Raw genomic sequence first — 56,567 nt, forward strand, 5'->3', positions numbered from 1 at the left:
CGATATGTCCAGCGAACCTGAGAAGCTGGGCGTCGCAGCCGATTGTCTGGTCTGCCACGACCGTTCCGGCCAGTATACCAAGACCGCAACCGGGGCGGGGCATCCGCCGCTGGACCCGGTGAAACCGGGAACCAAGACGATTACCGGGGCGCTGGCCTGGGCGGTCGACCTGAACAAGGCGGCGCAAAGCGTCGGCATGCCGGGGCGTGACAATTGCGGTAATTGCCACTTTTACGGCGGTGGTGGCGATAACGTGAAACACGGCGACCTCAGCTCGGTTTTGTATGCGCCGACCAAGGACATCGACGTGCACATGGCGGTGGACGGACCGAACTTCACCTGTTCGACCTGCCACGTGGAGGAAGACCACAGCTGGGCCGGGTCACGCTATGACGTGACGATGAGCGAGCCGGAAGCTGCGATGAAGCCTGGTGCTGCGCGCCAGACGGCCACTTGCGAAAGCTGCCACAGCGACACGCCGCACCCGCTGGAAATCGCAAGCGGCCCTGAGGCCGTGCGCAACATGAAGCTGAACAACCACACCGACAAGCTGGCCTGTCAGACCTGTCACATCCCGAGCTTTGCGCGCGGTGGTGTGCCAACCAAGACCCTGTGGGACTGGTCCACGGCGGGTAAGATGAACGCCGAGGGCAAGCCCTATAGCGAGGACAACTGGACCAGCTCGACCGGCAAGGCGATGCACACCTACATGTCGACCAAGGGCGATTTCGAATATGGTGAAAACGTCACGCCGCATTATGCCTGGTTTGACGGTCACATCGAATATACCACGGGCGATCAGACCATTGATCCGACCCAGGTGGTCGAGGTGAACCGCTTGTCTGGCGGGCCTGGCGACGGGGTATCGAAGATCTGGCCCTTCAAGCGGATGGAGGGGCGTCAGGGCTATGACACCGTGCACAATCGCCTGACCTACAGCCACGTCTGGGGCCCGACTACCGACACCGCGTTCTGGACCAATTTCGACTGGGGCAACGCGATCGAGGCGGGCATGAAAGCCGCCGGCGCCGAGTATTCCGGTGAGTTCGATTTCCTCGACACCTACATGTACTGGCCGATCACCCACATGGTCGCCCCCGCCGAGCAGGCGCTGGACTGCGCTGAATGCCACGCCGAAGACGGGCGCATGGCGGACTTGGCCGGTGTCTATCTGCCCGGATCGGACCCGCGTGGACCGGCCGGTCTGCTGGGCATGGCGATGGTTCTGCTGGCCCTGGTCGGCGTTGTCGGCCACGCCATCCTGCGTCTTGTTGGCCGCAAATCGAAGGAGGGCTGAGACATGTCCAAACGTATCGTTAAAGTCTATCCGCGGTTTGAACGGATCTGGCACTGGACGCAGGTGCTTCTGATCGTGATCCTGATGCTGACCGGGTTCAGCCTGAACGGAAACCTTGGCCTTGTGCCCTTCGGTCCGGCGGTGATGTTCCACACGATCGCGGCGGTTCTGTTGCTGGCACTATGGATCTTCGCGACATTCTGGCTGTTCACCACCGGCACCTGGAAACAGTTCATTCCGCGCATCGAGGGTATGATCGAGACCGCCAAATATTATGCAATGGGCGTGTTCAAAGGGGAAAAGCACCCCTATCGCAAGGTCTATATGCGCAAGCACAATCCGTTGCAGGCGGCGACCTATTTCGTTCTGAAATGGATGATCTTCCCGGCAATCTGGATTTCCGGCCTGTTCTATCTGACCTACAACATGTGGGAAGGCAGTGCGAATGCCGGGTTCTGGATCGCGATCGTGGCGAACATCCACCTGCTGGCGGCCTATGTGATCGTGGTGTTCGTGATTGCGCATATCTATCTGCTGACCATTGGCCACGGCTTCCGGCACCACGTGAAGCCGATGGTATCCGGGTTTGAAGAGGTCGATCTGACCGATGAGCAGGAGGCCTACCTTGAGGCCAACGAACCTGAGCGACTGAAGCCACGCGGGGCGCAGGCCTAACGCGGGATCACGCCTGCGGCGACAAGTACATCCCGGCGGGGGAACCACATTTCCCTGGCCGGGATTGCCGGGATTTTCTGAAGAAACTCAACTGCAAGACCTTGGGCCTGTAAAAAAACCAGGTCCTTTTGCATTTCGGCGGCCGGGTCCACGTTTGGCAGGCCCGAGGCCACGTCCAGGTGATAGCTGTGAAAACCCAGCCGCGCGCCGGGGCCCAGGCTGCGCACGTGCCCAGCCATGAACACCAGCGTGCAGGCCGAACTGCAGTCACGCGAGACATGGGTGGCAAGCCCGCGCTGTTGCACAAACCGGGCCAGGTTACGCGCGGCGTGAACATGGCCACCGCCGCTGCTCAGATCCAGCCTTCCCACGCCCGGGGCGTCGTGCAGAACTGCTTCGACCCGGCGTCGGGTGCCCAGGGCGATGGTGCCGTCCAGCTGAAGCTGCGTGCCGTCCGCGCTCAGACTCAGACGCGCCAAAGGTGGCGGATCGGGCTGCGCGCGCAGAAGGTCGGGGCGGGCCGGGGCCAGCGGGCTGGTCAGAAACAATTGCCACCAGGTCACGAAAGCCATCAGCAGGAAAAGCGCCAAAACCAGAAGCCCCGCCATACTTGGTCCGGTCGCGGCAGAGCTTCGGGCTTGTTGGTCGCCGAACCGGATCAGACCAACCGCCTGCCATGCAAACAGGCCGATGTCGGCCGCGACCAGCGCAACAAATCCGGCTGTTGGAAGGGGGGCGGGCAGCAACGGCACGATCCCGACGCCAATCACAAGTCGCAGCGCCAGTACATTCACCCAAAAGGTCGCCAGGAACGGCAGTTTGCCCTGCCAATGGCGTCGGGCATACCAAAGCGAGGGGGGCACACGGGGGGCGGGGGTGGGGCTCATCCCCCGATCCTGCCGCAATTCCCTTGCTTTGTCATGGCGACGGCCAGACATGAAAAACCCGGCCATTGGCCGGGCTCATGACGTCTTGTCGCTTAGAGGTGCGCGCTCAGCTGCCCCAGCTGCGGACCACGCCGCAATCCATATGGACGAAGTTCGACCCGGAATACTTGCCGACACCGCCAGCGCTGCACGCCTTGGCGGCGCGGAACATCTGGCTGACCGAGCGCGATTTCATGCGAAGGTCGGCAGCCTGGCCTTTCATGTGGAGCGAGTTCTTGGCAACCCCACGCGAGCGCGAGCGCAGCATGGCGTTGGTTTGTGGCGAACGGTAGCCCGACAGCAGCATGTAAGGTTCGCCCACATCCATCAGTGAATGCGCGGCAGCCATGATGTCGACGGTGCGGGTGTCCATGCCGATCGACTTGTCCAGCCGCCAGTCGCGCATGAAGTGGTTCACCTCTTTCAGGGCTTCCTTGATGTACTTGCCTTCGATCCAATAAATCGTGTCGATGCTTTCGCCGGTCCGGCCGGAATACATCGCAATGCGGCGGATATCGCCACCGCCACGCAGGAAGCCTGCGGCTTTGGAAAAGGTCGGGGCGGCCGCAACAGAGGTTGCAGCGAATGCACCAAGAAGCGCGCGCCGTGTCATGCCCGTCGAGCTATTGTCCATCATTCCGTCCCAGCGTCTTGCCTGTATCCGTTTGAAAACGAAGCCATTTGTGTCACCTCATCCCCAGGTGCAGGGCTGTTATGGCACATCCCGATTCGTGGGCCAACCCCCGACGGGTCCAACAAGCTGTTAATCAAGGAAAATCGGCGAAAAGTTGCTGAAATCGCTTAACCATGTCTGAATGGAGGTGAAACCGCGTCACCCGCGCCACGCAAATTGACGAAAACAGGGCCGCTTTCGGTTTCGTGAATGGACTCTTGTTTACCTTTTCGCGACATTATGCCCTATAACCCCGAGCCTTCATTCGGATTTGTGACCGAGGATATCATGACGATTACGCTGCCGCGCCTTCGTGCCCCCCTGTTTTTCGCGCTTTTTCTGGCCTTTATGGCCAGTTTTGCTTTCGGGCTGAAACCCGCCCAGGCTCAGACCCAAGTGACGGCGTTCGCCCAAGCCGTGGCTGAGGCCGCCGCGCGGGACAAGGATATTGCCGAGTTCTATCGCACCACCGGCTACAAGCCGATCTGGACCGGAAAAGGCGGACGCGATAAGGCCCGCCGTTCGGCGCTTCTCAAAGCACTGGCCTCGGCGGGGGATCATGGCCTGCCGGTGTCAAGCTATGACACCGAGCTGTTGAAAACCAACATGAGCAAGGTCAGCTCGGCGCGTGATCTTGGCCGGCTTGAGGTCGCCATGTCCAAGTTGTTCCTGACCTATGCGCGCCATGTGCAGACCGGTATCCTGACCCCGCGCAAGGTCGACGGCGGCATCGTGCGTTCGGTGCCCCTGCGCGGGCGGACCGAGCTTCTGGTGGCGTTCGCGAAAAGCTCTCCGGCGAAGTTCCTGAAGGCGCTGCCGCCGAAGTCCACCGAATATGCCCGCCTGATGAAGGAAAAGATTCGGCTTGAAAAACTACTGGGCAAGGGCGGTTGGGGCCAGGCGGTGCCAGCCAAGGCGTTGAAGCCCGGCGCCACCGGAAATGCCGTGGTAATCCTGCGCAACCGCCTGATAGCAATGGGATACCTGAAGCGTTCGGCGACGCAGACTTATGACACCAACATCCAGCGCGCGGTGCAATTGTTCCAGCTGGATCACGGGTTGAACCCCGACGGTGTGACCGGCGCTGGCACGATGACCGAGATCAACACATCCGCCCAGAAGCGCCTGGAATCCATCATCGTGGCGATGGAGCGGGAGCGCTGGATGAACATCGAGCGCGGCAAGCGCCATGTCTGGGTGAACCTGACGGATTTCACCGCTCAGATCATCGACAACGGCAAAGTCACGTTCCAGACGCGCAGCGTTGTGGGCAAGAACACCTCGGACCGGCGCAGCCCCGAGTTTTCCGACGTGATGGAATTCATGATCGTAAACCCGACGTGGAACGTCCCGCGTTCGATCGCAACCAAGGAATACCTGCCGATGTTGCAGCGCAACCCGAACGCGGTCAGCCACCTGCGCATCACCGACAGCCGGGGCCGCGTGGTCAACCGCGGTGCGGTGGATTTCACCCAATACAATGCGCGCAACTTCCCGTTCGACCTGAAACAGCCGCCCTCGACCCGCAATGCGCTGGGGCTGGTGAAGTTCATGTTCCCGAACAAGCACAACATCTATCTGCATGACACGCCGTCGAAAAACCTGTTTTCGCGCGAAACGCGCGCGTTTTCGCATGGCTGCATCCGTCTGGGTGATCCGTTCGATTTCGCCTATGCGCTGCTGGCCAAGCAGACCAATGACCCCAAGGGCACCTTTGCGGCGGCGCTGAACTCGAACCGGGAAACCCGGATTGATCTGGTTGATCAGGTCCCGGTGCACCTGGTCTATCGCACCGCCTTCACCACGCCGAAGGGGCGCACGAATTATCGCCGCGACGTTTACGGACGTGACGCGAAGATTTTCAACGCGCTGACCAAGGCCGGGGTGGCGCTTCGTGCGGTTCAGGGCTAAATCCTGACCCAGGGGCGGTCCGCCGCCCGTGGGAAAGGGTCCGACATGGATTTTACACTTGCTGACATCGCAGCCGCGCTGAACGCTGAGGTTCTGGGCGACGGCAGCTTGCCGATCACGGGTGCCGCCGAGCCGGGCGAGGCGGGACCAACCGATCTGGCCATGGCAATGGATGCAAAATACGCCGAAGCACTGTCCGACGGACAGGCGCGCGCGGCGTTGTTGTGGGACGGGGCTGATTGGCAGGCGCTGGGGCTTGAGGGTGCGATCACGCTGGCGCGTGGCAAGGCCGCGATGCCGGCGATCACCCGGATGATGGACGCCGGGCCGGACCTGGCCCCGGGCATTCACCCCAGCGCGGTGATCGACCCCAGCGCCGCGATTGGCGACGGTGCCGCGATCGGCCCGTTCGTGGTGATCGGCCCGTCGGTGGTGATCGGCGCGCGGGCGCGGCTTTTGCCGCACAGTTCAGTCGGGCGCGGCAGCGTGATCGGCGATGACCTGACGTTGCATGCCGGCGCGCGCGTGACGCATGAGTGCCGCATCGGCCATCGGTTCATGGGGCATCCGAATTCCGTGGTGGGCGGCGACGGCTTTTCCTTCACCACAACCGAGACAAAAAGCGCGGTCGAAGCGCTGCGCGAGGACGTGAACGAGGGCGGCGAAGTTCAGGGCTCAGACCACTGGGCGCGGGTGCATTCGCTGGGTGGGGTCGAGATCGGCGATGATGTCGAGCTGGGATCCTGTTCAACCATCGACCGAGGCACGATCCGGGCCACGCGGATCGGGCGCGGCACCAAGATCGACAACCAGGTTCAGATCGGCCACAACGTGCTGCTGGGCGAAGATTGCCTGGTTTGCGGCCAGGCCGGCGTGGCCGGATCGGCGCGGATCGGCAACCGCGTGGTGCTGGCGGGCCGGGTCGCGGTCAGCGACAATATCTTCATCGGCGATGACGTGATCGCCGGCGGCGGCGCGGGCATCATGACCAACGTGCCGGCCGGGCGCGCGGTTCTGGGCACGCCCGCGGTGAAGATGGACACGCAGCTCAAGATCAACCGCGAAATGCGGCGCTTGCCACGGCTGGCCGACACGATCCGCGAGCTGCAGAAAGCAGTTTCAAAGCTGGGCGACAGCGACTAGGTTCGCGCCAGTCTCAGGACAGACATGGGGGACCTCATGGCCAAGGATATCAAGACCCGCGTGATTACCATCATCGCCGAACAGGCGGTGGTTGAGCCCGGTGACGTGTCGCCGGAGCAGTCATTGGAAGATCTGGGCATCGACAGCATGGGTCTGGTCGAAGCGATCTTCGCGATCGAGGAAACCTTCGATGTGTCGGTGCCGTTCAACGCCAACGAACCCACGGACGGCGATTTCGACATCTCCTCGGTGGCGGCGATCATCAAGGCGGTCGAGGGGCTGGTGGCCGAGCAGCACGCATGAGGCGGGTGGTCATCACCGGGCAGGGGACGATCAACGCCCTGGGCAGCAACGTGCCCGAAACGCTTGAGGCGATGCGCGAAGGACGCTGCGGTATCGGCCCGTTGGAGTTTCAGGACGTCGAGCGCCTGTCGATCCGCATTGGCGGTCAGATCAAGAATTACGATCCCGAAGCGGCATTCAACCGACAACAGATCGCGCTGTTTGACCGCTTCACCCAATTCACCCTGCTGGCGGCGCGCGAGGCGATCGGGCAGGCGGGGCTGAGCTTTTCCGGCGATCTGGCGGCGCGGGCCGGGGTGGTTCTGGGCACCTCGGGCGGGGGTATGAACACGCTCGATGAAAACTACCGCTCGGTCTATGAGGACGGCAAGAACCGGGTGCATCCCTTTGTTGTGCCCAAGCTGATGAACAACGCGGCCGCCAGCCATGTGTCGATGGAATGGAACCTCAAGGGACCGTCTTTCACCGTGGCGACCGCCTGCGCCAGTTCCAACCACGCGATGGGCCAGGCGATGCAGATGATCCGCAGCGGCATGGCCGATGTGATGGTCACGGGCGGGTCCGAGGCGATGCTGTGTTTCGGCGGCATCAAAGCCTGGGAAGGGCTGCGCGTTATGTCCAGGGACGCCTGCCGCCCGTTTTCCGCCAACCGCAACGGCATGGTTCAGGGCGAAGGGGCGGCGGTCTTCGTGTTCGAGGAATACGAACACGCCCGCGCCCGTGGCGCCGATATCCTGGCCGAAGTGGCGGGGTTTGCGATGACCTCGGACGCTTCCGACATCGTGATGCCGTCAAAACAGGGCGCCGCGCGTGCCATCACCGGCGCGATGCAAGACGCCAGGCTGGCGCCCGAGGACGTGGGATATATCAACGCGCATGGCACCGGCACGGCGGCGAATGACAAGACTGAATGCGCGGCGGTGGCGGATGCGTTCGGATCGCATGCAGATGCACTGATGATCTCGTCAACCAAGTCGATGCATGGTCACCTGATCGGCGGCACCGGGGCGGTGGAGCTTCTGGCCTGCATCATGGCGCTGCGTGAGGGCGTGATTGCGCCCACCATCGGGTATGAAGAGCCGGACCCGGAATGCGCGCTGGACGTGGTGCCGAACGTGGCGCGTTCAGCCAAGGTCAGCGCGGTCCTGTCCAATGCCTTTGCCTTTGGCGGGCTGAACGCGGTCTTGGCGTTGAAAGAGGCCTGAGTGTCAGCCACGAAAAAGCCGCCCGGCGCGCCGGGCGGCTTTTTTTCATCTGACGGTAGGATCAGTTGGCCGGGACCAGCGAGTCGTATGCGGCGGTGAAGCCCGACAGCGAGACCGGAAGTTCGACCTTCTGATCGGGCGCTGCGGCTGGCACGATGGTGGCTTTCGCCACAACTCCGGCCTTGAAACTGGCGATTTCGGCCCCGGTGAAACCGATCTGCGCAATGCAGCCCAGCTGGGCACAGAAGCGGAACTCATAGCGCCGCGACTGACCGCCATCCACGGCGATGGTCAGCTGTTGCGTCAACAGGGTTTCCAGCGGCACGACCACGGTCGCCCCGGCGGCGGCCTGTCCACCGTCGGGCAGGCGCAGCATCGAGATCTCGGCAACCGGATTGTCGTTCTGATCCTTCAGAAGCTGGTAAATTTGGCAGGGGTCGTCGCCATTGGGATTGTGGGCGCATTTACGCTCCCAGTCCCCGAAAACTTCGTCGACATAGGTCTGACCCGGCTGCCGTTCGGTCGTGGTGTCGGTGCCCATGTCAAGCGCCGGGGCGGCTGGGGCCGCGTCGGTCGCCGTGTCTGTAGCGGGCTCTTCCGTGGTCGCGCCATCGGTGGCGGTCTCTTGTGCGAATGCGGTGCCAGCCAGGGTCATGGCGGTCGCAAAGGTCAACGTTTTCAGCAGCTCAGCCTTCATTTGAGATCCCTATCCCTTGTCTCAATACTATCGCTGCTGCTTACCACGCTGTCGGGAGAGAGTCAGGGGGGGATTTCCGACAAGCGGGGAAATTCGCCACTGCTGGTTTACGGTGGTTACTGGTGGGCCGCCCGGGGCTGGGACAAAAAGAAAAGGGCCTGCAAACGAGGCCCTTTTCCTTGATTTTTTTGCTCCCTGCCGGACTGGCCGGCTTATTTATGGTCGAACGCTATGACGTTTGGTCGCAGGGGTCAACAGGGCAAACCCCTTGAATTTGCATGTTTTTGAAAAAATGCCGCGCCCACAGGCGCGGCCAGTCTGACAGGGAGGAAGTCATCCGGACGTAAGAGGACATGCGCCCGAATGAATTCACTATGGTGCAAAAGAGTTAAAAATGTATGTTCATCCGCGAATGAGTATTTCGGGGTAGGGAGCGCTGGCATGGACGGGCATATTTTCATTGGTGGTGGCGGCGACGACTATGCGGTCAAGCAAGGGCTTTTGCTGAAATACGCCAATCGCCACGGTCTGATCGCGGGCGCCACCGGCACCGGCAAAACCGTGACGCTTCAAATCCTGGCCGAGGGCTTTGCCGCCCAGGGCGTGCCGGTGTTTCTGTCGGACGTAAAGGGCGACCTGTCCGGGTTGGCGGCGGCAGGGTCGGCAGATTTCAAACTGCATGATGCCTTCATGTCGCGTGCCGAAACGATCGGTTTTGACGATTATGCCTATGACACCTTCCCGGTCACCTTTTGGGACCTTTACGGTGATCAGGGCCACCCGATCCGCACAACGGTCAGTGAAATGGGGCCGCTTTTACTGGCCCGTCTGCTGGAACTAACGGATGCGCAAGAGGGCGTGCTGAACATCGCCTTCCGGGTCTCGGACGAAGAAGGTCTGCCGCTTCTGGACCTGAAGGATCTGCAATCGCTTCTGGTCTGGGTCGGGCAGAACGCCAAGGACCTTTCCCTGCGCTATGGCAACGTCTCGACCAGCTCGGTCGGCGCAATCCAGCGCGCGCTTTTGGTTCTGGAAAATCAGGGCGGGCACAACCTGTTCGGTGAACCGGCGCTGGAGCTGTCGGACATCATGCGCACCGACACCGACGGGCGCGGGCGCATTTCCATTCTGGCCGCTGACAAGCTGATGGGCGCGCCGCGGCTTTATGCGACCTTCCTTCTGTGGCTCTTGTCGGAATTGTTCGAGGAATTGCCTGAGGTGGGCGACCCGGACAAGCCCAAGCTGGTGTTTTTCTTCGACGAAGCACACCTGTTGTTCGACGACGCCCCCAAGGCGCTGGTCGACAAGGTGGAGCAAGTCGCACGGTTGATCCGGTCCAAGGGCGTCGGGGTCTATTTTTGCACCCAGAACCCGGCGGACGTGCCCGAGGATATATTGGGCCAGTTGGGCAATCGGGTGCAGCACGCCCTGCGCGCCTTCACCGCGAAGGACCGCAAGGAATTGCGCCAAGCCGCCGAAACCTACCGCGACAACCCGCGGTTTGTGACTGAGGATGCGATCCGTGAGGTTGGCGTGGGCGAGGCCGTGACCTCGATGCTGGAACGCAAGGGCGCGCCGGGGGTGGTGGAACGCACCCTGATCCGCCCGCCGTCGTCCCAGCTGGGCCCGATCGACCCGAAAGAGCGCCAGGCGCTGATCAACGCGTCGCCGATTGCGGGCAAGTATGAAACGCTGAAGGACCGCGAAAGCGCATATGAGGTGTTGACCAAGCGCGCCTCGGACGCAGCGCGCGAGGCGGAAAAGGCCGAACAGGCCGAGGAAGAGGCCGAGATGGCCGAGCGCGAGTATCGCGCCGGGCGGCGGTATTCCGGGGAACGGGTGGGGCGCTCGACCTCGAAACGCACACGCAAGACCGAAAGCTTTGGTGAGGCGATGACAAAAGTCGTGGTGAAAGAGCTGAAGGGCGTTACCGGACGGCGTATCGTGCGCGGTATTTTCGGCACGCTCTTCAAGGGTCGCTGACGCGCGAGACCCGCTTTACTTTGTTCGGATTGTCGCTCCTGTGTGGTCGGTCCATGCACTCCCATTGAATTGTTCCGGCATGGGTGACAATGACATGAAAATGACGCGCCAAGCACTTGAAAAAGCTTGATTATGAAAACCGATTTCCTGACACAGGAGGGGTGAACCTGGTTAATCTCGTATGATGGAGCGTGTCATGACCCCGAAAACAATCCTGTCCCTCACCGCAGTCTTGGCGCTGTCGGCCTGCATGTCTGGCTCGGACGGCTGGAACGTCGTCGAAACCCGCCCGTTCATCCATGATTACAGCGATTTTTCGTTGCCGCCGGGCGATGTAGGCGCGGACAATGGTGCGGCAGAACGCCCGCTGGTCACCTATGTGAACACCTATACCTGCCCGACGGATGTGCATCAGGATCACGCGGTGCCCGCGTCGCAGCCGGGCTGCCCTGCACCCGCGCTCTGAGCTGGAAGGTTTACAGCGGACGGATTTTCAGTTCGGCAATCCTGTTGTCGATTCGCCGGGTCACCTCGAACCGGAAGCCGTGGAACGAAAAGACCTGGCCTTCTGACGGGATCATCTGTGCTTCGTGGATAACAAGCCCGGCGATCGTGTTCGCCTCTTCATCAGGTAAGGCCCAGTCGGTGGCGCGGTTCAGATCGCGGATCGTCATCGTCCCATCAACGGTATAGGAGCCATCCTCGGTGCGGATCACCTCGGCCTCGGCGGAGGTGTCGAACTCATCGGTGATTTCGCCCACGATCTCTTCCAGGATGTCCTCAAGCGTGATCAGCCCTTCGAGCGACCCGTATTCGTCCACCACCAGGGCGAAATGCGTATGTCGGCGCAGGAACTGCCGCATCTGGTCGTCCAGCGTGGTGGTTTCGGGAATGAAATAGGGCTCCATCGCCACGCCCAACACGTCAAATTCGTCCAGCGAAACGCCCTGTGACTGCGCGGCATACATCGCGCGGCTCAGGTCCTTTGCGTGGATCACGCCGATGATGTTTTCGGGCTCATCGCGAAACACCGGCAGGCGGGTATAGGGCGAGGCCAGCGAGCGTTCCAGCACCTCAAGCGCCGGCAATGAGGCGTCGATCATCTCGATCTGGCTTCGGTGCAGCATGATCTCCTCGACCACCCGGTCGCCCAGGTCCAAGGCGCCAAGCAGGCGGTCACGGTCTTCCTTTTCCACCGCGCCTTCGCTGTGGCCCAGGGTGATCGCGCCCATGATTTCCTCGCGCACCGCATGGATGTGGCTGTCGGGGTCAATCTCGATCCCGAACAGCCGCAGAACCACCCGGGTAAACGCGCGAACGGCCAGCACGAAGGGCGAAAAGACCAGGATCACGACACGGATCACCCCCGACACGCCCGCGGCAGCGGTTTCGGGGCGGGTGATCGCATAAGTCTTGGGCAGCACCTCGGCAAAAACCAGCACCAGCAGCGTCATGACCAGCGTGGCCAGCGCTACGCCGCTGTCGCCAAACAGCCGGGTGAACAGGGCGGTTGCCAGTGAGGCTGCGAGGATATTCACCAGGTTGTTGCCCAGCAGGACCGAGCCGATCAGGCGTTCGTTATCCTCGGTGATGTTCAGCGCGCGCTGTGCACCCACGTCGCCCCGGTCGGCCTTTGAGCGCAACTTGCCGCGTGACGCGGCCGTCAGGGCGGTTTCCGAACCGGAGAAAAAGGCGGACAGGACAAGAAGGGCGAGGATCGAGGCGACGCTGATCCAGAATCCGGTGTCCAAAAGGCTTGGGTCGATGGTCATATGCATTGTCTTTCGCTGGCTTGCCTTGTCTTATGGGGCGCGCGGGGGGCGCTTTCAAGGGAGGTCACAGGTGAAGATTGCGGATCTGGGCACGTTGACGGGCGAGGTTTTGTGCTTTGGCGGCCCATTGTCGAACCTTCAGGCGCTTCAGGCGCTGGTGGGTGAAGCCAGCCGACGGGGCGTTCCGTCCAGCAATCTGATCTGCACCGGTGACGTTGTCGGCTATGGCGCCGATCCGGTGGCTTGCGTGGCGCTGGTGCGCCAGCTGGGCTGCGTCGTGGTGGCAGGCAATGTCGAACGGCAGCTGGCCAGCGGCGCCGGCGATTGCGGTTGCGGCTTTGCCCCGGGGTCGACCTGCGACCGCCTGTCTGCGGGCTGGTATGGCCATGCCGACTCGCGGGTTGCGCCACTGGCGCGTGACTGGATGGAGGATTTGCCGGACATGGCTGTGTTCGCCTACGAAGGGCGGCGCCACGCGGTGGTGCACGGCGGGTTGACGGATATCTCCCGGTTTCTCTGGCCCAGCTCGCCGGATACGGATTTCGCGCTGGAACTGGCCGCAATCGAGGCCGCAGCGGGGCCGGTCGATGCGGTCATTGCCGGGCACTCGGGCCTGGCGTTTGAGCGCGTGGTGAACGGCGTGCACTGGATCAACGCAGGCGTGATCGGCCTGCCGTCGCATGATGGCCGCCGCCAGACCCGCTTTGCCACGCTGGACCCGGACGGCGCGCGGCTGCACCGGTTGACCTATGACGTGACGGGCGCGGTGGCGGCGATGCGGGGCGCGGGGCTGACGCAGGGCTATGACACCGCGATGGAAACCGGGATGTGGCCCAGCGAAGACGTCCTGCCGCACGAGTTGCGGGGATGAGCGCGCTGGCAGGACAGCTGGCCGCGTTCGCCCTTGGCCCTCTGCGCGGGGCCGAGGATGCCACCGAGATGATGCGCCTGTCATTGCTTGACTGGTGCGCGGTGGGCATCGCCGGGCGGGCCGAGCCGGTATCGTGCCTCCTGCGCGACCATGCGGGCGCCACGGCCGGGCAGGGACCTTGCGCGGTTTTCGGTGGGGCGCAGGTGTTGCCCCCCGCCACAGCGGCGCTGGTGAACGGCACGATTTCCCATGCGCTCGACTATGACGACACGCATTTCGCCCATATCGGCCACCCGTCGGTCGCGGTGCTGCCAGCAGCCTTTGCGCTGGCCCAGGCGACCGGTGCGGATGGCGACACGTTTCTTGAGGCCGCTTTGGCAGGTGTCGAGGGGTCGATCCGCATCGGCCAGTGGCTGGGGCGCGGGCATTACCAGATCGGGTTTCACCAGACCGCGACTGCAGGCGCCTTTGGGGCCACGCTGGCGGCGGCGCGGCTTTTGGCGCTGACGCCGGACCAGACCGGGCATGCGCTTGGCATTGCAGCAACCCGCGCCGCCGGGCTGAAATCGCAGTTCGGCACGATGGGCAAACCTTATCACGCGGGGCTGGCCGCCCAGACCGGGGTGGAAGCCGCCCAGTTGGCCCAGGCAGGGTTCCTGTCCAACCCCGACGCGCTGGATGGGCCGCAGGGCTTTGGCCCGACCCATGCGGGCGCTGGGGATCTGGGCGCGTTCGACGGGCTGAACCGCGACTGGATGATCCTGTCGATCAGCCACAAGTTCCACGCCTGCTGCCACGGCACCCACGCGATGCTTGAGGCGCTGGCAGAGGTGGACCTGCCACCCGCGCAGGTCGACAGGATCAGGGTGGCCACTCATCCCCGCTGGCTGAGCGTGTGCAACATCGCCACGCCCACCACCGGGCTTGAGGTCAAGTTCAGCTATCGCCAGCTGGCGGCCATGGCGATCCGCGGTGTGCCGACCGGTGCGCTGGACAGCTACACGGACGAGCGCGCGCAAGACCTGACGCTGCGGGCCTTGGCGCAAAGGGTCGTGGTGGAAGGTGACGACAGCCTGCCGGAAACTGCCTGCCGGGTGCAGGTGAACGGCACAGACTACGCGCACGATCTTGATGCGCCCATCACGCTGCCCGTGCGTCGGGACAAGCTATTGCACAAGGCCGCCGCCCTGATCGGACCCGGCGGCGCAGACGCGCTTTGGGCCCAGATCCAGCCCGCGTCTTTTATCTTTCCCGAAATATCCTCGCCGAAGGCATAAAAAAGGGCAGAGCCGTGGCTCTGCCCCCTTTGCCCCGATGACGCGACCTCAGGACGAAATGTCGTAGGCGCGTTCGCCGTGCACGGACAGGTCCAGCCCGTTGGTTTCGGTCTCAGCATCCACGCGCAGCGGCGTCACCATCGCGACCAGTTTGATCAGCACGAAGGTCACCACCACGGTGAACAGCCCGACGATCACCAATGATCCCAGCTGCGCGACCCAGCTGCCGTGGCCGAAGGCCGCGATCATGATCGTGCCGAAGATGCCGCCAACACCGTGCACGGCGAAGACGTCCAGTGTGTCGTCGATCTTGAGCCGGTTGCGCACGACATTCACCGCCTCCTGACACAGGATGCCGGCAATGGCGCCGATGGCCAGCGCCTCGACCGGACCGACCACGCCAGCGGCCGGGGTGATCGAGGCCAGACCCGCGATCGTGCCGGTGACCAGACCGACCAGCGAGGCTTTGCCGTACTTGATCTTCTCCCACAGCGCCCAGCTGAGCGACGCGGTGGCGGCCGACAGATGCGTGACGGTGATCGCCATCGCCGCCGAGCCGTCCGCGGCCAGGGCCGAACCACCGTTGAAGCCGAACCAGCCGACCCAAAGCATGCCTGCGCCGATCATCACGAAGCCGGGCGAATGCGGCGGGGTGGTGCGGTGACGGCGCGGCCCCAGGAAAACGGCGATCATCAGCGCTGCGATGGCGGCGGTTTCATGCACCACGATGCCCCCGGCAAAGTCGATCACCCCGGTGGCGCCGAAAATGCCGCCATCGGCCAGAATGCCACCGCCCCAGATCCAATGCACCACCGGCGCATAACAGATCAGCATCCACAGGCCGGAAAAGGTCATCACGAAGCCAAAGCCGACCCGTTCGACATAGGCACCAACGATCAGCGCCGGGGTGATGATGGCAAAGGTCATCTGGAACGCAAACACCAGCACCTCGGGCAGAGTGCCTGACAGGCTGTCGGCATCGACTCCGGCCAGGAAGGATTTGCCAAGTCCGCCCCAAAGCCCCGACTCACCAGGCCCGAAGGCGATGGTATAGCCGAAAGCCAGCCACAGCACGCTCATCAGACAGGCGATGGCATAGACATGCATGAACACGCTGAGCACATTGCGTGCGCGCACCAGCCCGCCGTAAAACAGCGCCAGCCCCGGTAGCGTCATGAAAAGCACCAGCGCGGTCGCCACGAGGATCCAGGCGGTATCAGCTCCGTTCATCTTGTTCTCCGATCGGGTCGTTGTCAGGTTTGGGGGCCTTTCTGACGCGAACGGATGCAAAGAAAAGAGGCGCGATGGCGGAAACGGCTGCGCAAGCGGGCATTTTTCGAACTGCTGAAAAAAAAGGCGCACTTCCTGGGGGAGTGCGGTGAAAATGGGCAGGGCGGGCTTACCGCTCTGCCGCGATTTTCAGCAAGGTGAGCGCATGTTCAGCGGCCGCTTCGCGCACCAAACCCCGCCCCAGGGCGCCGAACTCAATGGTTTCACTGGTGACGTCATCGCCCTGGGCCAGGGCGAAGCACACCCGACCTTCGGGCTTGTGCTCGGATCCGCCGGGGCCCGCGATGCCGGTGACCGCGACCGCAAGATCGGCCTGCGACCGGGCCAGGGCGCCAGTGGCCATTTCGCGCGCGATCTGCTCACTGACTGCGCCGTGGGCCTCAAGCGTGACCGGGTTGACGCCCAGCATCTCGGTCTTGGCCGTGTTGGAATAGGTGATGAACCCGCGCTCATAGACGTCCGAGCTTCCGGCAATGTCCGTGAGCCAAGCGCCCACCAGCCCGCCGGTGCAGCTTTCGGCCGTCGCAATGCGCAGACCCTTGCCCCGACACAGCGCCAGCAACGCGGTGGCGCTCATGACATCAGCACCAAATGGCTGAAGGCGGCGGCGGCGGACACGCAGATCGCCGCGATAAGCCCCGCGATCACGTCATCCAGCATCACCCCATGCGCGCCCGGTTTGCGGTCGGCCCAGCCGACGGGGCCGGGTTTCCATATGTCGAACAGGCGAAACGCCAGGAACGCCCCGATCCAGCCGGGATAGGGGAAGATATGCGGATCAACCCCTGCGTGCCACAACCCGCCCGAGAGCGGTAGAAGCGCGATGAACATGCCCGCGACCTCGTCGATGACCACTTCGGACGGGTCATGGATGCCGGTGCCTTTGGTGTATTGCGCGGTGGCATACCAACCGACGTAGTAGACCACGACGGTGGCCACGATCAGGCCGGGAAAGCCAAAGCCCCAGTGGATCAGCCAGGCCGCCGGGATTGCCGCTGCACTGCCCCAGGTGCCGGGGGCGGGCTTCAACAGGCCGACATAGCCGAAGGTTGCAATGAATTTCATCATGGTCTCAAATCCTTACGGCTTGATCAGCGTTGCCACGGCCTGCGCGGCAATGCCTTCTTTGCGGCCGGTAAAGCCCAGCCGCTCGGATGTGGTGGCCTTCACCGACACACGGTCGGGGTCCAGCCCGGTCAGCCGCGCCAGTTCGGTGCGCATAGCGACCGCGTGCGGCCCGATCTTGGGCTGTTCGCAGATCAGGGTGACATCCACATTCGAAATCGCAAAGCCGCGCGCAGTGGCGCGCCCGACCGCATGGGTCAGAAACACGTGGCTTTCACAGCCCTTCCACTGTGGGTCCGAGGGCGGGAAATGCTGTCCGATATCGCCATCCGCCAGCGCGCCATAGATCGCATCGGTCAGCGCGTGCATGCCGACGTCAGCGTCGGAATGGCCTTTCAGCGCCTTGTCATGCGGGATGCGTACGCCGCATAGGACCACGTGGTCGCCATCCTCGAACGCATGCACGTCATAGCCTTGGCCGGTTCGGATATCCATCGGACCTCTCAGCAGTTTTTCGGCCCGGGCAAAGTCCTCAGGGCGGGTGATCTTCAGGTTGCTTTCATCGCCCGGTACGATCGCGACGTCAAGGCCCGCCGCGCGTGCCACCTCGACGTCATCGGCGGCCCCACCGGGATGGGCGCGGTGGGCGTCCAGGATAGCAGCAAAGCGGAAGCCTTGCGGGGTCTGCGCGCGGTAAAGCCCGTCACGGTTCTCTGTGCCCGCAACCTTGCCGTGCGCGCCGCGCCACAGCGCGTCAGTGACGGCCAGCGCCGGGGCCGCGCCGCCGGAATGCGCCAACGCGTCGATCACGTCATCGATCACGCGGGCAGGGGTGCAAGGGCGGGCCACGTCGTGGATCAACACCGCCTCGGGCGGATCACCGGCCAGTGCCTCAAGCCCCGCCACCACACTGGCGTCGCGCGTCACGCCGCCGATGGCGATGGTCACGCCCGGAAAGCTTTCGGCCTGGGTCAGGTCGTCGGCATGCAGGACCAGGACCACCTGGTCGATGCGCGGATGGCTGGCAAAGGCGGCAACGCTGTGATCGGCGACCCGGCGCCCGGCCAGAACGCGCCATTGTTTGGGCAAATCCCCGCCCGCGCGGGTGCCGCGACCTGCGGCGACGATGATGGCGGCTGTTTTCATGGTTCCTTGTTTACGTGGTGCCGAATTCAAGGACAATGGGGCGGTTTCGCTGCTGGAAACTGCTCAATATTTGTGCAAAATGGGGTTTTCGCGGCGCCGAGGCCCAGAAAAGTTGCTGTTTCTCAAGGCGCCGGGGACAAACACTGCAGTTGCACAAGGAATAAGCATGTCGATCCCGCTCGGATCTCTGACCCTGGACCCACCCGTGGTTCTGGCCCCGATGGCCGGGATCACCGACCTGCCGTTTCGCCAGATCGTCGCGCGGTTTGGCGCCGGATTGGTGGTGTCCGAGATGGTGGCAAGCCAGGAGATGGTGCAGGCCAAACCCGGTGTGCGCGAACGGGCCGAGCTTGGCTTCGGGCTGGAAAACACCGCCGTACAACTGGCCGCGCGCGATGAATACTGGGCCGGCGAGGCCGCGCGCATGGTCGAAGCCAACGGGGCCAAGCTGATTGACATCAACATGGGCTGCCCGGCGCGCAAGGTGGTGGGCGGGTTGTCCGGATCGGCGCTGATGCGCGATCTGGACCATGCCCAGCGGTTGATCGAGGCGATCGTCGGCGCGGTCCGCGTGCCGGTGACGCTGAAGACCCGGCTGGGCTGGGATGACTCCAGCCTGAACGCGCCCGACCTGGGGCGGCGCGCGCAGGATGCGGGCATTCGCATGATCACCATCCACGGTCGCACCCGCTGTCAATTCTACAAGGGCCACGCCGACTGGTCCGCGATCCGGGCTGTGAAAGACGCGGTTGAAATCCCGGTAATCGCCAATGGCGATATCACCAGCCCGCTGAAAGCCCGTCAGGCGCTGGCGGCGTCCGGGGCTGACGGGGTGATGGTCGGGCGCGGGGCCGGGGGGCGGCCCTGGCTGCTGGCCGAGATCGCGCAGGCGCTGTATCACACGCCCGCGCCGATTATTCCCACCGGGGTCGCGCTGGTCGACCTTGTATGCGAGCATTACGAAGCGTCGCTGGACTTTTATGGCCCAGAGCTGGGCGCGCGGGTGATCCGCAAGCACTTGGGCTGGTACATGGACGGGGTCGTGACCCCGCCCGATCTGCGCCGCGAGGTCCTGTCGTCGCGCGACCCGGCCCGTGTTCTGAGCCTGATCCCTGAGGCCATGAGCGAAAGGCGGGCGGCATGATGGATGCAGAAACCCTGTGGTCGTCGCTGCCGATCCCCGCGATCTTGATCGACGGGCAGGATCGGATCTCTCAGGTGAACACGGCCGCCGAATTGTTCCTGAACACCGGCGCGAAAGGTCTTCTGACCAGCCCGGTGTTCGACCGGCTGCATATCGACGCGCGACTTGACGATGCGTTTGCGCGCGTGCGCCGGGATCGCGGGGTTTTGTTCATCAATACCGTCGCGGTTGGATCGGGCAACGCGCCGCCGGTGGAGTGCAACATTCAGATCGCCCCGCTCTCGGCAAGTGATGAGGTGCTGATGCTGCTACAGCCGCGCCAGATCTCGGACCGGCTGGGCCATGCCCACGGCGCGAAATCCGCCGCGCGCTCGGCCATCGGCATGGCGGAAATGCTGTCGCATGAGATCAAGAACCCGCTCGCGGGCATCACCGGCGCGGCGCAGCTTCTATCGATGAACCTGGCGCCCGAGGATCAGGAAATGACCGACCTGATCGTGGCTGAAAGCCGCCGCATCGTGGCGCTCCTCGACCAGGTCGAGCAATTCGGCAACCTGCGCCCACCCGCGCGCCAAGTGGTGAACGTGCACGACCTTTTGGATCGTGCGAAAAGGTCCGCGCGGGTGGGCTTTGCCGCACATATGGCCATCGTGGAGGAATTCGACCCCTCGCTTCCGCCAACCCATGTGGACGGCGACCAGATGCTTCAAGTGTTTCAGAATCTTATGAAAAACGCTGCCGAGGCCTGTGCGGGCGGCGGCACGATCACGCTGCGCACCTTCTATGACCACGCGCTTCGGCTCAGGCGCAAGGACGGTACCGGGGCCGCGCTGCCGCTTCAGGTCGAGATCATCGATGACGGCCCGGGCATCCCGCCCGAGATCGCAGCCCAGGTGTTCGAACCCTTCGTGTCGGGGCGTGAAAACGGCACCGGGCTGGGTCTCGCGCTGGTTTCCAAGATCATTTCCGACCACGACGGTTGGATCACGCTCGACAGCGTGCCGGGGCGCACCGTGTTTCGCATTTCGCTCCCCGTTGCCCCCAAACCTGTTGAAGGAGATTGACCGATGGACGGCACCGTTCTGGTCGCAGATGACGACCGCACCATTCGCACAGTTCTGACCCAGGCGCTGACCCGCGCCGGATGTCGAGTGCATGCGACCTCGTCGCTGGTGACGCTGAAACGCTGGGTCGAAGAGGGGCGCGGCGATCTGGTCATTTCCGACGTGGTCATGCCCGACGGGAACGGGCTTGAAGCGCTGCCTGAAATCGCTGAAATGCGCCCCGATCTGCCGGTGATTGTCATATCGGCGCAGAACACGATCATGACCGCCATTCAAGCTGCCGAGGCCGAGGCGTTTGACTATCTGCCCAAGCCGTTCGACCTGCCCGACCTGATGAAACGCGCCAGCCGCGCGTTGGAGCGCAAGCGGATCCGCCCGACCTTCACGCGCACGGCTGAGGCGGGCGATGACCTGCCGCTGGTGGGGCACACCCCGGCGATGCAGGCGCTTTACAAGCTGGTGGCGCGGGTGATGAACACCGATCTTCCCGTGCTGGTGACGGGCGAAAGCGGCACCGGGAAAAGCCTGATTGCGCGTGCGATCCACGACTTTTCCGACCGGCGCAATGCGCCCTTCGTGGTGGTCACGCCGGATGACCTGAGCCCGATCGACGGGCCGGCGCAGGTGCTGGCGCGCGCCGGGCAGGGGACAATCTTGTTCGACGAAATCGGCGATCTGGACGACGAAGCTCAGGCAAGGGTCACCCGGATGCTGGACAGCCTGGGCGACCCGGCGCCGCGCATTCTGGCCACCGCTCAGGCGGATATGGTGGCGAAATTGGAGCAGGGCGCGTTCCGCCAGGACCTGTATTATCGTCTTGGCGGTGTCACCATTCCGGTGCCCAGCCTGCGCGATCGGGTCGAGGACATTCCCGCCCTGGCCGAACATTTCCTGTACCGCGGCGAACGCGACGGGCTGGGGCCGCGCCGCCTGAGCGATGAGGCCAGCGACACCCTGCGCGCCTATCCCTGGCCCGGCAATGTGCGCCAGCTTGAGAACACCATGCAACGGCTGTTGGTCACCGGTACCGAACAGGACATCACCCGCGCCGAGGTCGAGATCACTCTGGGCGCGCCGTCGGGCGGGGTATTGCCGCGGGCGGTCGAGGGCGAAAAGCTGTCGGCCAGCGTCGCACGCCACCTGCAACGGTATTTCGACCTGCACGGCGACGCGCTGCCCCCGGCCGGGCTATACCAGCGGGTTTTGCGCGAATTCGAGCTGCCTTTGATTGAAATCGCGCTGGATGCGACCGGCGGCAACCAAGCTAAATGTGCCGATTTGCTGGGCATCAACCGCAATACCTTGCGTAAAAAGATCACCGAGCTGGGAATCGAGGTGACACGGCGGCGCAAATTGATGTAAAAGTGCCACAGAGCGTGGCATTCCGGCGTCAGATCGGGGCTTGCGCTCGGCGGTAGGCTGCGGTTTCGCGGCGTTATGATGGGGTGGCGTGGTGGCACGAGGTGCAACACGTAAGTCAACCTGGGAGCGGCTGATACGCCTGCGCAGATTGCGCAAGGCGCAAACATGGGCGAGCTTCGGCCTGGTCACCCTTGGCCCCATTCTGGCGCTTGTCACCTTCCTCATTTTTGGTCCGCTAGATCAGGGTGCGCAAAGCACGGCACTGAGGCTGATTCTTCTGGCCGACATCGTTTATGTGCTCGTCGTCGCCACCATGGTCCTGTCTGGCGTGGCCCGCATGATCGCGGCGCGGCGGCGTAAATCGGCAGGCTCGCGGTTGCACCTGCGTCTGACCGGGGTGTTTGCGCTTCTGGCGCTGATCCCCACCGTGCTTGTCGCCGTCTTCGCGGTGCTGACGGTGAACGTGGGCCTTGAGGGCTGGTTTTCCGAGCGGGTGAGCGGCGTGGTCGGCAATTCCCTTGCCGCCGCGCAGGCCTATGAAAAAGAACACCGCGACGGGCTGCAACAGGATGCTCAGGCGCTGGCCAATTTCCTGAACCTCTCGCGTCAGGGCAGCCGCATTCTGCCTGATAACGCGCTGCGTCCACTGCTTGCCCAGGGTCAGACACGGATTCAAAGGGGGTTGCGTGAGGCGTACATTGTCAATTCCGATGGCGACATCCGGGTACGCGGCGACCGGTCGTACCTGTTCGATTTCGAACCTCCTTCGGCGGCCGATCTGGCCCGTGCGTTGGAGGGTGAAGTCGTCATCATCGAAGATTGGGACCTCAACGAATTTCGCGCGTTGGTGCATCTCGAAGCGTTCTCGGACCACTTACTGTATATCTCGCGCGATGTGGACGGCGAGATCCTGAACCTTCTGGATGAAACCCAGGAAACCGTTGAATTCTATAACCAATTGGAGAGCCAGCGCGGCACGCTCCTGTTCGAATTCGGCCTGATTTATGTCGGGTTTGCGGTGATCCTGATCATCGGGGCGATCTGGGTGGGCATGTGGTTCGCCGAACGATTGTCCACGCCCGTGGGGCGCTTGGCCGCCGCCGCGCAGCGGGTCGGTGCGGGCGATCTTGACGCGCGGGTGATCGAGGATGACGGCGACGACGAGATCACTGATCTGGGGCGTCTGTTCAACCAGATGACCAGTCAGCTGAAGGGCCAACGAGACCGCCTTTTGGACAACACCCAGCAGATCGAACGCCGCCGCCGCCTGTTTGACAGCGTCCTTGGTTCTGTCACGGCGGGGGTGATGGGTCTGGACAATGAAGGGCGCGTAACTTTCCTGAACCGGGCCGCAATGCGGCTGTTGGATGTCGAAGAGGCCGCGGTGCTGGACCACGACTTGGCGCTTCTGGTGCCCGAATTTGCGCCGGTGTTGGATGTTCTGGCCACTGGCAAGCGGGAAACCACCCAGCAAGAGCTCCGCTTGACCCGGCAGGGCAAGCAGGAAAGCCTTCTGGTGCGCATGGCCACCCGGCGCAGAGACGACGGCAACCTTGAAGGCTATGTGGTCGCCTTTGACGACGTGACTGACCTGGTTTCGGCGCAGCGCATGGCCGCCTGGGGTGACGTCGCACGCCGCATTGCGCATGAGATCAAGAACCCGCTGACGCCCATTCAGCTGTCCGCCGAACGCATCAAGCGCAAGTTCCGCAAGGTCGAGGGCATCGATACCGAGGCGCTGGATCAATACACCGACGTGATCGTGCGCCAGACCGGCGATTTGCGCCGTATCGTGGACGAGTTTTCCAAGTTTGCCCGGATGCCGGAGCCCGAGCGACGTGAAGTCGACCTGGTGAAACTGGTCACCGACGCGGTCGTGTTGCAACGAGCCGGGCAGGAGGGGGTGACCATTGTCGACGACTTGCCAGACGGGCCTTTGCTGGCCGAGCTGGACGCGACAATGATCGGTCAGGCACTTACCAACCTGATCAAGAACGCAGGCGAAGCCACGGAAAGCCTTGAGAAAATCGGCGCACCGGATGGATATGCGCCCGAGGTGAGGATCACGATGGAGGTCCAGATGGACGAGGCGTGCATCACTATTTCCGACAATGGAATCGGCCTGCCGGAAGATCGCGCGCGGTTGTTTGAGCCCTATGTGACAACCCGCGCAGAGGGCACCGGGCTGGGCCTGCCCATTGTGAAGAAGATCATTGAAGAACACGGCGGCAGCCTTGCGCTGACCGACGCGCCCGAGTTTGCGCCAGACGCGCATCGGGGCGCAATGGCCGAGATCCGGCTGCCTTTGGAGGACTGAGTATGATGACAAGATTTCGAGTGGGGAACCCTGACAATGAGTGACATCCTGATCGTAGATGATGAGCGCGATATTCGAGAGCTGATCTCGGACATCCTGGAGGACGAAGGCTTTACCACCCGACTTGCGGGCACCTCGGACGAGGCAGTGGCAGCGGTGAAGGCCGAACTGCCCGCGTTGATGATTCTGGACATCTGGCTGAAAGACTCGGCGATGGACGGGATCGACATCCTGAAGATGGTGAAGCGTGAACATCCCGAGGTGCCTGTTGTCATCATCTCGGGTCATGGCAACATTGAAATCGCGGTAGCTGCGATCAAGCAGGGCGCCTATGACTTCATCGAGAAACCGTTCAACATCGACCAGTTGATGGTTGTGATCACACGCGCGATGGAGACCAGCCGGTTGCGTCGAGAAAACGTTGAGTTGAAGCGACGTGATGTCAGTTCCGCCGAGATGATTGGATCAAGTGCGGCCTTCAAGGCTTTGAAAGCACAGCTGGAAAAAGTCACAAAGTCCAACGGTCGCGTGCTTCTCAGCGGGGCGGCCGGGGCCGGGAAGGAAGTTGCCGCGCGCTTCATTCACGCCAATTCCGACCGTGCCAATGCGCCTTTCGTCAGCGTCAATTCTGCCTCGATCGAGCCGGAACGCATGGAAGAAGTGCTGTTCGGCCGTGAATCCGCCGAGCGCGGTATCGATCCGGGGCTCTTGGAAGAAGCCAACGGTGGGGTGCTGTTCTTTGACGAAGTCGCCGACATGCCCCTGGGCACCCAATCCAAGATCCTACGCGTGCTGGTCGACCAGAAATTCCAACGCGTCGGCGGGTCTGAAAAGGTCAGCGTCGACATCCGCGTTATTACAAGTACAAACAAAGACTTGCAGAGCGAAATTGATGAAGGGCGGTTCCGTGAAGAGCTGTTTCACCGGCTGAACGTGGTGCCAATTCTCGTGCCGGCCTTGACCGACCGACGCGAGGACATCCCGGAACTGACGGCGCATTTCATCGACGCGTTCAACAAGGCGCAGGGCCTGCCTCTGCGTGATCTGTCCGAAGAGGCGGCGGCGATGATGCAGACTATGCCTTGGCCCGGCAACGTGCGTCAGCTGAAGAACGTGATCGAGCGGGTGCTGATCCTGGGCGACGGGACCGGACCGATTTCGGCGGGAGAACTGCCCAGCGCGGACCCGGTGAGCGAGGCCGAAGACGGGCAGGGCGTGGTCCTGTCGGGCGCGCTGGCGATGTTGCCCCTGCGCGAGGCGCGTGAGGCGTTTGAACGCGAATACCTGCTGACCCAGATCAACCGGTTCGGCGGCAACATCAGCCGCACCGCGAATTTCGTCGGCATGGAGCGCAGCGCGCTGCACCGCAAGCTGAAAAGCCTGGGTGTCGTGACGTCGAACAAAGCAGGGGCGCGGGTCGCCCATGTGGCGGAAGACGGCGCAGAGGATTGACGCCCGCGACGGGCTCTGCCATGCCTTTGGTCGGTCTTTGAAAGGCTTTGAAAGGGCTTTGCGATGAAGGTCATCATCTGCGGCGCAGGTCAGGTTGGCTGGCAGATTGCGCGTCACCTGTCGGGCGAAAAGAACGACGTGACGGTCGTCGACAACAACCCCGAACTGGTGCACCGCGCCACTGACACGCTGGACGTGCAGGGGATCGCGGGCTTTGCCTCTTACCCTGACATTCTGGAGCGCGCGGGCGCCCCGGATGCAGACATGATCATCGCCGCGACCCATTCGGACGAGGTGAACATGGTCACCTGCCAGGTCGCGCATTCGGTTTTTGCCGTGCCGCGCAAGATCGCGCGGCTGCGCTCGCAAAGCTACCTCGATGCGATTGTGGCGGATTTGTATCGGCAAGATCACCTGCCGATCGACGTGGTGATCAGCCCCGAACGCGAAGTGGCCGAGGCCGCGTTGCGTCGCCTGTCGGCGCCGTCTGCCTTTGACACCGAAAGCTTTCTGGATGGCCGCGCGCAGCTTTTGGGCATTCAGCTGGACGAGGATTGCCCGGTGGTCAACACGCCGTTGCGCCAGCTGACCGACCTGTTTTCCACCCTGCGCACAATCGTTGTCGGCGTGCGTCGTGATGGCACGCTATTCGCCCCCGAAGCGGGCGATCAGCTGTTTGCCGGCGATCAGGTCTATGTTTTCGCGGTGTCCGAGGACGTGGACCGCACGCTGGAGATTTTCGGCAAGTCGGTGAAGCGGCAGGAACGTGTGGTCATCCTTGGTGGCGGCAACGTTGGCCTTGCGGTGGCCGAGGCGCTGGAAAAGCGCACCGACCGCATTCGTGCCAAGGTGGTCGAGCTGAACCGTGCGGTGGCCGAAACCGCCGCCGACCAGTTGGAGCGCACCGTGGTTCTGCATGGGGACGGCATGAACATCGACCTTCTGAAAGAGGCGGGTGTGTCCAAGGCCGACGCGATCCTGGCAGTGACGGATGACGACAAGGTAAACCTGCTGGCTTCAGTCCGAGCCAAGGCCGCGGGCTGCCCAATGTCGATCTGCCTGGTGAATGACCCGTCGCTGGTCAGCCTGATGGGCCCGCTGGACGTCGACGCCTATATCAACCCACGCACCACCACGGTCAGCTCGATCCTGCGCCATATCCGACATGGCAAGGTCCGCGGCGTCTATTCCATCGGCGATGCCGAGGCCGAGGTGATCGAAGCTCAGGTGCTGTCGACCTCGCCGATTGCCGGCCAGGCGATCCGGGATATCGACTTTCCCGAAGGCGTGCTGGTCGGCGCGGTGATGAAAGGGCAGGAGGTCCTGCGCCCGACCGGCGCCACACGGATCGACGAAGGCGACGTGATCGCGTTGTTCTGCATGGCGTCCGACGTGCCCGAGGTTGAGCGCCTGTTGCAGGTCACGATCGACTTCTTCTGATGTGGGAGCGGATCGGCAGACTTCCGCTTTTGGTGATCCTGATGGGGATCGGGGCGCTGGCGATGCTGATCCCGGCGCTGCATGCGCGGGTGACGTCCGATTTCCATGTCGCGCGGGTGTTTTTTTATGGCGCGCTGCTGTTCGGATTCCTGACTTCGTTTCTGGCGATTGCGATGGCGGGGCGACAACGGGTAAATCACCCGCGCCGCCACTTGCAGGCGCTGCTGGGTCTGTTCGTTCTGTTGCCAATCATGCTTGCCGCTCCTTTCCACCAGGCGGTGGGAAACACCACCTTTCTGAACGCCTATGTCGAGATGGTATCGAGCCTGACCACCACCGGCGCGACCCTGTTTGAAGACCCCGGACGTCTGCCAGACAGCGTGCATTTATGGCGTGCCTTGGTGGGCTGGATGGGCGGGTTGTTCATCTGGGTCGGCGCGGTGGCGATTCTGGCGCCGATGGCCTTGGGTGGGTTTGAGGTGCGCGCGCGGCGCAATTGGGCCTCGGGTGAGAGCCATAGTCAGATTGACCAGGTGGCGGATCTGAGCCAACGCATCCGCACCTTCGGTGCGCAGCTGTTTCCGATTTACACCGGGCTGACATTGACCCTGTGGATCGGGTTGATCCTGGCCGGGGATTCCGCCTTCGTCGCCTTCTGCCATGCGCTGTCCACCCTGGCGACCAGCGGTATCACACCGCTGGACGGGTCTGTCGGTAGCGGCGGCGCGGGTTTTCTGGGCGAAGCGCTGATCGCGATCTTTCTGATTTTCGCAGTGTCGCGCCTGACGTTCACCAGTGACGGGATCAACACCGACGTGGCGATTTTGCGGCGTGACCCTGAAATCCGGTTGGCCGCCGTTCTGGTCACCGCTGTGCCGCTGTTTTTGTTCCTGCGGCACTGGCTCGGCGCCTATGAGGTCGAGGAAGAGATGAACCTTCTGGCCGGTCTGGGTGCGCTGTGGGGTTCAGCCTTCACGGTGATGAGTTTCCTGACCACCGCCGGGTTCGAAAGCGAGGCCTGGGCCTCCAGTCGCAACTGGTCCGGCTTGCAGACGCCGGGGCTTATCCTGATGGGGCTGGCGCTGGTTGGTGGTGGGGTTGCGACCACGGCGGGGGGCGCAAAACTGTTGCGCGTCTATGCGCTCTATAAACACGGGATGCGCGAAATGGACAAGCTTGTGCATCCGTCGTCTGTGGGCGGCGCCGGGGGCGAGGCCCGCCACCTGCGTGGGCGCGGCGCCTATATGGCCTGGGTGTTTTTCATGCTGATGTCGATGTCCGTGGCCCTTGTCATGGTTCTGTTTGCCCTGACCGGCGAGGGGTTCGACGATGCGATGGTGCTGACGGTTGCAGCGCTGACCACCACCGGGCCTTTGGCCGGTGTCGCGGCGGTCGAGCCCGTGATCTACGGCAATTTGTCGGACTTCGCCAAGCTGGTGTTGGCCGGCGCGATGGTGCTGGGCCGGTTGGAAACCCTGGCCATCATCGCGCTGCTGAACCCAGACACCTGGAAACGCTGACGGGCGCCGCTGACCTAGGGGAAAGCGTTTCGCATTTTGGGGCTGGAATCTGGCGCAAAGCCGTTTCATACTCGCCTGTAATGGAACGACCTGCCGGGGGCCCGGCAGCACGATAGAAAAAAGGAAATAAGCGATGGCTGCCGACAAAGCAAACCTGCAGGATGCCTTTCTTAACCATGTTCGCAAGACCAAGGTACCGGTGACAATTTTTCTGATCAACGGGGTAAAATTGCAGGGCGTGATTTCATGGTTCGACAATTTTTGCGTGCTGCTCAAGCGCGACGGACAATCGCAGCTTGTCTACAAACACGCGATCTCGACGATCATGCCGACCCAGCCGATTAACCTTTATGACGGCGACGACAGCTGACCGATCCGACTTCAACCGAAGAGCTGGCGACCCGCGCCTGGGTCGTTCATCCAGAGCTGACCTCTGACGCCCATCGCCGCACAGCCGTGTCGGCGCTGGCCGAAGGCGTGGCGTTGGCCGATGCCCTTCCGGGGTTGGAGGTTGTGGGGCATGAGGTGGTGCGGCTGAAAAAGCCGCATCCCGGCCACCTGTTCGGCACCGGCAAGATTGAAGAAATCCGCCAACGCCTGAAGGCCGCCGAGGTCGACCTGGTGCTGATCGACGGCCCGGTGTCTCCGGTGCAGCAGCGCAATCTGGAAAAAGACTGGGGGGTTAAAATTCTCGACCGGACCGGTCTGATCCTGGAAATCTTCTCGGACCGCGCGCGCACCCGTGAAGGGGTGTTGCAGGTCGAAATGGCCGCCTTGTCCTATCAGCGCACGCGTTTGGTGCGGGCCTGGACCCACCTGGAACGCCAGCGCGGCGGATTGGGTTTTGTCGGCGGCCCCGGCGAAACTCAGATCGAGGCCGACCGGCGCGCGATTGACGACCAGCTGGTCCGCATCCGCCGCCAGTTGGAAAAGGTTGTGAAAACCCGCGAATTGCACCGCGCCGCGCGCGCCAAGGTGCCGTTCCCGATCGTGGCCCTTGTGGGCTATACCAACGCCGGAAAATCGACCCTGTTCAACCGGGTGACCGGAGCCAAGGTGATGGCCAAGGACATGCTGTTTGCCACGCTGGACCCGACCATGCGCTCGATCGAGTTGCCAAACCCCAGCGGCGGCGCGGGGCGCAAGGTGATTTTGTCCGACACCGTGGGGTTCATCAGCGATCTGCCCACGCAGCTGGTCGCCGCCTTCCGTGCGACGTTGGAGGAGGTTCTGGCCGCAGATCTGATCCTGCATGTGCGCGACATCAGCCATGATGAAACCGACGAACAGGCCCGCGACGTGGAAACCATCCTGTCCGACCTGGGCGTGAACGAAGATACGCCACGTCTTGAGGTGTGGAACAAGCTGGACCTGCTGGACGAAGGCGACCATGACGCCCGGGTGACCGAAGCAGGCCGAACGGACGACATCATCGCGATCTCGGCGCTGACCGGCGAAGGGCTGGATGATCTGTTCGACGCGGTTGAGCAGAAACTGGGCCAGCCGCGCACCACCGAGGTTCTGCATCTGGGCTTTGCCGATGGGCGCCAGCGCGCCTGGCTTTTCCAGGAAGGCATCGTGGATGATGAGGCACAGGGTGAAGAGGGCTGGGACCTTACCGTCACCTGGACCGCGCGTCAGGCTGCGGAATACGCCGCCCTGTAGGTGCATCAGGGTGGAAACCACAATCCGAGTGCGGCGCGGCCTACCTCCCGTAAGGGATGGGACACCCCTCCTTTCGGACGATCTTTAGGCTAGGGCGCTGCGCGCTCTTTCTTGCTGGTTCCAAGCAAGCAGGGAAGGGGAGACCCCCCGGGTATCTTCGCGTGTGTTAGTTTTCGGCCGGGATCAGCCGGGTGATGCCGACCGAGGCCGCCCGGGCCAAATCCGGGTCCAGCGACATAGGGATGTATTCGCCCCGCCGCCAAAGTTCGCCCAGGTCATCATAGTGGCGCGACAGAAAATGCCCGGATTGGCCAGTGGCGCTGACGAAGAGCGAACTGTCGGGGTCAGCGAAGTCGTATACACCGCGATAGCCGGCGCCATGCACGTTCTGAAACGGCGCTGGATCAATGCCTGAGCTGAGGCCGCGCATCAGCGTGTTGTCACCACCCGAAGTCGACTGGCGGATGTTCACGAAAAACTTCAAAAGCGGCGCGTCGCCCAGAACCGGGTGGTCATGGGCGGCAGTGTGCGCATCACCCCAGCGCAAGCTTTCCTGTTCCCCACCGTGATGTTCCTCAACCCACAAAAGCGCGTCATCCAGCGCAATGCGGGCCATATGCGGACAGGTTTCAACCGCGGCGGACTGGATCACGTCACACCAGATTCCAGCGCCGCTGATGTTGCGAAAGACGCGTTCAATAAAAAGAGGTTCGATATGGGTGAAACTGCCCGCCAGCGGCCCCAGCTCATCGCGGATCAGCCGTGTCTGCAATGCGCGCATCCAGGCGGAATAGATCAGCGGCTCGGGAAGATGTTCGTTCATCTCGCCGTTCCAGTTCGCCAGAAGGTCCAACGCGCGTTGCCGGGCGCGTTCGGGCGTGCCCTCGGGCGCAGCTTCGCCGGTGAACCACAAATCCGCACCGACCAGCGGCAGAAGGGTGCGCGCGGTGCTGGACACGGTGTCCAACTGCGCCTCGATGAAGCTTTCGCGCGTGTGCACTTCGCGGTTTTGCATCAGGCGTTGCCAGCGCAGCACCCGCTGACTGTCGCCCCAGTCAAATGAGACATGAAGCGGGAAGGGGCGGTCCACCACCTTGTTGTTGGTGTTGCCGACGATCCCGCCAGAGGGTGACAGAAATTCGGGATTTGCGGCATAGCTTTCGACCCCGTCCCAGCGGTTCTCGGCCCGCCAACCGGGGGCTGGAATGCGGCCCTGGGACTGATGGTCGGCGCTCCGTCGTGGCAACGCGCCGAAGGTTTTCATCGCAATCTCTTGCCCGTCGACCATAATCACGTTCTGGCTGGGCGCGACAAAGTGTTCCCCCGCGGCGATGCCTTCGGCCACGGTTCCCGCGCGCATCAGCTTCAGCCCGGCCCCCAACGACCGGTCTTGGGCGGTCAAAAGCGTCCAGGCCACGGATGCGACATGACCGCGCGGAGTGACAGCGCCCAGACCATAGTGATGGCCGGGCAGGATCGGTCCGTTCTGCGTCCATTGCAGGTTGATCGTCACCGGGGCCTTGTCCTTGATCTTGATGATCGAGGGGCGGGTTTGCATCGCCACGAACCCGCCGAGCCCGCGCACCTGGTCGGGGTTTTCTGGGTTCAGTTCTTCGATGAACACATCCTGATCGTCGAGGTAGGAGCTGGTCAGGGCCCAGCCGAAATCGGCACTGCGCCCGACCATCATCACCGGCAGGCCAGGGATGGTGCCGCCGATCACGCCACCTGTCGACAGCTCAAGACGTGCCAGGTACCAGATTGAGGGGGCGGACAGGCCCAGATGTGGGTCATTGGCCAAGAGCGTGCCGCCAGCCGCAGACCGGCTGGGGGCAGCGGCCCAGGCGTTAGAGGCGCCGGCCTGACCGCGTGGAGCGATCGGGCTCAGGAACGGTGTAGCCTTGGGTGACAGGGCCGCGAAATCGTGGGTGGGACCAAGCCCGTCGAACAGCGCCGCGAAGTCAGGCAAGGCGGCGATTGCGCTGCCGGGCATGTCTGGCAGAATGTCGGCCACACGCGCTTGGGGCAGGGCCAGGCTGACACGGGCACGCAAAACTTCCGCTTGCACGTGGCCTGCCATCTGCACCCCCATCAATTTCATGATGGCCAGGCTGTCGGCTGGGCGCCAGGGGCTCAGATCATTGGAAAACAGGAAGAATTCCGGCGCACCGCGTCCAAGTGCTTCATCATTCACGCGTTGCAGCCAGGCGTTCACCCCGGCGGAATAGGCGATGAGCGCGGCCGTTGTGTCGGCGTCCTGCACCTTTACCGAAGCCTGTGCCAGGCGATAGATATCCAGACGCCGCATCAGTTCATCAACCTGGAAGGTGCGTTCACCGAACATTTCGGACAAGCGCCCCTGCGCGGTGCGCCGCAACATGGTCATCTGCCACAGACGGTCCTGGGCATGGGCATAGCCAAGGCCAAAAAACACGTCCGCATCGGTTTCACCGAAGATATGCGGCACGTTGGCGTTGCTACGCACAATGTCCAGCGGCGCAGACAGCCCCCGCGCCTGACGCGTCACATCATATTCAGGCAGCGAGCGCGAAGCGAAGTAATAGACCAGAATGGCAGCCAGAACCGCGACAACAACGACGGTGGTAAAGATGCGCATGAGCCAGCGAAACAGACGTGCCATTGGGCCTCACATATTGACGCGGGCTTTGGGCCCGTTAGGAAGGAACATCAGGACCATATACAATCATCGAAGGGGGCCGTCATGGCAAAATGCGCGTTTCTTGGGCTCGGGGTCATGGGATACCCGATGGCAGGGCATCTTGTGGCGGCAGGTCACGAGGTCACGGTGTACAATCGGACTTTCGTCAAGGCCGAAGCCTGGGCGGCCGAGCATGGCGGCACAGCCTGCGCCACCCCTCGCGCGGCGGCCGAGGGGGCCGATTTCGTGATGGCCTGCGTTGGCAATGACGAAGATTTGCGGGCGGTTTGCCTGGGCGATGAGGGCGCGTTTGCCGGCATGTCGCCGGGCGCGGGATTTGTTGATCACACCACGGTGTCGGCCAAGGTCACGCGTGAGCTGCACGCGGCGGCGGACGCGCTTGGCGTCAGCTTTGTCGACGCGCCGGTGTCGGGTGGTCAGGCGGGGGCCGAAAACGGGGTCCTGTCGATCATGTGTGGCGGCGCGGCGGGCGCCTATGAAGCGGCCGAGCCGATCATGCAGGCCTATGGCCGAACCGTGAAGCGCCTGGGCGACAGCGGCGCGGGGCAGCTGACCAAGATGGTGAACCAGATCTGCATCGCGGGACTGGTGCAGGGCCTGTCCGAGGGGCTTCATTTTGCCGAAAAAGCCGGGCTGGACATTCGCGAGGTTGTCGATGTGATCCAGGGTGGTGCAGCGGGCAGCTGGCAGATGGTGAACCGGCACGAAACGATGGCTGACAATGAATTCGAGCATGGATTTGCCGTGGATTGGATGCGCAAGGACCTGGGCATCTGCCTGGCCACAGCGGATGAAAACGGCGCCTCGCTTCCGGGCACCGCGCTGATTGATCAATTTTACAAGGATGTGCAGCAGTTGGGTGGCGGGCGTTGGGACACCTCGTCGTTGATCAAGCGCCTGCGCGCTTTGGGCTGAGGCACACACGCAAAAGGGCAGCCCGACGGCTGCCCTCATCTTCCCCACACGCCTGCGATCAGGCGATGATGCGGGTGTATTTCGTGCCTTCGATCGTGGCGCCCGCGATCAACCCGGCCTGGCCGAACACCACCGCCACCACCGGGGTGAGCGACGTGATTGTGTCGGCCGACAGGCGGTCGCCCTGGCTCTGAATCGCGTATTTGATGTCCGCGCCCGCGACCCACCCGGCCGAGGTCCGGAAATTCGACAGCGCCTCGTCTGTCATGAAAAACAAAACGTGGGCATATTGCTGCGCGCCGATCTGAAGCCCGATCGAGGCCTGCGCCTGCAGGTAATAATCCACCGTCGCCCCGCCCACGCGCAATGCGCCGCGGCCATAAGAGCCGCCGATGCCCAGACCGGCCTCGGTCACAAGCGGCATGACCAACATGCCGGTGGACTTCGACGCCAGATCCCGGGTGCCGGGATAGCGGTTGTAAAGGTAATTCAGCGTGGTGTCGGTGCGCGCGTCGATCGCCGCCCCCCCGCGCGAGCCGACGCCGTTGGCACAGCCGGCCGTTACCAGGGCCGCACCGCCCGCACTAATCATGAATCCACGTCTGGAAAAGGTCGTCATCTGCCCGTCCTTGCCTGTTACGCCGCGCGCTGCGGCTTTGCCTCTGCATCCACGGGTCTGACGCCCGTATTGCGGGCAAATATAGGGCACGGCGCCGGGGTTGTCACCACGTGATGTGGTCTGCGGCAGGAAACCGCCTTATTCTTGCACCGCGCCGTCGCGGCTCTGAAACGCCGAAATTGCGGCCTTGGGCAAGGGGCGTTTGGTCTTTGCGTCCTGCTCCAGACAAACGATCACGCTTTCCCCGGTGGTCTTCAGGCCGGTTTCCGTAAACACCGCGTATTCCATCCGAAACGACGTGTTGCGATAGGAAACAGTGCGCCCGGTGACGACATAGCTGTCGTTGAGATACAGCGGCGCGTGGTAGCGCGCGGCGTTCGTCATCAGCACCAGCTGGGGATCGTCCGCACGATAGCTCGACACCTGATAGTCGCGGAAATAGGGGATGCGCAGGGTTTCGAACCAGCGCAGATAGGCCACGTTGTTCACGTGGTTCAGCGCGTCCAGCTCATAGAACCGAACCTTGTCGGCTATGCCAAAATCCCAACCTTCCGGCACACCTGCAGCGCGCAGGACCTCTCCGGTCAGGGGGGTAAGATAGGGCAGGTTGGTCATGGTCGCCTCCGGTTTTCCCAGCCATGCCAGCCTGCGGCGCGCGGCGCAATGCGACATGCGCACGACGCGGCGTCAGGTCGGTCTGGAACGGGGAAATGGAGCGGGTGAAGGGAATCGAACCCTCGTCTTAAGCTTGGGAAGCTCCTGCTCTACCATTGAGCTACACCCGCCCGGGCGAGGCACGGGATAGCGCGGGTGGGCGTGGGGGTCAATCGTCTATTGTGCCCGGCGCGCGCTCTGGCGGCAGGTTGGGCGGATCATAGCGCGCCGCAGGTGTGCCTTGTCGGGTATAGGCGCTGGGGTCGATCTCATGGTGGTCCGGGATGCGGCGCGGTTCGAACAGCGGCAGGTACCATATCCAGCCGCGGCGAAACCAGACCGGGCGCCCCGGCTCGCGGCGCTTGAGCGACTTGGGCAGAAATTCAAGCAGCGCCCAGGCCCAGATGCCAGTGGGCTTGCCCTTGCCCCAGATCGAATTGTGGATCGGGGCCAGAGGGTCGGGCTGGGAATAGGGCAGACCGGTCAGGGTCTTCTTGCTGGGGTCTTCCCCCAGCACATGCCAGCGCCAGTTGTTCGGGTTGAAAAGCAGGCCGTGGTGGCGCGTGGCACGGTCTGGCAGCGGGGGATCTCCCGCGGCAATCCGCGCCGCGTTGTCTTCGCGGTCGGCATCGCGTTCGGCCCGCGCCAGAGCTTTCATCATCCACACCAGGGACAGTTTGCCGATACCCGCTTCGTCCTCGGCCGGGCTGCCGCCGATGTCGGAATGAAAACCGGGAAACCAGCGCTGCCGCACATATTGCCGCCGGCGGGTTGAGGCGACGCGAAACCGGGTCGGGTAATAGTCGCGCGCGCCCTTGCGCCAGTGTTTGGCGCGAAACAGCGTGCGGCGATGGTCGATCGCCAGCGCCTGGGTGATGATGCGCACGGTGACATTGGCGTCCACGTTCGGGTGGGTGCCCAGCTCCATCGGGCTGCCATAGCTGCGCAAGTTGTGCGCGATGCGGCGAAAACGCACGATTGAACTCACAGTGTCGAACAGGCCGACAAAGCGGATCGGTGCCGAATTGCGCGGGCGCAGGACGCGGTCGTACTGGCGCAGTTTCAAAAACACCTCGCGCGCAGGTGTGCCCTTGTCGAAATCCGGGATCCGGCGATAAGCACGAAACACCTGCGGCACAAGGTGCAGGTCCTTGGGATCGGCCAGGCCGAAATTGTGGATGAACCCGGCCAACACGCGCGCGCCGTAAGCGCCGCGCGAAAAGCCGATGATATAGATCTGGTCGGCGGCAAAGGCGTCGCTGTCCGAGGATCCGGCTTTATGCATGTAATCCTTGGCACTCTTCCAGTTTTCGCACAGGAAGCGATAGGCATCCAACACGTCATCCTCCAGCCCCAGACCAAAGCCCAGCCCGGCCAGGGCGCGTGCCTGCTGCCACCAGCGCAGGACCCAGATCCGTTGCCCGTCATTGGTGCCGACGCCTTGTGTGTAATGTACAAGCTGTCGGTCGTTCTGCTTTAACGCCTTGTAAAGCTTGAGCACATTGCTTTCGCGGTCACCGATTTCATTGCCGGTGCCATCCATGCAGAGCACGATTTTGCGCATCCTGATGTCCCCCGAGGCCGCGATGATACAACCTCAGGTTGGCAGATCGGGGCACACTTGGCAAACCTGTCAGCCGCGCCTGCGCCGCCTGCGCCCGCCCCCATCGCCGCCACCGGTGTTGAAGGTCGCATCGGGCAGGGTGACGATGGAATTCAGGATCGGGAAAGGATCGGCCGAGTTCGGGATTGCACTGGCGTTAACGAAATGCTCCTGAAAGCGGGGCTCGACCGCGGTTTCGACCTTGTGGATCGCGGTCACAGTGGCTTCGATCTCGCGCCGGGCGTCGGTGTTGAGCAGCGCGATGCGTGCCCCGGTGCCCGCCGCGTTGCCCGCGCTGGTCACGCGGTCCAGTTCGCAATCGGGGATCATGCCCAGAACCATCGCGTGTTTCGGGCTGATATGCGCGCCGAAAGCACCCGCCAGCACGATCCGGTCAACCTTGTCGACCTCCAGCTTGTCCATTAGCAGGCGCGCGCCGGAATAGAGCGCCGCCTTGGCCATCTGGATCGCGCGGATGTCGCCGTTGGTCACACTGATCACCGGACCACCCTCGGCGCTAGCGTCATGCAGCAGATAGGAAAAGGTGCGCCCGTCCTGGAAACAGCGCGCAGTGCCGGTCTGGTCCGGGCTGCCGATCAGGCCGGGGCCATCGACGATGCCGGCCAGGCGCATCTCGGCAACCACCTCGATGATGCCCGAGCCGCAGATGCCGGTGATGCCGGTGGTTGCGATCGCTTCGTCAAAGCCCGGTTCATCCGACCAGATGTCCGAGCCGATGACGCGAAAGCGCGGTTCCTTGGTGATGGGGTCAATCTCGACCCGTTCGATCGCACCGGGGGCGGCGCGTTGACCGCTGGAGATCTGCGCGCCCTCAAAGGCGGGGCCAGTGGGCGAGGAACAGGCCAGAACGCCCGCCTTCGACCCCAACAGGATTTCCGCGTTGGTACCCACGTCCACGACCAGCACCAGATCGTCGGACTTGTCTGGCGCTTCGGACAAGGCAACGCCTGCCGCGTCCGCACCCACGTGGCCCGCGATGCAGGGCAGCAGATAGCTGCGCGTGCCGGGGTTCAGCACCAGGTCAAGGTCGGCGGCGCGCAGGTTCAGCGCGTCGGATGTCGCCAGAGCAAACGGTGCCTGACCCAATTCGAACGGATCAATGCCCAGAAACAGGTGGTGCATTACCGGGTTCATCACGAACACCGTGTCCAGGATCAGAGACTTGTCGATCTCGGCCTCGGCCGCGATTTGCACAAAGAGGGCGTTCAGTCCTTCGCGCACCGCTTGCGTCATTTCCAAGTCACCGCCCGGGTTCATCATGGAGTAGCTGACCCGGCTCATCAGATCTTCGCCAAAGCGGATCTGCGGGTTCATGATGCCCGATGAGCCGACGACGTCACCGGTTTGAAGGTCACACAGGTGTGCCGCGATGGTGGTCGATCCAAGGTCCACCGCCAGGCCATAGACCTGTCCATCATAATACCCCGGCCACAGCGCGCAGATCGAAGGCGGGCGGGTTGCGTCGCCGGTATGCACCGCAGCCGTCACCGTCCAGTTGCCCTTGCGCAGCACCGGCTGCAATTCGCGCAGCAGATTCGGGTCGATCTCCAGCGTGTCCAGCTCCATCGCCGTTCTCAGCGCCGTGCACAGCCGCTCCAGATCACCGGTGGGCTTGTGCATGTCGGGCTGTTCCACCTCGACATATTGCAGCCGGACGGACGGGTTCAGAGTGATATCACGCGCCTCGGCACGTTTGCGCACGACCTGGCGGTGCACCTGGCTTTCCGGCGGCACATCGATCACCACATCGCCCTGGACTGTGGCCTGGCAGCCCAGGCGGCGCCCCTTGGGAAGCCCGCGTTTGTCGTCATAGCGTTGTTCGACGGCGTTCCAGTCCGACAGGGCGTCCTCGCGCACGGTCACACCGTGTTTCGGAAACTCACCGAAGGACGGTGTGATCTGACACTTGGAACAGATCCCCCGCCCGCCACAGACAGAATCCAGATCGACGCCCAATTGCCGGGCTGCGGTCAGAATGGGGGTGCCAACGGGGAAATTCCCCCGTTGGCCAGAGGGGGTGAAAATGACCAGTGGATCTTTCGACATGTGCGCGCGTCTTTCCCTTTTTCCTTGTTTTAACCCGCAGGTGTGACAGAGCAAGGGCAGAAGGCGTCGCGGTAGGGTCTGACCGCGACGCACGGTGCGGCCTGATAGATTTTTCTAGAAAAATCTTGTGTATCGAAATTTTCTAGAAAATTTCACCTGCGCCCTCAGCAAATGATCTGTACCGGGTCACGTGTGCACAGGATGACGAAGTGGTCCCCGCATTCGATCATGTGAAAGCCACGCTTGCGCACCTCAAGTTCCAGCGCGTCGCGGCCAATTTCGCGTTCCACGTCCCTGACGCGCCGCCGGACGACACCGCCCGTGACCACCGCCTTTGCACGGAAGATTTGAGAAAGCCAATCGGCGCCCAGGGCGGGGTGTCTGTGCATTGCGTTCATGCCCGAAGCTTACTTCGGGCATGGTTGCCAGGATGTGAAGCGATCAGACCCGCGCGTCTCAGCCGCGGCGGCGGCGGCCCCCGCGACGACCGCCCGCAGCTCCACCGGCACCGCCGGCCGGCTGGTTGAACCGGATCCAAGCGCCCCCGGCTTCGTCGTTGTTGGTCAGGAAGTTGGCAGCGCGGATGGCTTCCATTTCCTTGCCCGGACGCGGCTTGGTCGATCCAAGCCCGAACATCTGGCAGAAGGCTTCGTCGTCCAAGTCGGCGGGCAGGATGATGCCGCTGGCCTCAACCTCGGCTTTCTTTTCCGCCAGTTTCTTCGGACCCACCGGAAGCGCGACTGGGTTCATGATCGCCGAGGTCATGCCGGCGCCCATTGCCATTGGCAGGAAGGCGTTGTTGATGCCATGCCGGTTGGGCAGGCCGAACGAGATATTCGAGGCGCCGCAGGTTGTGTTCACGCCCAGCTCTTCGCGCAGGCGGCGCACCAGGGTAAAGACCTGAAGCCCGGCGGTGCCCATCGCGCCGATCGGCATGACCAGCGGGTCGACCACGATGTCATGCGCGGGAATGCCGAAATCTGCGGCGCGTTCGACGATCTTCTTGGCGACCGCAAAGCGCACCTCCGGGTCTTCAGAAATCCCGGTGTCGTCGTTCGAGATCGCCACGACCGGAACGTTGTATTTCTTGACCAGCGGCAGGACCATCTCCAGCCGCTCTTCTTCCCCGGTGACCGAGTTCAGAAGCGGGCGGCCGTTGGCGGCCTCAAGCCCGGCCTCAAGCGCGCCGGGGACCGAGCTGTCGATGCAGAGCGGGCAGTCGGTGACCGCCTGGACCTTCTCGATCAGTTCACGCATCAGCGTGGGTTCAACAAAGTTGTTGTCGGCATAGCGCGGGTCTTCGGCCATCTTGCCCGAAAACACGGCGCCCGAGTTGATGTCCAGAATGGTCGCGCCGGCGGCAACCTGGGCCAAAGCATCGGCTTCGACGCGGCTGAAATCGCCCGCTTCCAACTCGGCGTTCAGGATCTTGCGACCGGTCGGGTTGATCCGTTCCCCGATCACGGTGAAAGGCTGATCAAAGCCGATGATGGCGGTTTTCGAAGCAGATTCGACGATGGTGCGAGTCATTTACGCGTCCTTTGCGGGATTTGCGGGAACGGTGCTGGCACCGCCGTTGTTGATGGCCCAATTTGCATTGGTCTTGATCCCGCCCAGCGGGAAGAAATGCACGCCCGTGATGTTGAAATCCGGGTTGGCCGCCTTGTGCGCGGCCAGCTGGGCAATCACCTCGGTCGGCTCATAGGGCATGAGCAGCTTGGACACGTCCATCGCGCGTTTCTGCAGCACCTTCAGCGAGGGGCCGACGCCACAGGCGATGGCGAACTTGATCAGGGTTTGCAGCTTGGCGGGGCCTGCGATGCCGATATGGATCGGGATGTCCACGCCAGCGGCTTTCACGCTGTCGGCCCATTTGATAATGGGACCGGCGTCAAAGGCGAACTGGGTGGCCAGCGCCATTTGCGCGTCCGTGGTTTCCGAGAACTTCTGCTTCCATTGCAGCGCCTCGTCGACAAGTTTCGACCCACCGTTCGGGTCGATGTCACGGTTGCCTTCGGGGTGTCCTGCCACGTGCAGATGGGTGAACCCCGCCTGATCGAGCAGGCCGGTTTCCAGAAGCTGCATCGAGGAATGGAAATCGCCATGCGGCTTTTCCACACCGCCCGCCAGAAGAAGCGCCTGTTTCACGTCCGCTTCGCCTTGATAGCGCGCGATCCAGTCGGCCAAGGTGGCCTTGTCCTTGATGATACGCGCCGGGAAATGCGGCATGACCGGGTAACCGTCTGCGTTGAGACGCTTGGCGGTCGCCACCATGTCTTCGATCGGTGTGCCTTCGATATGGGCGATATAGACGCGGGTGCCTTCGGGCAGCAGGGCGCGGAAATCCTCGACCTTTTCGGCCGTGCGCGGCATCACCTCGATCGAATAGCCTTTCAGGAAGGCCTCGACCTCGGGGGTGACGGTGGGTGCCCCCGCAGGGGCCTTTTTCTTGAAGTTCAACAGCGCCATGGCTGCCTCCCATATCCGCGGCGGGGTCATTCCCGGCCGTCGTTGGCAATAAGCGCTTTCAGGCGCTCCTGGTCATATTCCGTGTCGATGCGGGTGGCCTCGGCTTGTGCAACCTCGTCTTGATCCCCGTCCACCGCATAAGGTGCGGCCTTGCGCCATTCGGCCAGGTATTCATCCGTGCCAGCGGCCCCGCTTTTCATCGCGGCGCGGTCGATGGCTTGCTCGAACCGTTCAGGCAGAGCCACTTTCGATCCGCGACGGCCTTTGCCCACGATCACCTGGGCTGGCATGTCCCGCCAAAAAACAATGGTTACGTCAGGCATTGCGATTCCTCATCTCCTCGTCCCCTGACCCTACGCCGCGTCGTTTCCCTTACAGGGATTGTTTTCGACATGGTGAGGGCGCGTTGCGACGTTCTGTTTGTCTGATAGCGGGGCACGCGGGGGCAAACCACCGCAAGGTGTGTCAAAAATTCTCAACATGATTATGCAGCTGATGCCGAGCTTGACCTGAGGGAACCTCACAAATAGATTCGTGAAAAAAAAGAAATTGATTGAGAGCAGAAAAATGACCGTTTCCGTTGCGGCGCTTAAAGTCGCCTATAATCCACTTCCCAAAGCTGCATGTTCCACCGTGAAGGCAATGCTGGCGCGGGTCGATAATTCGATGTCCCTTCCGTCTGGAGATCGGATTACAAACCGAACCTGGCACGAAGTTTATCCCACCCGGCGGTTTCGCCCGCACAGGTGGGAGCCGTTCGAGCAGGAGGATTGGTTTCGGTTTGCTGTGGTGCGCGACCCACTCAAACGCCTGATGGCATGTTACACGGATCGCGTGGTCAAGCGTCGTGAGTTGCACAACAGCAGAAAGATCAAGAACGGGCGCGTGGACCTTCCCAAGGATCCCGACCCGGATTTCTTTTTTCAGAATCTTGAGCGCTACAGAGAAGCGTCGTCGGTCGTAAAGCACCACTCGCTTGGCGCGCGATTGTTCCTTGTCCCTAGTCTCGCTCGCTATTCACGCGTGTACCGCACGAGTGAGGTGGGCGAATTAGCAAGTGACTTGACCAAGCGAACGGGCGAAAAGTTCAAACCTTCACGAGAGAACGCAAGCGGGATGGCAATCGGGCTTGATGACTTGAAACCAAAGACGGTGGACGCGCTGCGCCCGTTTCTGACCCGTGAGTTCGACTTTCTCGATTCATACTACGAAAACCCCTTGGCGTAGCTTGCGCCGTCCGGTCGTCCGTCCTATCTTCAAGGTAACTTGAAATGGAGGGCGTGACGATGGCGCCCAAGCGTCCCGAGGGTGCGGGCGCGTTCCCGAAGCCGGTTGAGCCACCCGCGCCTGACCAGAAAGATCCTGTGAGCCTGTATGCGGCGCTGGATCTTGGCACGAACAGTTGCCGTATGTTGATTGCCCAACCCAAGGGCAATCAATTTCACGTCGTGGACAGTTTCTCAAAATCGGTGCAGCTGGGATACGGGCTGGAAGGGTCCGGTCGGCTGTCGCGCGCCTCGATCGGCCGCACCATCCAGGCGTTGAAGATATGCCAGCGCAAGTTGAAAAAACACAACGTGTCGCACATGCGGCTGGTGGCGACTGAGGCGTGCCGTCGTGCCCGCAACGGGCGTGATTTCATGCGCATGGTGACACGGGAAACCGGTCTGACGCTGGAAATCATCAAACCCGAGGAAGAGGCGCGGCTGGCGGTGATTTCTTGCGCACCGCTGGTGTCGATGAAGACCGAGCAGCTATTGGTTGTCGATATCGGCGGCGGCTCGACCGAGCTGGTCTGGATCGACCTGTCCAACGTGCCGCCGATTGAGCGCCCGCGCGCGATCATGCGGATGCGTGGCAGCCTGATGGCCGACCCCGGACCGTTCCCGGCCGCGCGGGTGGTCGATTGGATTTCCGTGCCGCTGGGCGTGGCGACGCTGCGCGAACAATTCGACGACGTGAAGGAGGACAGCGCCCGGTTCGCGTTGATGAGCTGCTTTTTCGAAGAGCAGCTGGAAAGCTTTTTGCCGTTCTATGGCGATCACGTTCGCGAGGGGTTCCAGATCATTGGCACCTCGGGCACCGTGACTACGGTGGCGGCGACCCATCTGGGGCTGAAACGCTATGACCGCAACAAGGTGGACGGGTTGCGCATGTCGTCCGACCAGATCGACGCGGTGATCCGGGGTTACCTGGAGCAGGGGCCGCAGGGGCGGCGGGCCGATCCGCGTATCGGCAAGGACCGGCAGGCGCTGATCATGTCCGGCTCCGCGATCCTGCAGGCGCTGTTGCGCATCTGGCCGACCGACCGGCTGTCGGTCGCGGACCGGGGGCTGCGCGAGGGGCTGCTTTATTCACAAATGTCCGCCGATGGCGTTCTGGAAGACGGGAATATCTGAAATGGCTGGCGTTTACGGCAAAGGCAAGGGTGGCAAGAAGGGGAACTCGGGGCGCGGGCTGCGTGACCTGACGGTGAAGGTCAAGACCGCGCGCGGGCGCCGCGCCTCGTCGACCAAGTGGTTGCAGCGGCAGCTGAACGACCCCTACGTGTCACGCGCGCAGGTCGAGGGTATGCGCGGGCGCGCGGCCTATAAGATCATGGAGCTGGACGACAAGTTTCGGTTTCTGGTGAACGGCGCGCGGGTTGTCGATCTGGGCTGTGCGCCTGGCGGCTGGGCACAGGTCGCCGTGCCGCGCATCAATTCGCTGGGAGAGAAATCCGGCAAGGCCGTGGGCACCTTTCTGGGCGTGGACCTGCAAGAAATGGAGCCTCTGGCTGGTGCCGAGTTCCATGTGTTGGACTTTATGGAAGATGACGCTGACACACAGGTGAAAACCTGGCTGGGTGGTAAGGCGGACGTGGTGATGAGTGACATGGCGGCGTCCAGCTCGGGCCACAAGCAGACCGACCATTTGCGCATCATGGCGCTGTGCGAGGCGGCGGCCTATTTCGCCTTTGACGTTCTGGACGTGGGCGGCACCTTTGTGGCCAAGGTTCTGGCTGGCGGCGCGGAAGCGGATCTGCAGAAGATGCTGAAGCAGAACTTCGACAAGGTGTCTTATATGAAGCCGCCGTCGTCACGGTCGGACAGCTCTGAGAAATTCGTCGTTGCAACCGGATTTCGGGGCTGACGTCATCCAGCGGAGTGGCTGCGCCACGCTTGTTTTTTGATTGGCGCGCAGAGGGCAGCAGGCCGACAGCGGGCGGGCCGCGGACACGGTTCACCCGGCGGTTTCGTCGTGCCATGTCCCTGGGGGGATAGTGGCGGAGAGACAGGGATTCGAACCCTGGGTGGGCTTGCACCCACAACGGTTTTCGAGACCGCCCCGTTCGACCACTCCGGCACCTCTCCGCGGGGGTCGGGGGCGGTTTAGTGTGTGTCGCGGGTCTGTGCAACAGGTTTTTCGCAAGCAGAACGCCGCGGGTCGCAACTTTGTGTGCGCCGCAGACCTTGGCAGCGGATCGGCAGCAGACTAAGCTCATTAGAACCGAGGTCATCAAGATGGGCAACAGCATGCGGTTCAGGCAGGGTTTTCAAGGGGTTCTAGCGGTTTTCGCGGTATTGGCCTGGGCCATCGGCGCACAAGCGGCGGATCGCGACAAGATGCGGGCGTTTCTGGAAATCACAGGTTTCGACGTGGCCATTGAAAGCCTTCAGCAGGGCGCGATGGCCGGGCCGGGGCTGGCGGGGACGGCGCCCAGCGACTTTGGTCTGCAATGGACGCAGCTGGCCGAACGCATCTTTGCGCCCGATGAGATGATCACCCGTGCGCTGGACATGATGGAAGCGGTGATGCCCGTGGCGTTGGTCGATCATGGCGCTTCTTTTTACGCAAGCGCGCTGGGGCAGCGTCTTGTCGAGGTCGAAAACGCCGCACATATGGCGCCAGACGCCGAAAAATACGCCGAAGCGCAAAGCATCCTTGAAGGGCTGGTCGCAGACAACGCCCCGCGTCTTGAGCTGTTTGGCGACATGAACGCGGCGATCGGCGGCATGGACAACTCGGTGCGTAGTGTGATCGAGCTTCAGGTGCGATATCTGCTGGCGGCAAGCCGGGCAGGGGCGATCGACATGGACATCAGCGAAGAAGACCTGCGTGGTATGTTTCAGGAACAGGCACCGGCCATGCGTCGGGAAATCGAGCTCTATGCCATGCTGAACTCGGCCTATGCCTACCGGGATCTGAGTGATCAAGAGCTGACCGACTACGTTGCCGCGCTGGAGCAGCCCGAGATGCGCCAGGTCTATGAGGTCCTGAACGCGATCCAGTTTGAGATCATGGCCGAACGCTATGAGCGCTTGGCTGCGGCCTTGGCCAAGCTTCACCCGCAACAAGACCTCTGACAAGCGACGTCCCGATCACGTTTTTCGACAGCCCGGCCCTTGTGCGCATCGTGCCCTTTGGGCACTGGGCGCGGCCAGCGATGGCCGCCGGCTTGGAGCAGGCGACAATCGACGCAGGGCGGGCCTGGCCTGACGGCCGCCATGCCCCTGCGATCGCGGGTTGCGGCATCAAATTCCTGGACGCCTCGGCCTGGCTGGGCGTGCCGGCGGGGCAGTCCCTGACCAGGGAGAAGCTTTAATCGCGCAGGCCTTCCATGCCCTTCAGCCCATCCAGCAACGGTCCCAAATGCTCTTCGTAACGACGCCAGGCCGCGACCGAGCTTTTGTACATCGGCTGTCGCACCTGGTAGACGCTGAGCGTGTTCACCTGGCGCTTGTTCTGGTGGAAATTCAAACAGTCGTCTTCCCACTCAAGATCACAAAACTCCAGCAGCTTGCGAGTTTCAGCCTCGGGGTTGGCGACCAGTTCTTCATACTGGATCTCATACATCCGATCCGGCGCAATTTCGCGCCAGAAATCAAGCATTCTCAAGAAGTTGCGATAAACTTCGACCAGGGTTTCCAGATCATAGCTGTACAGGTGCTGCCCACTGGCAAAGCGATTCTTGAAAATCGAAAACAGGTTGTCGCGCGGGTCACGGCGCAGGACCACAAGTTTCGAATTTGGCATCGACAACCAATTCAAACCGGCCAACTGGAAGGTCCCGATGGATTTGTCCGCGGTGCGATCTGCCTCGGGAAAGCGGGCGCGCACTTCTTCTGAATACCGTTTTCCGAGCGCAACCAGCTCTTTATCCGAAACCTGTGAGACAGTTTGCTCTTCGTACGCGCTGCGCAGCTCCGCCGCATAGTTGGAGAAGATGCCGATCTCGCCCGTTCCGGTCACCGTGCTGTGGCTGGACACGATCTGCTCCACAAGGGTGGTACCAGAGCGTGGCAGGCCTGTGACAAAAATGGTTTGGTCGTCTTCGTAACCCGTCGTGCCGACCCGCGACAGATCGAAATCCCTGAAAAAATCCATCAAAGCGTCAGTTTCCTGGGTCGGATTATCCCGGTTGTAGGGATAGCTTTCGCTGAGCTGATCACAGGCCGTTTTCAGATAGGGCCAGACTTTGTCATATTGCTTGGTGTCTTCCATGGCTTTGGTCAGGGCAAAACCCAGGTCGGCCCGGTTGTCAGCGTCAAGCGTGTTGTCTTCCCAGGCTGTCTCCATTTCAGCAATCAGCGGGTCGTCTACGGTGAATTTTCGTGACACCGAGATTTGACGATACATTCCGCCCTTGGAAATCCCACGTCGAATTGCGCCCAAAAGCATATCGGTCGCGGCGTCGAATTCGCCTTTCTGCGACAACAGACTTGCCATAGTGGCCAAGGCCGTTGGGGAGTTTTCATCCTGCTTTATTGCCAGTTTGGCCGCAGCCATGGCGTCGTCACCAACCAGACTCTTTGCGCGAACCGCGTGAATGTCTGCGAAATCGGGCGCCAGTTTTACAACCCGATCAAAATCGGCCAAAGCGGCCTTGTCTTCCTGCTTCATCTGGTAAGCAATGCCACGCGAATACAATGCGATGGGCACGTTTGGAGTGGTTTTCAGCAAGGCGTTCAGGCAATCCAGCGCATCATTTGGCCGGCCCAATTCCAGGTAGAGGCGCCCCAGGTTTCCAAGTACGATGGGCGAGTTTGGAATAAGCGTGCGCGCAATCTTCAATTGCGGCATTGCATCCAGTCGACGTCCCATCTGCAAAAGAACTTCTCCGTAGTGCGCGCGCGCTTCCGGATACTTAGGGTCAAGTTCCAGTGCCCTCTTGAAAGCTTGTTCAGCCTCGTCAAACCGGCCCAGGGCGGACAGGCCGATTGCGTGCACGTTGAACAGGATTTCGTTTTTCGGGTTCGCACGGGTCAGAATTTCGGTTTCCTGTACAACGCTCGCCGCCTTCCCGGTTTCGATCATGCGCAGGAAAGCTTGGATCTGCTTGGCGTCGACACCGGTTGTTGTGCGTTTGGATGAGGTTTGCGTCTTCTGCATCCGCCGGCGGATTTCCTTGCGATCCAACCCATTCAGTGGGGACTTTATCAAGGCCTGACGTGCTTCCTCGATGGCCTCCTTGTCGCCAAGCGATGCAAGCGCGTCGGCATAGGCCAACCAGATAGCTTTTTGTCCAGGCGCCTTGCTGGCTGCTTTCGCAAAGTTCTTTAACGCAGGGCGGATTTCAGCACGTGCAAACAGCATCTGACCGATGTGAAACTCGAACTCAGCCCGACTGGGGGCCATGCGGGCAAGATCCTGGAACGCCTTGATCGCTTCGGGCGCTTTGCCGCTCCGCATCAGCGCGACTGCGTTCTTATAGAGAATGGGGATCTGGTTCGCGTTCAAAGGAAGCATGAATTCCACCTGTATTTCCACTTTCCTCCGAGGTAATATGTCAGACCCTTGGCGACAACCGCAAAGGCGAACGCAGCATATGAAAAGTCGCTGTTTTCGCTTGACTTGGCACGCGAATGGCCGGATAAGCCCGCATTCCGGCGGGGAAGGTCCCCGAAGGATTCTACAATCACGTCACCAAAGACGCGCTGTTCGCGGCGGCAAATGCCGAAACGCCGGATGATCCGGGGCCACAGAACGCGGAAATACGAAGGAAGACCACATGTTTGCGGTTATGAAAACCGGCGGCAAGCAATACAAGGTTCAGGCAGGCGATATGCTGCGTGTCGAGAAGCTGGCCGCAACGGCGGGTGAAACCGTCCAGTTCAATGAAATTCTGATGGTCGGCTCGACCGTTGGTGCGCCCACCATTGATGGTGCCGGCGTCCAGGCCGAAGTCATCGACCAGATCAAGGGCGACAAGGTCATCAACTTTGTCAAGCGTCGCCGCAAGCACAGCTCGAAGCGCACCAAGGGTCACCGTCAGCAACTGACGCTGGTGAAGATCACCGAGATCCTGGAAAAGGGCGCCGACAAGTCGGGCGTGAAAGCTGCGATCGGTGCCGGTTCGGTGTCTGGCGCTGCGATTGCCGCGGCGGCTCCGGCCAAGAAGGCCAAGAAGGCTGCGCCGAAGAAAGAAGAGAAGGCTGCCAAGCCTGCGAAAGCCGCCAAGGCTGCCGCCGGTGCGGACGACCTGAAGGAACTGTCGGGCGTGGGTCCGGCACTGGAAAAGAAACTGCACGCAGCTGGCGTGACCACGTTCGCGCAGATCGCGGGCTGGGGTGCCGATGACATTGCCGAGATGGACGAAAAACTGTCCTTCAAAGGCCGCATCGAGCGTGAAGGCTGGGTTGACCAAGCCAAGAAGCTGGCGAAATAAGCAAGGCGAAGGAGAGACAACATGGCACATAAAAAAGCAGGCGGTTCCTCCCGTAACGGTCGCGACTCAGCAGGTCGCCGCCTTGGCGTGAAGAAATATGGCGGCGAGCTCGTCATTCCGGGCAACATCATCGTGCGTCAGCGCGGGACCAAGATGTGGCCAGGCGAAGGCGTTGGCATGGGCAAGGATCACACCATCTTCGCGACAGCCGAAGGTAACGTGAAGTTCCATACCGGCCTCAAGGGCCGCACCTTTATTTCGGTTCTCCCGGTGGCGGAGGCCGCAGAGTAAGCCGAAACCTCAAGGTTCCAAGTATTGAGAGGGTCGGCGGAAACGCCGGCCCTTTTTCTTTCTGTTCCGGGATCTGATCGCGGAATGTTTACCAAATTGTCGGATTATCGGCGCCAACGGACGGGACATCCCGACCCACCGCCCCCATATGATCTGACACCGTCCCAGCGTTTCGGGGCGTTTCATGCTTTTCGGAGGAGGGAAAGCCATGATGTATGACACGATTTTGAACCAGCCGCTGATCGAAGCCGCGCGGTTCACCCTGCGCCCGCCGCGCAAAAGCGACGCGGGGCTAATTGAGCTTTACGCCAGCGATGAACGCGTGGCGCGTGAAACCCGCTCGATCCCGCATCCGTTGCCGCCCGGCGCGACCGACGCGTTCATGGCGCGCATCATGTCGGAAAACCGGAAAGAAGACGTCTGGATGATCGACGGCGCACGCGATGGCAATCGCGAGGTTTTGGGCCTGCTCAACCTGGCGCGCATGGACCGCGACCAGTCCGAGCTGTCCTATTGGGTCGCGCCCGCCTTCTGGAACGCAGGTATTGCGTCCGAGGCTGTGCGCGCGTTGGTCGAGGCCAACCCGCTCAACAACCGGACCATCTTTGCCGAGGTGTTTCAGGACAACCCGGCCTCGGCCCGGGTGCTGACCAATGCGGGATTCGAATATATTGGTGATGCGGAAAGTCATTCGGTGGCCCGTGCCTCCAATCTGCCAACCTGGACCTACTTGAAGAGGATGGGGTAGGGCTTTGATCTGGAACTTGAAATTCTAATCGAAACCCGACGCTTGCGGCTTCGACCTTTGCGCGACACGGACCGCGACGCGATCGTTGCCGCGCTGAATGACTATGAGGTCTCGCGCTGGCTGACGGTGGTGCCGTTTCCCTATGGCACCGCGGATTTCGACGATTTCCTGACGTTCCTGTCCGGCACTGACCCGTTGGAGGGCTTGGCAATCGAAGCCGACACCGGGGTGATCGGCGTGATCGGCATCGGCACCTCGCTGGGCTATTGGCTGGGCCGGGCGCACCACGGCCAGGGCTTTATGCGCGAAGCGGCCTCGGCGCTGGTGGATTGGTATTTCCGCCACCGGGACGAGGACGAGTTGAAAAGCGGCTATTTCGACGGCAACCTTGCCTCGGCGGCGGTGCTGACCAGCTTGGGGTTTCGTCCCGTGAGTGAGGGAAACATTCACTCCTGCGCGCAAGGGGCTGATGTTATAATGAAAAACATGTGCCTTACCCGCGCGGATTGGCAGGAACGTGAAACAAGTTAAACACGGCATCTTCTCGCGGCCTGTCATACTCCGCCGCCCATAAGCCTTGAGCCTACGCCCGTTTCCCTCTATCGCAATGCCCACATCATCAAAGGCAGCCAACCCATGAAATTTCTCGATCTCTCCAAGGTCTACATCCGCTCCGGTGCGGGCGGCGGCGGCTGCGTGTCCTTCCGGCGTGAGAAATACATTGAATACGGCGGGCCCGATGGCGGCGACGGCGGCAAGGGCGGCAGCGTCTATGCCGAGGCGGTCGAGGGACTGAACACGTTGATCGATTTTCGCTATCAGCAGCATTTCTTCGCCAAGAACGGAACGCCGGGCATGGGCAAGCAGCGGACTGGCCCGGATGGCAGCGATATCATACTGCGCGTTCCTGTCGGCACCGAGATCCTGGACGAAGACGAAGAAACCGTCATCGCCGACCTGACCGAGGTCGGGCAGAAGGTTCTGCTGGCCAAGGGCGGCAACGGTGGCTTTGGCAACCTGCATTTCAAAAGTTCGACCAACCAGGCACCGCGCCGCGCCAATCCCGGCCAGGCGGGGATCGAACGCACCCTGTGGCTGCGCCTCAAACTGATCGCTGACGTGGGCCTTTTGGGCCTGCCAAACGCAGGTAAATCGACCTTCCTGGCCGCCACCTCGAACGCGCGGCCGAAGATCGCGGATTACCCGTTCACCACGCTGGTGCCCAACCTGGGCGTCGTCGGGGTGGATGAGGTTGAATTCGTCGTCGCCGACATTCCCGGCCTGATCGAAGGTGCCTCCGAGGGCAGGGGGCTGGGCGACCTGTTCCTGGGCCATGTCGAGCGCTGTTCGGTGCTGTTACACTTGGTCGATGGCACATCCGAGGACGTGGCCGCTGACTGGCAGACCATCGTGACCGAGATCGAAGCCTATGGCGACATCCTGGGCGACAAGCCGCGCGTCACGGTCCTGAACAAGATCGACGCGCTGGACGAAGACGAGTTGGCCGAGAAGCGGGCCGAACTGGAGGCCGTCGCAGGCCCGGTCCTGACCATGTCCGGTGTGGCGCAGCAGGGCACCGTGGAGGTGCTGCGCGCCCTGCGGGCTCAGATCGACGAAGGCAAACTGCGCCTGAAAGCAGCCGGTGAGGAGACCGAGGCATGGCGTCCCTGAGCACGGCCAAACGCATCGTCGTCAAGATCGGCTCGGCCCTTCTGGTCGATGCGGCGACGGGGACGTTGAAGGCGGATTGGCTAGCCTCGCTGGCCGCTGACGTGGCCGAGGTGAAGGCACGCGGGGCCGACGTCGTGCTGGTCTCGTCCGGGTCCATCGCGCTGGGACGCGGGGTGCTGGGCCTGCCTGCCACTGACCTGGCGCTGGAGCAAAGCCAGGCCGCCGCAGCCGTGGGCCAGATCCGCCTGGCACGTGCCTATGAAGAGGTGCTGGCGCCGCTGGGGCTGACCACGGCGCAGGTGCTGGTGACGCTTGAGGATTCCGCTGATCGCCGCCGCTATCTCAATTCCCGCGCGACACTTGAAACACTGTTGTCGCTTGGTGTTGTGCCGATCGTGAACGAAAACGACACGGTGGCGACCGATGAAATTCGCTTCGGTGATAATGACCGGCTGGCGGCGCAAGTGGCGGTAACGATTGGGGCCGATCACCTGGTGCTGCTGTCGGACGTCGACGGGCTCTACTCCGGCAATCCAAAAACCGACCCTGCGGCGACCCGGTTCGACGTGGTCGACACCATCACCCCCGAGATCGAGGCGGTGGCGGGCGATGCGGGATCGGGCCTGTCCAAGGGCGGGATGAAAACCAAGGTGATGGCCGCTAAAACCGCGACCGGCGCGGGCTGCGCGATGACGATCACCGAAGGCGGGCGCCTGAACCCGTTGAAAACGCTGGCCGCAGGCGCGCCGTCCACGCTGTTCACCGCGCGCTCTGACCCGAAGACGGCGCGCAAGCACTGGATTTCCGCGATGAAACCCCAGGGCGACATCATTGTAGACGCAGGGGCCGCGCGCGCGCTGGCCTCCGGTAAATCGCTGCTGCCCGCAGGCGTCACCCGCGTGACCGGCGACTTCGACCGGGGCGATCCGGTGGACATTCACGGCCCCGATGGCACCCATCTGGGCGCAGGTCTTGCCCGCTATACCGCAGCCGAGGCGCAGGCGATCCGCGGCAAACGCTCGGACCAGATCGAGGCGACGCTGGGCTATCCAGGCCGTGCGGCGCTGATCCACCGCGACGACATGGCGCTCTAAGGCGCACTTTGACTTTCATCTTTCTACAAATATCCTTGCCCAAGGCACAAAATCCAAAGGCCCCGACATGACAGACACGACGAACATTCCCGCCCTGATGCACGACATTGGCACCCGCGCGAAAGCGGCGGCGGCGCAGCTGGCCTTTGCCCCGGCGGCGGCGAAACAGCGCGCACTTGAGGCAGCGGCCGATGCCTGTTGGTCCCGGCGTGACGAGATCATCGCGGCAAACGCAGCCGACATGGACTTTGGCCGCGACAAGGGGTTGAGCCCGGCAATGATGGACCGGCTGATGCTGGACGAAGACCGCATTCATGCCATGTGCGAGGGCTTGCGCGCGGTGGCGGGGCAGGAGGATCCGGTCGGCCAGGTGATGGCCGAATGGGACGGCCCCTCGGGCATCCACATCCAGCGCGTGCGCACGCCGCTGGGCGTGATCGGTGTGATCTATGAAAGCCGTCCGAACGTGACGGCGGACGCGGGCGCGCTGTGCCTCAAGGCTGGCAACGCGGTGATCCTGCGCGGCGGCTCGGAAAGCTTTCACTCGGCCGGCGTGATCCATGCCTGCCTGCAGGATGGGCTGCGTGCCGCCGGCCTGCCCGAGGACGCCATTCAGCGCGTGCCCACCCGCGACCGGGCGGCGGTCAGCGAAATGCTGACCATGACCGACCATGTCGACGTGATCGTGCCGCGTGGCGGCAAGGGGCTGGTGGGGCTGGTGCAACGCGAGGCCCGCGTGCCGGTCTTTGCCCATCTCGAAGGCATCGTGCATGTCTATATCGACAAGGCGGCGGACCCGGCCAAGACCCACGCAGTGGTGATGAACGCCAAGACCCGGCGCACCGGGATCTGCGGCGCGGCGGAATGCCTTCTGATCCACAAGGACGCGGTCGGCCTGGGGCAGGAGGTGCTGGATGCGCTGATGGCCGCCGGAGTTGCAGTGCACGCGGGTCCCGGCCTTACCGGCACGCAGGCCGCAGGCGACGAGGACTGGGGCAAGGAATTCCTCGACAGCATCATCGCCGCGCGGATCGTGGACGATCTGGACGGCGCGATCGCGCATATCAACGCCTTCAGCTCGCATCACACCGACGCGATCCTGACCGAGGATGACGCCGCGGCGGCGCGGTTCTTTCAGCGGCTGGATAGCGCGATTCTGATGCGTAATGCCTCGACCCAGTTTGCGGACGGGGGCGAGTTCGGCATGGGCGCGGAGATCGGCATTGCCACTGGCAAGATGCATGCCCGCGGCCCGGTGGGCGCGATGCAGCTGACGTCGTTCAAGTATCTCGTGACCGGGGACGGAACCACACGGGCGTAACACGTTTTTCTAGAAAAACGTATCGGGCGAAATTTTCTAGAAAATTTCGTGCCTCAAAATTCCACGCTGATCGAATGCTCGGACACGGTGAGGCCCAGTTTGCGGCCTTGCCGTTTCAACTCGGGCCCGATCAGGGCGAACTGCACCTGGGCGGCGGCCAGATCAACCTCGGCGCCGGGGTTCGACAACAGCTCCCACAGGTCCGGGTCGACCTTCAGCCGTTCAGCCTCGCCCGCCACCTTCCAGTGGTCGCCATCATGGCTGACGCGCAGGTGCCCGCCCCAGGGCATCGCACTTTCGAAACATTGCAGGATCAGGAAGATCACCTTCACCACCGTGCGCGGCTGGTCGCCGGTGAGCGCCCAGTCGATTTCCAGCTTGCGCCCGTCCACGCCCGGCGCCAGCACGGTGCGGACTTCCTTTTCACCGACCATCTGCCCGTCACTGGCTGCACCGAAGGCGATGCGGAAAAAGCGGATGCGCAGGTTCGCGTTTTCGACGCTTTCGGCAATCAACGCCATTTCCGGGCTTTCCGCCTGGCCGGAAAGCTGCATCAGCTCAACCCCATTGCCGATCGCGCCCAGAGGGCTGATAAGGTCGTGACAGATGCGCGAACCCAATAGGGCGTTCAGATCGCGGGTTGGGGCGGACATGTGGGGCCTCGTGTTTGGAAAGGGATATCAAATGAGAAGCATGGGGGCATTGCTGGAGCCGGGCATGATCGTGCGCCATCCCGGTCGACCCGACTGGGGGCTGGGGCAGGTGCAGAGCAATATCGCGGGCAAGGTTACGGTGAACTTCGAACATTCCGGTAAACGGGTGATCGAAACATCGCGGGTTGAGCTGTTGCCGGTGTTTGACTCCTGAAACAATTGCAGGCGGTGGGCGGAACGGTATCACAACCATAAAGTGTGTCAAACTTGACGCTTGCTTGCCAATCCCCATATCGCCCCATAGAACCCGCCGAAGGTTACCGAAAGGTTAACAACTATGCCCGCCGCCCCTGATTTTGTGCTGCGCCTGGCCCGGGACACGGCCGATCTGCGTGCGGCGCAGAAGCTGCGCTATGACGTCTTTGTAGAGGAACTGGGCGGCGACGGCGCCCTGGTGGACCATGAGGCACGGTTGGAGCAGGACGAATTCGACCCGTTTTACGATCACCTACTGTTGTTCGATCAGGCCCGTGGGGGCGATGTGGTCGGGGTCTATCGCCTGCTGCGCGACGATCAGGCAGCGCAGATCGGGCGGTTCTATTCCGAAGGTGAATACGACCTGACCCCGCTGAAGACGTCGGGCCGGCGGCTGTTGGAACTGGGACGATCCTGCCTGCACCCGGCCTATCGCGGCGGTACTGCGATGATGGTTCTGTGGGCGGGGCTTGCGGATTATGTCGCCGAACACGGAATTGAGGTTCTGTTCGGGGTGGCCAGTTTTCACGGCACCGACATTGGCGCGTTGAAGGCGCCGCTGTCGCTTTTGCATCATCGGCATTTGGCCCCCGAGGCCCTGCGCCCGCGCGCGCTGCCCCAGCATTACCAGGCGATGAACCTGATGGCGGAGGCCGGGATCGACCGGCTGGCGGCGATGAAGGCCACGCCCGCGTTGATCAAAGCCTATCTGCGGCTGGGCGGCCATGTCGGGGACGGCGCCTTTATCGACCATGCGTTCAATACGACCGATGTCTGCCTGGTGCTGGACACGGCCGAAATTCCCGAGGCCACCCGCGCGCGGTTCCGGTCGGGGCGCGTAGCATGAGCGTCGGCTGGGGGGCAGGCAGCGAGCCGCCGGAAACATCCATCGAACCGCTTGGTTGGATCCGGGCCGTTCTGCGCGGGCTGGTGCTGGCGGTGCTGGTGTTCGGCGGGCTGATCGTCCTGCTTTTGCTGCGATTGATCGAGCGCCCTCTGTTCGGGGTGAAGCGCCCGCTGACCCCGTTCATCACCCAGGCGGTCTGTCGCACGGCCTTCGTGGTTCTTGGCATCGGCTTTGCCACCTCCGGCCACCAGATGCGGCGTATCGGGGCCGTTGTGGCGAACCATTCCTCCTGGCTGGATATCTTTGCGCTGAACGCGAAAAAGCGCGTCTATTTCGTGTCGAAGGCCGAGGTCGCCGCATGGCCCGGCATCGGCTGGCTGGCGCGCGCCACCGGCACCGTGTTCATCAACCGGGACCGGCGTGAGGCGGCAGCGCAGGTGAAACTGTTCGAAACCCGGTTGGACGCCGGCCACAAGCTGCTGTTTTTCCCCGAGGGCACCAGCACGGACAGCCGCCGGGTTCTGCCCTTCAAATCAACGCTGTTTGCCGCGTTCTTCACCCCGCATTTGCGCGAGGTGATGCATGTTCAACCTGTGACGGTGATCTATCACGCGCCCAAGGGGGCCGATAGCCGGTTCTATGGCTGGTGGGGCGACATGGACTTCGGGCCGCACCTGCTCAAGGTGCTGGCCTGCGCGCGACCGGGGCGGGTCGAACTTGTCTATCACGAACCGGTGCGGGTCTCGGAGTTCGACAGCCGCAAGGCACTGGCGGGCTATTGCGAGGCGACCGTGCGCGCACCGCTGGCGCTGGCCGGGCTTGACCATGCGCCGC

The 56,567-nt window shown here is 62.6% G+C and carries 54 protein-coding genes and 2 tRNA genes (2 of these 56 cut by a window edge); 35 read left to right on the top strand and 21 right to left on the bottom strand.

What is annotated here, in order from left to right:
• Positions 1-1,297, top strand: the 3' portion of a protein-coding gene (locus tag MN188_RS02505; protein WP_242105731.1) for a tetrathionate reductase family octaheme c-type cytochrome. It extends 377 nt beyond the left edge of the window; 1,297 of the gene's 1,674 nt are visible here — the last part of the coding sequence; the start codon falls outside the window, past its left edge; it ends in the stop codon at positions 1,295-1,297.
• Between the two features lie 3 nt (positions 1,298-1,300).
• Positions 1,301-1,972 (top strand): cytochrome b/b6 domain-containing protein, encoded by a 672-nt coding sequence (locus tag MN188_RS02510; RefSeq protein WP_242105734.1) that lies wholly within the window; start codon positions 1,301-1,303, stop codon positions 1,970-1,972.
• On the opposite strand, the gene MN188_RS02515 is transcribed toward MN188_RS02510, so the two are convergent.
• Both MN188_RS02515 and mepK read right to left on the bottom strand, forming a co-directional pair.
• Positions 1,969-2,859, bottom strand: coding sequence for a COG3904 family protein (locus MN188_RS02515; protein WP_242105736.1), 891 nt, complete (start codon positions 2,857-2,859; stop codon positions 1,969-1,971). The genes MN188_RS02510 and MN188_RS02515 overlap by 4 nt on opposite strands.
• A gap of 106 nt (positions 2,860-2,965) precedes the next feature.
• Positions 2,966-3,535: a peptidoglycan L,D-endopeptidase MepK gene (mepK, locus tag MN188_RS02520; RefSeq protein ID WP_242105738.1), complete on the bottom strand. Its 570-nt coding sequence runs from the start codon at positions 3,533-3,535 to the stop codon at positions 2,966-2,968.
• Between the two features lie 324 nt (positions 3,536-3,859).
• Here mepK and MN188_RS02525 point away from each other — a divergent pair, with 324 nt between their 5' ends.
• The 4 genes from MN188_RS02525 to MN188_RS02540 are packed head-to-tail and all read left to right on the top strand — an operon-like array spanning position 3,860 to position 8,133.
• A complete protein-coding gene (locus MN188_RS02525) occupies positions 3,860-5,482 on the top strand; it encodes a L,D-transpeptidase family protein (RefSeq protein ID WP_242105740.1) in 1,623 nt (540 codons plus the stop codon).
• A gap of 45 nt (positions 5,483-5,527) precedes the next feature.
• Positions 5,528-6,625 carry a UDP-3-O-(3-hydroxymyristoyl)glucosamine N-acyltransferase gene (locus tag MN188_RS02530; RefSeq protein WP_242105742.1) on the top strand — a complete coding sequence of 366 codons (1,098 nt, stop codon included), beginning with the start codon at positions 5,528-5,530 and terminating at the stop codon, positions 6,623-6,625.
• 36 nt (positions 6,626-6,661) lie between these two features.
• Entirely contained in the window at positions 6,662-6,928 is a 267-nt protein-coding gene (locus tag MN188_RS02535) for an acyl carrier protein (protein ID WP_242105744.1), read from the top strand.
• Positions 6,925-8,133, top strand: coding sequence for a beta-ketoacyl-[acyl-carrier-protein] synthase family protein (locus MN188_RS02540; protein WP_242105745.1), 1,209 nt, complete (start codon positions 6,925-6,927; stop codon positions 8,131-8,133). The genes MN188_RS02535 and MN188_RS02540 overlap by 4 nt, the downstream gene beginning before the upstream one ends.
• Before the next feature lie 61 nt (positions 8,134-8,194).
• On the opposite strand, the gene MN188_RS02545 is transcribed toward MN188_RS02540, so the two are convergent.
• Positions 8,195-8,830 (bottom strand): invasion associated locus B family protein, encoded by a 636-nt coding sequence (locus MN188_RS02545; protein ID WP_242105747.1) that lies wholly within the window; start codon positions 8,828-8,830, stop codon positions 8,195-8,197.
• Between the two features lie 441 nt (positions 8,831-9,271).
• On the opposite strand from MN188_RS02545, the gene MN188_RS02550 reads away from it, so the two are divergent.
• The gene (locus tag MN188_RS02550) at positions 9,272-10,813 is read left to right on the top strand and encodes a helicase HerA-like domain-containing protein (RefSeq protein ID WP_242105749.1); all 1,542 of its coding nucleotides are present in this window, start codon (positions 9,272-9,274) and stop codon (positions 10,811-10,813) included.
• A gap of 196 nt (positions 10,814-11,009) precedes the next feature.
• Entirely contained in the window at positions 11,010-11,279 is a 270-nt protein-coding gene (locus MN188_RS02555) for a hypothetical protein (RefSeq protein ID WP_242105751.1), read from the top strand.
• Positions 11,280-11,289: 10 nt separating this feature from the next.
• Here the strand turns inward: MN188_RS02555 and MN188_RS02560 are convergent, their stop codons facing one another.
• Positions 11,290-12,585 carry an HlyC/CorC family transporter gene (locus MN188_RS02560; protein WP_242105753.1) on the bottom strand — a complete coding sequence of 432 codons (1,296 nt, stop codon included), beginning with the start codon at positions 12,583-12,585 and terminating at the stop codon, positions 11,290-11,292.
• A gap of 70 nt (positions 12,586-12,655) precedes the next feature.
• Here MN188_RS02560 and MN188_RS02565 point away from each other — a divergent pair, with 70 nt between their 5' ends.
• Together MN188_RS02565 and MN188_RS02570 are read left to right on the top strand one after the other, a co-directional pair.
• Positions 12,656-13,456, top strand: coding sequence for a metallophosphoesterase family protein (locus MN188_RS02565; RefSeq protein WP_242105762.1), 801 nt, complete (start codon positions 12,656-12,658; stop codon positions 13,454-13,456).
• Positions 13,453-14,733 (top strand): MmgE/PrpD family protein, encoded by a 1,281-nt coding sequence (locus tag MN188_RS02570; RefSeq protein ID WP_242105770.1) that lies wholly within the window; start codon positions 13,453-13,455, stop codon positions 14,731-14,733. The genes MN188_RS02565 and MN188_RS02570 overlap by 4 nt, the downstream gene beginning before the upstream one ends.
• A gap of 48 nt (positions 14,734-14,781) precedes the next feature.
• Here MN188_RS02570 and MN188_RS02575 read toward each other — a convergent pair whose 3' ends face one another.
• The 4 genes from MN188_RS02575 to MN188_RS02590 form a co-directional block, all read right to left on the bottom strand.
• Positions 14,782-15,963 (bottom strand): ammonium transporter, encoded by a 1,182-nt coding sequence (locus MN188_RS02575; RefSeq protein ID WP_242105772.1) that lies wholly within the window; start codon positions 15,961-15,963, stop codon positions 14,782-14,784.
• Between the two features lie 169 nt (positions 15,964-16,132).
• Entirely contained in the window at positions 16,133-16,600 is a 468-nt protein-coding gene (locus MN188_RS02580) for a CinA family protein (protein ID WP_242105780.1), read from the bottom strand.
• A complete protein-coding gene (locus tag MN188_RS02585) occupies positions 16,597-17,091 on the bottom strand; it encodes a phosphatidylglycerophosphatase A family protein (RefSeq protein WP_242105782.1) in 495 nt (164 codons plus the stop codon). The genes MN188_RS02580 and MN188_RS02585 overlap by 4 nt, the downstream gene beginning before the upstream one ends.
• 12 nt (positions 17,092-17,103) lie before the next feature.
• Positions 17,104-18,234, bottom strand: coding sequence for a bifunctional 2-C-methyl-D-erythritol 4-phosphate cytidylyltransferase/2-C-methyl-D-erythritol 2,4-cyclodiphosphate synthase (locus tag MN188_RS02590; RefSeq protein ID WP_242105784.1), 1,131 nt, complete (start codon positions 18,232-18,234; stop codon positions 17,104-17,106).
• A gap of 166 nt (positions 18,235-18,400) precedes the next feature.
• Between MN188_RS02590 and dusB the strand changes: the two genes are divergently transcribed.
• From dusB to hflX, 9 genes are all read left to right on the top strand, one after another.
• Positions 18,401-19,378 carry a tRNA dihydrouridine synthase DusB gene (gene dusB, locus MN188_RS02595; protein ID WP_242105786.1) on the top strand — a complete coding sequence of 326 codons (978 nt, stop codon included), beginning with the start codon at positions 18,401-18,403 and terminating at the stop codon, positions 19,376-19,378.
• Complete coding sequence (locus MN188_RS02600; RefSeq protein ID WP_242105788.1) at positions 19,375-20,442, top strand: two-component system sensor histidine kinase NtrB; 1,068 nt, start codon at positions 19,375-19,377, stop codon at positions 20,440-20,442. Before dusB ends, MN188_RS02600 begins: the two co-directional genes overlap by 4 nt.
• A gap of 3 nt (positions 20,443-20,445) precedes the next feature.
• Positions 20,446-21,804, top strand: coding sequence for a response regulator (locus tag MN188_RS02605; protein ID WP_242105796.1), 1,359 nt, complete (start codon positions 20,446-20,448; stop codon positions 21,802-21,804).
• A 91-nt stretch (positions 21,805-21,895) separates the two neighbouring features.
• Positions 21,896-24,121 (top strand): sensor histidine kinase NtrY-like, encoded by a 2,226-nt coding sequence (locus MN188_RS02610; protein ID WP_242105798.1) that lies wholly within the window; start codon positions 21,896-21,898, stop codon positions 24,119-24,121.
• Positions 24,122-24,157: 36 nt separating this feature from the next.
• Positions 24,158-25,573: a nitrogen assimilation response regulator NtrX gene (ntrX, locus tag MN188_RS02615; protein WP_242105800.1), complete on the top strand. Its 1,416-nt coding sequence runs from the start codon at positions 24,158-24,160 to the stop codon at positions 25,571-25,573.
• A 63-nt stretch (positions 25,574-25,636) separates the two neighbouring features.
• Positions 25,637-27,013, top strand: coding sequence for a Trk system potassium transporter TrkA (gene trkA / locus MN188_RS02620; protein WP_242105808.1), 1,377 nt, complete (start codon positions 25,637-25,639; stop codon positions 27,011-27,013).
• The gene (locus tag MN188_RS02625; RefSeq protein ID WP_242105810.1) at positions 27,013-28,533 is read left to right on the top strand and encodes a TrkH family potassium uptake protein; all 1,521 of its coding nucleotides are present in this window, start codon (positions 27,013-27,015) and stop codon (positions 28,531-28,533) included. The genes trkA and MN188_RS02625 overlap by 1 nt, the downstream gene beginning before the upstream one ends.
• A 133-nt stretch (positions 28,534-28,666) precedes the next feature.
• Positions 28,667-28,903: an RNA chaperone Hfq gene (gene hfq / locus MN188_RS02630; protein ID WP_242105812.1), complete on the top strand. Its 237-nt coding sequence runs from the start codon at positions 28,667-28,669 to the stop codon at positions 28,901-28,903.
• Complete coding sequence (gene hflX / locus MN188_RS02635; RefSeq protein WP_242107343.1) at positions 28,900-30,198, top strand: GTPase HflX; 1,299 nt, start codon at positions 28,900-28,902, stop codon at positions 30,196-30,198. Before hfq ends, hflX begins: the two co-directional genes overlap by 4 nt.
• Before the next feature lie 166 nt (positions 30,199-30,364).
• Here the strand turns inward: hflX and MN188_RS02640 are convergent, their stop codons facing one another.
• Positions 30,365-32,839, bottom strand: coding sequence for a penicillin acylase family protein (locus MN188_RS02640; RefSeq protein ID WP_242105814.1), 2,475 nt, complete (start codon positions 32,837-32,839; stop codon positions 30,365-30,367).
• An 81-nt stretch (positions 32,840-32,920) separates the two neighbouring features.
• Between MN188_RS02640 and MN188_RS02645 the strand changes: the two genes are divergently transcribed.
• Positions 32,921-33,793, top strand: coding sequence for an NAD(P)-dependent oxidoreductase (locus MN188_RS02645; RefSeq protein ID WP_242105816.1), 873 nt, complete (start codon positions 32,921-32,923; stop codon positions 33,791-33,793).
• A 58-nt stretch (positions 33,794-33,851) separates the two neighbouring features.
• Here the strand turns inward: MN188_RS02645 and MN188_RS02650 are convergent, their stop codons facing one another.
• The 9 genes from MN188_RS02650 to MN188_RS02690 form a co-directional block, all read right to left on the bottom strand.
• Positions 33,852-34,412, bottom strand: a complete 561-nt coding sequence (locus tag MN188_RS02650; protein WP_242105818.1) for a lipid-binding SYLF domain-containing protein — start codon at positions 34,410-34,412, stop codon at positions 33,852-33,854.
• A gap of 138 nt (positions 34,413-34,550) precedes the next feature.
• Positions 34,551-35,027 (bottom strand): acyl-CoA thioesterase, encoded by a 477-nt coding sequence (locus MN188_RS02655; protein WP_242105820.1) that lies wholly within the window; start codon positions 35,025-35,027, stop codon positions 34,551-34,553.
• A 96-nt stretch (positions 35,028-35,123) separates the two neighbouring features.
• Positions 35,124-35,197: transfer RNA gene (locus MN188_RS02660), tRNA-Gly, on the bottom strand.
• 38 nt (positions 35,198-35,235) lie between these two features.
• Entirely contained in the window at positions 35,236-36,630 is a 1,395-nt protein-coding gene (locus MN188_RS02665) for a T6SS phospholipase effector Tle1-like catalytic domain-containing protein (RefSeq protein ID WP_242105823.1), read from the bottom strand.
• A 69-nt stretch (positions 36,631-36,699) separates the two neighbouring features.
• The gene (locus MN188_RS02670) at positions 36,700-38,736 is read right to left on the bottom strand and encodes an ASKHA domain-containing protein (RefSeq protein WP_242105825.1); all 2,037 of its coding nucleotides are present in this window, start codon (positions 38,734-38,736) and stop codon (positions 36,700-36,702) included.
• 164 nt (positions 38,737-38,900) lie between these two features.
• Positions 38,901-39,134, bottom strand: coding sequence for an N-(5'-phosphoribosyl)anthranilate isomerase (locus MN188_RS02675; protein WP_242105827.1), 234 nt, complete (start codon positions 39,132-39,134; stop codon positions 38,901-38,903).
• 58 nt (positions 39,135-39,192) lie between these two features.
• Positions 39,193-40,266: a methyltetrahydrofolate cobalamin methyltransferase gene (locus MN188_RS02680; RefSeq protein ID WP_242105829.1), complete on the bottom strand. Its 1,074-nt coding sequence runs from the start codon at positions 40,264-40,266 to the stop codon at positions 39,193-39,195.
• On the bottom strand, positions 40,267-41,205 hold the full coding sequence (locus MN188_RS02685) for a methylenetetrahydrofolate reductase (protein ID WP_242105832.1): 939 nt from the start codon (positions 41,203-41,205) through the stop codon (positions 40,267-40,269).
• 26 nt (positions 41,206-41,231) lie between these two features.
• Positions 41,232-41,528 (bottom strand): virulence factor, encoded by a 297-nt coding sequence (locus MN188_RS02690; RefSeq protein ID WP_242105834.1) that lies wholly within the window; start codon positions 41,526-41,528, stop codon positions 41,232-41,234.
• A 211-nt stretch (positions 41,529-41,739) separates the two neighbouring features.
• Here MN188_RS02690 and MN188_RS02695 point away from each other — a divergent pair, with 211 nt between their 5' ends.
• Genes MN188_RS02695 through MN188_RS02705 form a run of 3 tightly spaced genes read left to right on the top strand, consistent with a single transcriptional unit; the run spans position 41,740 to position 44,337 of the window.
• Complete coding sequence (locus MN188_RS02695; protein ID WP_242105836.1) at positions 41,740-42,432, top strand: sulfotransferase family 2 domain-containing protein; 693 nt, start codon at positions 41,740-41,742, stop codon at positions 42,430-42,432.
• A gap of 59 nt (positions 42,433-42,491) precedes the next feature.
• On the top strand, positions 42,492-43,604 hold the full coding sequence (locus MN188_RS02700) for a Ppx/GppA phosphatase family protein (RefSeq protein WP_242107346.1): 1,113 nt from the start codon (positions 42,492-42,494) through the stop codon (positions 43,602-43,604).
• Between the two features lies 1 nt (position 43,605).
• Positions 43,606-44,337: an RlmE family RNA methyltransferase gene (locus MN188_RS02705; RefSeq protein WP_242105838.1), complete on the top strand. Its 732-nt coding sequence runs from the start codon at positions 43,606-43,608 to the stop codon at positions 44,335-44,337.
• A 131-nt stretch (positions 44,338-44,468) separates the two neighbouring features.
• Here MN188_RS02705 and MN188_RS02710 read toward each other — a convergent pair.
• Positions 44,469-44,558: transfer RNA gene (locus MN188_RS02710), tRNA-Ser, on the bottom strand.
• 162 nt (positions 44,559-44,720) lie between these two features.
• Between MN188_RS02710 and MN188_RS02715 the strand changes: the two genes are divergently transcribed.
• Both MN188_RS02715 and MN188_RS02720 read left to right on the top strand, forming a co-directional pair.
• Positions 44,721-45,551, top strand: coding sequence for a hypothetical protein (locus MN188_RS02715; RefSeq protein ID WP_242105840.1), 831 nt, complete (start codon positions 44,721-44,723; stop codon positions 45,549-45,551).
• Between the two features lie 80 nt (positions 45,552-45,631).
• Positions 45,632-45,790, top strand: a complete 159-nt coding sequence (locus tag MN188_RS02720; protein ID WP_242105842.1) for a hypothetical protein — start codon at positions 45,632-45,634, stop codon at positions 45,788-45,790.
• Here MN188_RS02720 and MN188_RS02725 read toward each other — a convergent pair.
• On the bottom strand, positions 45,787-47,934 hold the full coding sequence (locus MN188_RS02725; protein ID WP_242105844.1) for a tetratricopeptide repeat-containing sulfotransferase family protein: 2,148 nt from the start codon (positions 47,932-47,934) through the stop codon (positions 45,787-45,789). The genes MN188_RS02720 and MN188_RS02725 overlap by 4 nt on opposite strands.
• Positions 47,935-48,196: 262 nt before the next feature.
• Here MN188_RS02725 and MN188_RS02730 point away from each other — a divergent pair, with 262 nt between their 5' ends.
• The 7 genes from MN188_RS02730 (at position 48,197) to MN188_RS02760 (ending at position 53,978) form a co-directional block, all read left to right on the top strand.
• Positions 48,197-48,853, top strand: a complete 657-nt coding sequence (locus MN188_RS02730; RefSeq protein ID WP_242105846.1) for a 50S ribosomal protein L21 — start codon at positions 48,197-48,199, stop codon at positions 48,851-48,853.
• Positions 48,854-48,874: 21 nt separating this feature from the next.
• Positions 48,875-49,144, top strand: a complete 270-nt coding sequence (gene rpmA / locus MN188_RS02735) for a 50S ribosomal protein L27 (protein ID WP_242105848.1) — start codon at positions 48,875-48,877, stop codon at positions 49,142-49,144.
• 208 nt (positions 49,145-49,352) lie between these two features.
• Positions 49,353-49,892 carry a GNAT family N-acetyltransferase gene (locus tag MN188_RS02740; RefSeq protein WP_242105850.1) on the top strand — a complete coding sequence of 180 codons (540 nt, stop codon included), beginning with the start codon at positions 49,353-49,355 and terminating at the stop codon, positions 49,890-49,892.
• A gap of 42 nt (positions 49,893-49,934) precedes the next feature.
• Complete coding sequence (locus tag MN188_RS02745) at positions 49,935-50,423, top strand: GNAT family N-acetyltransferase (RefSeq protein WP_242105852.1); 489 nt, start codon at positions 49,935-49,937, stop codon at positions 50,421-50,423.
• 105 nt (positions 50,424-50,528) lie between these two features.
• On the top strand, positions 50,529-51,563 hold the full coding sequence (obgE, locus tag MN188_RS02750; RefSeq protein ID WP_242105853.1) for a GTPase ObgE: 1,035 nt from the start codon (positions 50,529-50,531) through the stop codon (positions 51,561-51,563).
• Positions 51,551-52,657, top strand: a complete 1,107-nt coding sequence (gene proB / locus MN188_RS02755; protein ID WP_242105855.1) for a glutamate 5-kinase — start codon at positions 51,551-51,553, stop codon at positions 52,655-52,657. The genes obgE and proB overlap by 13 nt, the downstream gene beginning before the upstream one ends.
• Positions 52,658-52,724: 67 nt before the next feature.
• Positions 52,725-53,978: a glutamate-5-semialdehyde dehydrogenase gene (locus MN188_RS02760; RefSeq protein ID WP_242105870.1), complete on the top strand. Its 1,254-nt coding sequence runs from the start codon at positions 52,725-52,727 to the stop codon at positions 53,976-53,978.
• A gap of 53 nt (positions 53,979-54,031) precedes the next feature.
• Here MN188_RS02760 and MN188_RS02765 read toward each other — a convergent pair whose 3' ends face one another.
• Positions 54,032-54,631 carry a histidine phosphotransferase family protein gene (locus tag MN188_RS02765; protein WP_242105872.1) on the bottom strand — a complete coding sequence of 200 codons (600 nt, stop codon included), beginning with the start codon at positions 54,629-54,631 and terminating at the stop codon, positions 54,032-54,034.
• Between the two features lie 40 nt (positions 54,632-54,671).
• Between MN188_RS02765 and MN188_RS02770 the strand changes: the two genes are divergently transcribed.
• The 3 genes from MN188_RS02770 to olsA form a co-directional block, all read left to right on the top strand.
• On the top strand, positions 54,672-54,845 hold the full coding sequence (locus tag MN188_RS02770; RefSeq protein WP_420838967.1) for a DUF3553 domain-containing protein: 174 nt from the start codon (positions 54,672-54,674) through the stop codon (positions 54,843-54,845).
• A 123-nt stretch (positions 54,846-54,968) separates the two neighbouring features.
• On the top strand, positions 54,969-55,733 hold the full coding sequence (olsB, locus tag MN188_RS02775; RefSeq protein WP_242105876.1) for an L-ornithine N(alpha)-acyltransferase: 765 nt from the start codon (positions 54,969-54,971) through the stop codon (positions 55,731-55,733).
• Positions 55,730-56,567: the 5' portion of a lyso-ornithine lipid O-acyltransferase gene (olsA, locus tag MN188_RS02780; RefSeq protein WP_242105878.1), read on the top strand. The gene runs 32 nt beyond the window's last position; only the first 838 of its 870 coding nucleotides appear in the window; the start codon lies at positions 55,730-55,732; its stop codon lies beyond the right edge, outside the window. Before olsB ends, olsA begins: the two co-directional genes overlap by 4 nt.

The organism is Aliiroseovarius subalbicans (assembly GCF_022678625.1).
Taxonomy (GTDB): Bacteria; Pseudomonadota; Alphaproteobacteria; order Rhodobacterales; family Rhodobacteraceae; genus Aliiroseovarius_A; species Aliiroseovarius_A subalbicans.

Coding starts and splice junctions, on each gene's coding strand:
- MN188_RS02705 (WP_242105838.1), top strand. CDS start 43,606: ATGGCTGGCGTTTACGGCAAAGGCAAGGGTGGCAAGAAGGGGAACTCG.
- ntrX (WP_242105800.1), top strand. CDS start 24,158: ATGAGTGACATCCTGATCGTAGATGATGAGCGCGATATTCGAGAGCTG.
- MN188_RS02600 (WP_242105788.1), top strand. CDS start 19,375: ATGATGGATGCAGAAACCCTGTGGTCGTCGCTGCCGATCCCCGCGATC.
- MN188_RS02590 (WP_242105784.1), bottom strand. CDS start 18,234: ATGAAAACAGCCGCCATCATCGTCGCCGCAGGTCGCGGCACCCGCGCG.
- MN188_RS02665 (WP_242105823.1), bottom strand. CDS start 36,630: ATGCGCAAAATCGTGCTCTGCATGGATGGCACCGGCAATGAAATCGGT.
- MN188_RS02645 (WP_242105816.1), top strand. CDS start 32,921: ATGGCAAAATGCGCGTTTCTTGGGCTCGGGGTCATGGGATACCCGATG.
- MN188_RS02670 (WP_242105825.1), bottom strand. CDS start 38,736: ATGTCGAAAGATCCACTGGTCATTTTCACCCCCTCTGGCCAACGGGGG.
- MN188_RS02575 (WP_242105772.1), bottom strand. CDS start 15,963: ATGAACGGAGCTGATACCGCCTGGATCCTCGTGGCGACCGCGCTGGTG.
- proB (WP_242105855.1), top strand. CDS start 51,551: ATGGCGTCCCTGAGCACGGCCAAACGCATCGTCGTCAAGATCGGCTCG.
- MN188_RS02555 (WP_242105751.1), top strand. CDS start 11,010: ATGACCCCGAAAACAATCCTGTCCCTCACCGCAGTCTTGGCGCTGTCG.
- trkA (WP_242105808.1), top strand. CDS start 25,637: ATGAAGGTCATCATCTGCGGCGCAGGTCAGGTTGGCTGGCAGATTGCG.
- MN188_RS02730 (WP_242105846.1), top strand. CDS start 48,197: ATGTTTGCGGTTATGAAAACCGGCGGCAAGCAATACAAGGTTCAGGCA.
- MN188_RS02560 (WP_242105753.1), bottom strand. CDS start 12,585: ATGACCATCGACCCAAGCCTTTTGGACACCGGATTCTGGATCAGCGTC.
- MN188_RS02720 (WP_242105842.1), top strand. CDS start 45,632: ATGGCCGCCGGCTTGGAGCAGGCGACAATCGACGCAGGGCGGGCCTGG.
- MN188_RS02655 (WP_242105820.1), bottom strand. CDS start 35,027: ATGACCAACCTGCCCTATCTTACCCCCCTGACCGGAGAGGTCCTGCGC.
- MN188_RS02625 (WP_242105810.1), top strand. CDS start 27,013: ATGTGGGAGCGGATCGGCAGACTTCCGCTTTTGGTGATCCTGATGGGG.
- MN188_RS02765 (WP_242105872.1), bottom strand. CDS start 54,631: ATGTCCGCCCCAACCCGCGATCTGAACGCCCTATTGGGTTCGCGCATC.
- MN188_RS02690 (WP_242105834.1), bottom strand. CDS start 41,528: ATGCCTGACGTAACCATTGTTTTTTGGCGGGACATGCCAGCCCAGGTG.
- MN188_RS02535 (WP_242105744.1), top strand. CDS start 6,662: ATGGCCAAGGATATCAAGACCCGCGTGATTACCATCATCGCCGAACAG.
- rpmA (WP_242105848.1), top strand. CDS start 48,875: ATGGCACATAAAAAAGCAGGCGGTTCCTCCCGTAACGGTCGCGACTCA.
- MN188_RS02525 (WP_242105740.1), top strand. CDS start 3,860: ATGACGATTACGCTGCCGCGCCTTCGTGCCCCCCTGTTTTTCGCGCTT.
- obgE (WP_242105853.1), top strand. CDS start 50,529: ATGAAATTTCTCGATCTCTCCAAGGTCTACATCCGCTCCGGTGCGGGC.
- MN188_RS02605 (WP_242105796.1), top strand. CDS start 20,446: ATGGACGGCACCGTTCTGGTCGCAGATGACGACCGCACCATTCGCACA.
- olsB (WP_242105876.1), top strand. CDS start 54,969: ATGCCCGCCGCCCCTGATTTTGTGCTGCGCCTGGCCCGGGACACGGCC.
- MN188_RS02650 (WP_242105818.1), bottom strand. CDS start 34,412: ATGACGACCTTTTCCAGACGTGGATTCATGATTAGTGCGGGCGGTGCG.
- MN188_RS02585 (WP_242105782.1), bottom strand. CDS start 17,091: ATGATGAAATTCATTGCAACCTTCGGCTATGTCGGCCTGTTGAAGCCC.
- MN188_RS02770 (WP_420838967.1), top strand. CDS start 54,672: ATGGGGGCATTGCTGGAGCCGGGCATGATCGTGCGCCATCCCGGTCGA.
- MN188_RS02530 (WP_242105742.1), top strand. CDS start 5,528: ATGGATTTTACACTTGCTGACATCGCAGCCGCGCTGAACGCTGAGGTT.
- MN188_RS02540 (WP_242105745.1), top strand. CDS start 6,925: ATGAGGCGGGTGGTCATCACCGGGCAGGGGACGATCAACGCCCTGGGC.
- MN188_RS02570 (WP_242105770.1), top strand. CDS start 13,453: ATGAGCGCGCTGGCAGGACAGCTGGCCGCGTTCGCCCTTGGCCCTCTG.
- MN188_RS02580 (WP_242105780.1), bottom strand. CDS start 16,600: ATGAGCGCCACCGCGTTGCTGGCGCTGTGTCGGGGCAAGGGTCTGCGC.
- mepK (WP_242105738.1), bottom strand. CDS start 3,535: ATGATGGACAATAGCTCGACGGGCATGACACGGCGCGCGCTTCTTGGT.
- MN188_RS02515 (WP_242105736.1), bottom strand. CDS start 2,859: ATGAGCCCCACCCCCGCCCCCCGTGTGCCCCCCTCGCTTTGGTATGCC.
- MN188_RS02675 (WP_242105827.1), bottom strand. CDS start 39,134: ATGAACGCAATGCACAGACACCCCGCCCTGGGCGCCGATTGGCTTTCT.
- MN188_RS02550 (WP_242105749.1), top strand. CDS start 9,272: ATGGACGGGCATATTTTCATTGGTGGTGGCGGCGACGACTATGCGGTC.
- MN188_RS02685 (WP_242105832.1), bottom strand. CDS start 41,205: ATGGCGCTGTTGAACTTCAAGAAAAAGGCCCCTGCGGGGGCACCCACC.
- MN188_RS02640 (WP_242105814.1), bottom strand. CDS start 32,839: ATGGCACGTCTGTTTCGCTGGCTCATGCGCATCTTTACCACCGTCGTT.
- MN188_RS02545 (WP_242105747.1), bottom strand. CDS start 8,830: ATGAAGGCTGAGCTGCTGAAAACGTTGACCTTTGCGACCGCCATGACC.
- MN188_RS02715 (WP_242105840.1), top strand. CDS start 44,721: ATGCGGTTCAGGCAGGGTTTTCAAGGGGTTCTAGCGGTTTTCGCGGTA.
- MN188_RS02510 (WP_242105734.1), top strand. CDS start 1,301: ATGTCCAAACGTATCGTTAAAGTCTATCCGCGGTTTGAACGGATCTGG.
- MN188_RS02700 (WP_242107346.1), top strand. CDS start 42,492: ATGGCGCCCAAGCGTCCCGAGGGTGCGGGCGCGTTCCCGAAGCCGGTT.
- MN188_RS02740 (WP_242105850.1), top strand. CDS start 49,353: ATGATGTATGACACGATTTTGAACCAGCCGCTGATCGAAGCCGCGCGG.
- MN188_RS02725 (WP_242105844.1), bottom strand. CDS start 47,934: ATGCTTCCTTTGAACGCGAACCAGATCCCCATTCTCTATAAGAACGCA.
- MN188_RS02680 (WP_242105829.1), bottom strand. CDS start 40,266: ATGACTCGCACCATCGTCGAATCTGCTTCGAAAACCGCCATCATCGGC.
- MN188_RS02760 (WP_242105870.1), top strand. CDS start 52,725: ATGACAGACACGACGAACATTCCCGCCCTGATGCACGACATTGGCACC.
- dusB (WP_242105786.1), top strand. CDS start 18,401: ATGTCGATCCCGCTCGGATCTCTGACCCTGGACCCACCCGTGGTTCTG.
- hfq (WP_242105812.1), top strand. CDS start 28,667: ATGGCTGCCGACAAAGCAAACCTGCAGGATGCCTTTCTTAACCATGTT.